The sequence below is a fragment of the Acinetobacter sp. Ag2 genome, assembly GCF_001005515.1.
Lineage (GTDB): Bacteria > Pseudomonadota > Gammaproteobacteria > Pseudomonadales > Moraxellaceae > Acinetobacter > Acinetobacter bereziniae.
In genome coordinates this window covers 1-53,479 of sequence record NZ_LBNA01000029.1, presented here as the reverse complement: position 1 = coordinate 53,479, position 53,479 = coordinate 1, and the positions used below count along the sequence as shown (strand labels likewise).

Genomic DNA, 53,479 nt, shown 5'->3' with positions numbered 1-53,479 from the left:
AGCTTTTTATGTTTGCAGTTTCTGAAGTTTTTTTTGTGTCAGTGCGTAAAAATATCGGCATATTATTCTGATTTATTGCGATGGCTTTTTTAAATTTCTTCGATGATAACCTGCGATCATATGATAGATACCAATCAGCCGCATGTTGAGTACAACATTCTGCTGATTGGTATCTATTCTCAATGTGTTTAGAATGAATCGATCAATAACGACAGTAGATTACCTGCCCCATAACCTGCACCCAACAACAGCGCAATCCAAATCCAGCCACCCAACACGTTATACAGCATGAATACAGGCATTTTCATATGTCCTGCACCTGCTGCGAATGGAGCGAACGAACGAACAAAAGGTACAAAACGTGCAACAAGAATCGTTTTCCCCCCATGACGCTCAAAATAATGATTGGTCTTTTTAATATATTCAGGCTTAAACCAACGTGAATGCGCATGAAAATACTTAAAGCCTAAAGCTCGCCCTGTATAGTAATTGACGATATAACCTAAAATAGAAGCAATGATCAGCAACACCCCCATATAATGAAGATGAACCGATTCAGCAGTCGAGCATAGGGCACCAACAGCGATCAATAAGCTATCACCGGGGAGAAAAAACATAAAGATTGAGCCAGTTTCTGCAAAAATAATCAAAAACAAAATGGCATAAATCCATAGCCCATAATTTTCTAAGAAAGTGGGCAATAATTGTTCTAAATGCAATAAAAAATCAAGCAATACTCAACTCTCTTCAAAGAAGTATCCACAATATATTAGTCTAATTTAACCATGTAAATATTAAAAAGCCTAAATTAATTAGGCTTTTTCGATCTTAGCGTCTATTTGAGTTATTTTAAAAAACCATTCTTAGCGAGAAATTCCATGCTCAGTTTTGATTCAGCTTTAACCTCAGCGGCTTTATCACCGAGCAGTAAACGCTCGATATAACGTGCCAATACATCAACTTCCAAGTTCACCTTGGCGCCCACTTTCCATGTTCCAATATTGGTACGTTCAGCAGTATGTGGAATCAAATTGAGACTAAGAATATTGCCACGTAAATGGTTGATGGTTAAGCTAATTCCATCTACAGTGATCGAGCCTTTTTCAGCCAAATATTTAGCGATTTCAACAGGTGCAGTTACCTCAAAATATAGCGAACGTGCATCTGAACGAACTACGGTAATTTCACCCACTGCATCGACATGCCCACTGACAATATGACCGCCAAAGCGTGTGGTTGGCAACATTGCTTTTTCAACATTCACCACTTGTCCAACGTTCCAACTTGCCAAAGTTGAACGATTCAGACTTTCACGAGAAACATCGGCAGCATACCAATTGTCTCCCCAGTCAATCACCGTTAAGCAAATGCCATTGGTAGCAATAGAATCACCCAAATGTACATCAGACATATCTAGGTCAGTCTGAATACGCAAGCGCACATCACCACCTACGCTTTGTAAGCTGTCAACTTTACCTAAACTTTCAACAATGCCTGTGAACATACTACGACCTACTGCCTCAATCTGAGGGCTGATGAATATCTATTGTGTTGATTAGCATATCCCCAGCTTTAATTTAAAGATGAAGATAACAAGATTACCATAAAGCCAGTTGTGTACTCACACCCGATGTATCCACACCACCCAACTCAGCAAAATGGTAAAGTTGCCCCAAAAGCTGACGCAAAGGTGGTCCAGACTTGGCATGCGTATCGGTAATGACAATAAACTCAAGTACACGAGCACGCTCTGACTGACGTTGTTTACTGACGCGATAACGCGGAACATCCTGTGTCAACAAGGTAACTTTGCCACGTTTTAGATTTGCCGCCAATAAATCTTTGGCTTCAATATTTCCATCAGTGGAGTAACTGGTGAGAATATAACGTGCATTAATGGTTTCCAACAGGCTCTCATAAGCTTCTTGTGCATGCTTGGACGAGTTATATGGGCTTGGACGCTCTTTTCGCCATGCGCGATCAATTCCACTTTTAAAACCTTTGGTGTCTGGTGTAGGTAGATCGACTTGATCCCAAAGGGTTAATGAATTGAGTACATGATAATTACTGCTGTAAGCATGTTGGTTATAAGGAGGATCTAAATACGCCACATCCACTTCAAAACCGCTCATCTGGTTTGCCAAATGCTGTGCATCCACGCACCACATTTCCGCCATTGGCGTTTTTTGCTTATTGTCACCCACCTCACTAAACCGGCTTGGTGTTAACCACAACAGTGATTCAATTCGTTCTAATGCCGTTTGAGTCTTTCCGCCCCAGCCATGATGAAAACTTTTAAATACACCACTGGTATTACTGACAAAACTGGCTGAGTAAAGCAAAGGGGCAAGTAAGGCACTCATTTCAACATCATCAATAGCGCCTTGTGCCTGCCATGTCGCAATCTGTTGGCGAATTGCATCGATACGCATACCATTACGACGCTTAAAGAACAAACGATCGCGCGCTGGGTCATAAATCTCATCATTACGTGGGCATAAATTATGCGTCACCCAACCTTTGACTTCAGGTAAACGATTTAAATAATCAATGGCTTTTTGATAGCCACCCAATTCTTTAAATGCAGGCGCATCGGTGCAAGCAAGAATGGCATGGTTCAGGGCATGACTATAAGGCTCCCAATCATTGGCAATCACACGATAGCCATTTTGACGAGCCAAACGTGAAACGACTCCGCTACCTGCAAAAAAATCTGCAAAAATAGGCGCACGTTTACCTTTAGGATTCAATGTTCCAGTAATTTCGAGCGCTTCGAGAATCAGGTGCAACAAACGCCGCTTGTTTCCCAAATAAGGAACCAACTGATGAAAAAGATATTCATCTGTTGTACGCGCAGCATGGCGACGTTTATGATAAACCGATGATGTTAACTCTGAATTCATACTGACTCTTGCGCAGGGAGAAGTCTTAAACGAATATCATCACCAAATTGATGAACATCTTTAAGCATAAAACGTAATTGTTGTGCCATGGTTTCAAATTCTGCATTAAACATTGGTCGTGCTGATTGCCCTAAAAAAGTCGGAGCAACATAACTGATTAACTCATCAACCAGTTTTTCCTGTAAAAATGCAGTCGATAAGGTTGCACCAGCTTCAACCAACACATCATAAATTTGAAAATCTTTTAAAGTGCCTAATAAATCTTTTAATGACTGGACCTCTAATTGCACCACGCCAAGTTCAGCCAATTCCCGACGAAATGGTCCCATTACCATTACTGTTTCAGGATGCTTAAGCACTTGAGCGGTCAACGGTAGGCGACCTTTCCGATCTAAGATGACACGTTTCGGCTGTACGACTTTTTCCAGTTCCACATTGGCTAAACTTCGAACATTAAGCTGAGGATCATCCGCCAAAATGGTCTCAATCCCAGTAATCACTGCACCTGAAATAGCACGCCAATGTTGTACATCTTGACGAGACTCAGCACCAGTAATCCATTTGGATTCACCTGATGCCATAGCGGTGCGTCCATCTAGACTCGAAGCGACTTTTAAACGCACATAAGGTAAACCCGTTGCCATTGCTTTTAGGAAACCTAAGTTGAGTTGGGTGGCTTGTTGTTCACAAACACCTGTTTCAACAACAATTCCAGCCTGACGTAAAATCTCTACACCTTTACCTGCGACAAGTGGATTTGGGTCTGCACATGCAACGATAACTTTTGCCACACCTGCTTCAACCAAACCTTTTGCACAAGGTGGTGTACGACCATAATGTGCACAAGGCTCCAAAGTCACATAAGCCGTTGCGCCTTTTGCAGACGCTCCAGCTTGACGCATTGCAAACACTTCTGCATGAGGTTGTCCGGCTTGGGGATGAAAACCCTCTCCAATGAGGACTCCATCTTTGACAATAACGCAACCAACATTTGGATTTGGTCGTGTGGAATACTGTCCAAGCTTGGCGAGCTCAATCGCTTTCTGCATCCAAACCTGATCGATATTGACAGCATCTTCAGACTTAGAGTTTGAATCCAACTCAGACATAAAATTCCTAATTTAATCCTATGAAAAATAAATCAGTGGTCTTGACCACGTGCTTGCATTTGCTCAATTTGATGGCGAAAAGCATCAATATCTTGGAAATCCTGATAAACCGAAGCAAAACGCACATATGCCACATGATCAAGTGCAAACAAAGATTTCATGACAATTTCGCCAATGGTACGTGAACGCACATCACGTTCACCTAAACGACGAATTTGCAATTGAATATCACTAATGACTGTTTCAATTTGCTCTTGAGTCACAGGTCTTTTTTGCAAAGCATGCATCAAAGAACGACGCAATTTTGCTTCATCAAATGGTTCATTTTTACCATCAGACTTGGTTACACGTGGCATCACCACTTCATAACTTTCAAAAGTGGTAAAACGTTCGCCACAACTGATACATTCACGGCGACGACGAATCTGACTACCTTCAGCAGCCAAACGGGAATCGATCACTTTACTATCTGCAGCGTTACAAAATGGACAATGCATAGTGGTTTAATTAAGCAAAATTCATAATTTCAGCTAGTGTAGCAAAAAAACAGGTTTTTGTTGAGGGTTTCGCAAGATATGGAAAAAAAACAGCCCTCACGGGCTGTTTAATACTATATATAGTTATTATTCTAAAAAGCTATTGTTCTCATCATTCTAATTATTCGATGCGTTCACCATGTTGGCTTAAATCCAAGCCCATACGTTCATCATCATTTTCAACACGGATTCCAATCACCACATCGATAATTTTAAGAAGAATGAATGTCACCACTGCCGAGTAAGCAATCGTTGCCAATACACCCTCTACTTGAACCCATAATTGATGCATCATGTTGGTTGGCGCTTTGTCACCCATAATGAACGAGCTTGCAAAAACTGCTGTTAAAATTGCACCCACGATACCGCCCACACCATGTAGACCAAAGGCATCTAAAGAGTCATCTGCTTTCAAGATACGTTTAAGACCAGAGATTCCCCAGAAACATACCACACCACCAATCAAGCCCATGATCAATGCACCACTGACGGTTACAAAGCCCGCAGCTGGCGTAATCACCACAAGACCTGCAACCGCACCTGATGCTGCACCCAATACAGAGCCTTTGCCACGAACAATCTTCTCAACCACTAACCAAGCGATTGCAGCTGCAGCTGCTGCAACTTGAGTTGTCACCAAAGCATATGCTGCTGAACCATTAGCACCTAAAGCTGAACCACCATTGAAACCAAACCAACCTACCCATACCAGACTCGCACCCAATACAGTTAAAGTTAAGTTATGTGGCGCCATAGACTCTTTGCCTAAGCCCATACGTTTACCGAGTAAATATGCAGCAACTAAACCAGCAACACCTGAGTTGATATGAACCACTGTACCACCTGCAAAATCAAGTGCACCGTCATTCATTAACCAACCACCACCCCACACCCAATGTGCAATCGGAGCATAAACAACAATCACCCAAATGGTAATAAAGCTGATCCAAGCGCTGAACTTCATACGATCAGCCACAGAACCACTAATAATGGCAACTGTAATAATCGCAAAAGTCATTTGGAAAATAACAAATAGAATTTCAGGGATACTTCCGCTCAGCGCATCTGTGGTGATGCCAGACAACATGGCTTTATCTAACCCACCGATAAAAGCATTGCCAGATCCAAAGGCTAGTGAGTACCCCACAACCACCCATACAATACTTACAATTGCTGCAGCAGTGAAACTTTGTGCCATTGTTGCCAGTACGTTTTTCTTACGAACCATACCACCGTAAAACAATGCCAAACCTGGAATCGTCATCAGCAAGACCAATGCTGTAGACACTAAAATCCACGCAGTATCGCCTGTGTTGAGTGTTGGTTTCTCTGCTTCTGGTGCAGGTGCAACTGTTGCAGTTGCCTCAGGGGCAACGCTTGCTGTGGTATCTGTTGTCGCTGTGCTGACATCACTTGCTGATGCAACAGCGCTAGACGCAGGCTCAGTTACGCTTTCTTCTGCCCACGCAACTGATCCGCCAAGAAGTGCGCCAGACAGGCTGAGCGCTAATAGCATTTTTTTCATTCGTATCCCCCAACCTAATTTTGTGAGTTATGTCTTCATCAACATAACCAGCAATCTTCGTGCCAAATTAAACAGCGTCTGGACCTGTTTCACCTGTACGAATACGAATCACTTGCTCTAAATTCGTCACGAAAATTTTTCCGTCACCAATTTTCCCAGTGCTCGCAACACGTGTAATAGATTCAATCACTGAATCTACCATGTCATCACTGATCGCGATTTCAATTTTCACTTTTGGGAGAAAATCCACGACATATTCAGCACCACGGTAAAGTTCTGTATGCCCTTTTTGACGACCAAAACCTTTAACCTCAGTTACGGTAATCCCTTGAACGCCTATATCAGACAAGGCTTCACGCACGTCATCTAATTTAAACGGTTTTACAATTGCAGTTACGAGCTTCATATTGTTTTCCTTCGGCTTATTTCACCAGTAAGGTTTTATGTTCAATTTTCGTGCCAATCTTATTAACGGTTGGGGTGGCTAATTTGATCAACACGTATTGCCTTTATAACCTATTGTATATCCTTAGGTGAAGTTTCAACTTGAAAAAACTCACAATAATGATCAATTTTTTTAAAATTCACTCACGATTTTCTTATCTTTGATGCCTTGATAAACCAATAAAAATTACTCAAGTAAAAATCCATACACGATGTTACACTAGGCAAAGAATATCAACATTTTGGATTCCTCATGATTGAAACATTACTACAAGCAATTTTGGAACAAGTCGATCAACCTAAAAAAGATATCGAACATAACCTACGTGCCTTATTGAACGAAGCTATTAGCAAAATGGACATTGTCTCTAAAGATGAAATCGAGCGTCAAAAAACTGCACTAAATAATGCCAATTTAAGATTGACTGAATTACAAGCGCAAGTAAAAGCACTTGAGGTGCTTATTCAGCATAAAAAATAAACTAAATTTGCACAAAAGTGGTGCAAAAATTATAATAATGATTAAAAATAAAGCAAACTTGGAAAATAACAATGTCTTTAGCCAAAATTTATACACGAGGCTTACTTGGATTGCATGCACCTTTAATTGAAGTAGAGGTCCATGTTAGTGCAGGACTACCTTCTTTAACGATTGTTGGTTTGGCAGAAGCAGCCGTTCGTGAAAGTAAGGATCGTGTCCGCTCTGCAATCATCAATAGTGGTTTTCAGTTTCCAACCAAACGCTTGACCATCAATCTGGCACCTGCGGACCTTCCTAAAGACGGCTCTCGCTTAGATCTTCCGATTGCATTAGGAATTCTGATTGCGACAGGTCAACTCCCTGAGAATGTCACAGACGATTTCGAGTTTATTGGTGAGTTAGCACTGGATGGTCATTTAAGACCTGCTACAGGTACATTAACGATTGCAATGGCTTGTCAATTGGCAAAGCACCAATTGATGCTTCCTCAAGAAAATGCTGATGAAGCCGCACAATTACCCGAATTCAAGGTATTTGCTGCACATCATTTAAAACAAGTCTGTGATCATTTTTTAAATACACAAAAAATTGAAGTAACCTCCACACAAAAATCTACTTTGGACAAACAATATAAATTTGATTTGGCTGATGTAAAAGGTCAGTTACGCCCTCGAAGAGCTCTAGAAATTGCCGCTGCAGGTGGGCACTCGCTTTTATTTAAAGGACCACCAGGAACAGGTAAAACACTTTTAGCTTCACGTTTACCTAGTATTTTGCCTGCATTGAATCCACAAGAAAATCTCGAAGTCGCCAGTATTTATTCCATTGCCAACACTCAACACCACTTTGGGCAGCGACCTTTTCGAGCACCTCATCATACTGCTTCTGCAATTGCCTTGGTGGGAGGTGGATCGAACCCGAAACCCGGAGAAATTACACTTGCGCATTTAGGGGTACTTTTCTTGGATGAATTACCCGAGTTTGATAAGAAAGTCCTAGAAGTTTTAAGGCAACCCCTTGAGTCTAAAGAAATCATCATTTCAAGAGCATCAAGACAAATTACCTTTCCAGCAAATTTTCAACTCATCGCAGCAATGAATCCATGTCCTTGTGGTTATGCTTTTAATCAAGATAGCCGTTGCCAGTGTTCAGCTGAATCAATCAAACGTTATCAAAGTCGAATCTCAGGTCCTTTATTGGATCGTATTGATCTACATATCGATGTACCACCATTAAAAGCTCAAGAATTACAAGATACAACTCCTGTTGAAGATTCAGCAACAGTACGAGAACGCGTACTTCAAGCTTTTCATTTTCAAATTCAACGCCAAGGCGGATTAAATCACGCTTTATCTCCAAAACAGTTGGAAAAATATGTAGTTTTGGATGAAACATCCCAAAAGATGATTGAGATGGCACAACAACGTTTAAATTTATCTGCACGGGCATATCACCGTATTTTACGTGTTTCAAGGACCATTGCAGATTTAGCACAAAGTGAACAAATTCAAAGTACACATTTGACAGAAGCTTTGTCTTATCGGGGAACGCACAATTAATATAAACTGAATATTTATTCAATTAATAAACATCAATTTAATTTTTGATAATTGTTCTGTATGGCAATACTCCCAATTCATTTAATTTAATCTCTAATAAATTAGCTTTATAAATATGCTCTGAATTATATGAAGAAAAATATTCATGGTCATCAAGTGTAGAAATTAAAGTGTAACCTCGCATAAAGTTTTCCACTTTACTAGCTTGAGGAATATCTCGCTTTGTAAAATTTCCTTTTACAACACACTTCCACACACATTGTAAACGATGGGGATAAACTTGATATGTATCTTCATAATAATTTTCACGTTCATTAGGTGACTGTCTACTTGAAAAATCATTATCAAACAGGCTAACAAACTGAAAGTTAAACTTATGCTTTCTACAATTCTCAGTCATACTTTTCATTATTATTTCGATTGTCTCTATAGACATATGAGGTTGAATACTTTGATATTCTTCAACATAACAAAAAGACAAATTATCATATGAGTTTAAAAAATTATCATCACTAAAATAATGATCATATTTTAAAATACACTGTTTAACCTCTTCCAAATTACGAATACTATAATCCATTGTCATGGGAATTGAAAATCCATAGTCAATATCATTTTCCTTGTGGTACTTTTGCAAAAAGCTATTTAAAACATCATTATTTTTTTCCAAAAAAATAGGTATATTCTCTCTTGAACTATAGAGATACCATTCACTTGATGAAAAATAGTCACTTTTTCTGGCAAGTAATTCCAAAAAATCAATAAAATAATCTTGCAAATTATTAGGTTTAAATTCTCTTTTTGTTAGATTATGATCAGTGAATAACTGAATATAATACTTATGAAATGGAGATATGAAATCTACAATAGGTTGAGAAATAAATTTCGGTTTTGTTTCCATCATTAATATATCCTACGTTCCATATCCTCGTTTAACATTTTCATCAAATTCTTTCTTTCGTTGATTATCTAATTTATCAAGTTTTTCTTTATTTAAAAATTCCGTATGTTTCACTTTTAATCCTGATTTCATAAGGTTGTTTATTGTGTTGTCACTTACAACGATTTTCTTCGTATTCAATTCAGAGAAATGCCACTCTAACTCAACTTTTTTTTGCTTGGCATTAGTAGTTTTCCAAGATGGTTGAACAGCTTTAAGCTGTTTATTCATTTGCCTAGCCCACTTTTCCAATTGCTCTGTACTATTGAACCAAAGATATTTAAACATATGTTCATATCGATCTTTAGCTTCAACAACCACACACTTATTTGGCCACATACCATCAAAGTCATTCACTGAACTATAAGCCCATTCTGTTACTTTATAGGATTTCCCTGATTCCGCTATACCTAAATTAGAGAAAACTAATGGGGCAGAATACAGATTTGCAATATAAAGTTGATATTGAATACCATTATCATTTCTAGATTGGATACTTGGTTTGCCATGACACAAATGAGATGCTGGGCATTTACAATCTTTTTTTCGATCATTGTTACCACCGCCATAACCCACTTGTTCAACAGGTATTGCGCCAGGTTTATCAAGAGTCATTCCATTTCTTGCGTCTTTTTCTAATTGTGATTCCGAAGTAATAGGAAGAGGACCATCTAATCGAATAGGTACACCAGTTATAGGATCAATACCTTGTGTTGGTCTAGGAGTAACACGAGGGACTGTTCTGGTTGAACCACCTAAAGCACCCCCAAACCAAGGAGCAACTATTGCCATCAGTCAACTCCTAGAACTTGTTTATTAAACAAGTTCTTCATACGCACAACCCAATCAGCTAATGCCGATTGATCTTGGATTCCTATCTTGATCGTTTCAGATTTTCCTATAGCTTCTCTAAGCTCAGGATTTTGCATAGGCGTTTCATTGCGATTAACCGCATATAATGCGTATCGTATTAAAAGCTCATCATCATATAAAAAATCATATTCATTAGCATCTGCTATTACTTGATCAAGTAAAGTAGACAAATCTTTATTATTTTCAAGATTAGGTTTTAATAACGGAAATTTAAGGTTAGCAAGATCGAGTAAGACTCGATATAACCACCGCTTATCATCCTCATCATCCATATATCGTTCTTGAAAACTATCAACTTCAAACATTATTTATATGCTCCTCAATATAATAATTTTTGTTGATGTCATCCCATCCACGTATGAAGAAAATATCTTTCCAAAAATTTTGCTTCTGCTTCAGCTTCAGCATGTTATTGAAATTCCGAAACGCTCTAGGGTCGTATAATCTGATAATGCCAGTACGCCCATCAGGTGTTTTAAATTCCATATAATTTTGGAGGCGTTGAGATAATCTACTTAATGAAAGTGAACTCTGTAAAAATAAAATTGACTCGCGTTTATTATCTAAAAATTCCGAAATAAATATTTCATCATGTTTATCCACTTGACATAAAATTGGACTTATATCTTTTAAATAATATTCAGAAAGTGTAGAAAATAAACTGTCAGAATTTTGAAAAACACTTTGATTATGTTGATATAAAATTAGTAGTTTTTCATTTTCTTTGTGATGTATTAGATCAATAATATAATAATTTTTCATCTATTCATCTCAGCATATAACTTGAGCCTGAAACAGCAGCAGCTCTTAAACAATCTTCACAAATAGGTTCTATCGGATTGAAATTTGGCAAAACTACTTTCACCTTTTCACCAGACTTAAACAAGTGTTGACCTGCTTTCGATTCAAACTTTGATGGAGTAATAAATGTAATTCCATTTTTATTAATTATTATTTGTGAGCCACCAGCCATATATTGCTCCTTGTAAAATTTTATAACAGACCTTAATATTAATTTAATCTAATAATACTTTTAAGAAATAATATGACTTTTTTACTCTCAATTCAACTAAAAGATAGTATAATTATTGCCGCTGACAAAAGATCAGTAAAAATTCAAGCATGTGGAGAATTTTTATTTAATCACGATCAAACGAATAAACTTCATTTGTGGAAAAATGGAGTGATTACTGGAACAGGTGAATTAGCTGTCATTCAATGGGCTATTTCTTTTTTAGATGAACTCGCAAACAATAATATTGATCAATTAGCAAATTGTTTGACATTATCACGTTTAATTAGAAAGTTTGAATTTGAACATCCACAAATAAATCAAACCAAGCTGATTTATTCAGAATATACAGAATATGGGGCACAGCTATATGCGATCGAACTCAATAATCGTGATGATTATTTTGTGAGGAAGCTCGAAGAAAATGAAATTACTATATGGATGTATAATCCTGATATTACAGACATAATTGCTAAAGTAAAGAATTTATATGATGATTTAAAACCTTTAAATGAATTCGATGATATTTTAGATGGATTAAATTTCTATTTCACACATATTTCAAAAATTTTCGCCTTACAATCCAAACAAGATGAAATGATGAGTTCAGATTTTGATATATATTTTCAAACACATAAAAACTACTATATTGGAACTTTCAAAAACAAATAAACATCCAACTATTTACCAGTATAAATGGTAACGTTCAATGAAAAATTCTAAGAATGGATTATTATTACATTAATAGTATGATTGTAATCATATAATCCCATCTACAGCTCGTGAAAATCAATAAAATGCTTAACTTAACTTTACGCAACGAACAAGCAGATGATATTGAAAGTATTTTCAATATCACACAACAAGCTTTTGAACATGCAGCACATACAGATCACACCGAACACTTCATCGTGAATGCACTCAGGGAAGCAAATCAATTAAGTATTTCGATTGTTGCTGAATTTGAAGGCAAGATCATCGGGCATGTTGCGATTTCACCTGTGGTGATTTCCTCTGGCGAGCCAAACTGGTATGGCTTAGGTCCAGTTTCTGTTGTTCCAGCGTACCAACAACAAGGCGTGGGTAAGGCGTTAATACAACAGTCCTTACAACAACTCAAACAACTTGGCGCTGCGGGATGTGTAGTCCTTGGCGATCCTGCTTACTACTCAAAATTTGGCTTTAAACCTTATGCCCATTTGATCCTTGAAGGTGTCCCTGCTGAATACTTTCAAGCCCTTACCTTTACCCAAGATATTCCACAGGGGAAAGTCAACTATCATGCTGCATTTGGAGCAACAGCTTAACTTGGCTAACTGGATACAAAAAAGGTGACTTAATAAAGTCACCTTTTTTCATTTTAATCGTACTTAGAATGCTTTGGTTAGCGTAAACACAGCACCTGTTTCAACAGCACGTTTCCCTGAATTAGTAAAACCATCCGTATCAATATTCGTCCCTACAGCAGCAAGTTCCGCAGTAACACCGGGAATTGATTTAACACTGTAGTTAACCCCAACTTTCCAGTCTACATAGTTGTCTTTACCGTCTGGTAATGCTTTTTCATCCATTGTGGTATAACCCACATTGGCAACACCACCAAAACCAGTATCGCCGAATGGTGCAGAATAACCTAGGTTAAAATTCCAGCTATTTCCACCGACCGCAGCCCAGTCATTGGTATAGTTCACGTTTGTTAATAAGCTTCCACCTTTCACAAACACATCTGCAAATATTAATTTTGCGTAAAATTCAGTCCAGTTAAAGCCACTGCTTGCACTTGGGTAATTATATTCAACCACACCAACATCTAAAGTTGGCTTAAACGTTGGTGAAAGTTCGAGTGGTGTTGTAAAACCGATCGATGGGTCTAATTCTAAATGAGGATCTGACTCCCCAAAGTTCACATTGGAGCCCCATAGACCAACATATAGACCTGAAGTATGCGATAAAGTGAAACCTGCTTGCACGGCTGGATCACTCGCTGTTTGTGTCATACCACGAAAACGATAGTCATTCGTTACGGCAGCACTTCCTGAGAAACTTAAACCTAATTTTGACAGTGCGTTATCTTCCGCCATTGCCATAGTTGCTGTAGACGATAAAACTGCCAATGCTAGTGCTTTAGTTGAGAATTTCATCTTGAGTGCTCCCCCATCATACGATGTTTATTTGTTATGCTAAAATTTGATGAACTCCCTAAGCATTTAGCAATTGCCATGCCAAGAATATTTTTTAATTTTTTATAATTTTGATTAAAACACCCCAAACTATTGATCATAAATAAAATTATTAATTTTTTTTGTTGGATAAAATTTCTTTTTCTGAGTTGTGTACGGATCATTAGATCATTGAACACGGAATGACGATGCTTCATATTTACCTACTTTCAGTATGATTTTGACTGCTGATGAGTATGTAAAACCGTCGCATAAATTTTCTATCATTGATGTGATTCGTGACATAAAAATCTCATAAATATTTTTCAAAGCTAAAATGTCACAACACTGCAACAAAATGTACTATTTTTGATCAAAAACAGATTTTAACTTAAAAAATGCTTAAAAAAAGTGCATGCCCAATCTTAGGTCATGCACTGTGTTAAATTTTTGAGCATAAAAATGGGGCTTGAGTATCAGCTAAAAATTGTAGATCAAGCCAAGTACCATGTGATCATCATAATCTTCTCCAATACGACTCTTGCCACCTACGACGTAATCAAAAGATGCCAACAGCCCAGTATTTGCAATTGACTTACTGATACCTATACGCGCTTCATTGAAGGTAAAATTCTTTTTCGATTGCACAATCTGATTATCGTGCTGAGTATTGTAGAAAGAGCCGCCAAAAGATGTATTGAACACAAATTCATGCGCTAAAGGATAACTATAAGCGGCACTTAAGTAGACATCACCCGCATTGGCATAAGATGAATCAGCGAGCATTACTGCCGCACCCACTGTTAAATTCTTATAAATAATCTCAGCTAAAATGTCTAAATCATCAGTTTTACGATGATCCCCCTGCTCAGCGTAGACCGTTCCACCATGATGGTACACATAGGCTGTGGTTTTAAGGTTGTAGCGCCAATTTTGATCAATTTCCTGTCCATATGACACATAGAAATTATGTTCAAAGCCATGATCTTGTCTGTCATCTGATGGATCATAGCCTAAAGTCGACCCCCAATAGCCTAATGTTATGCCACTTTGATGCGCATAGGCTAAACCGCCTTGCATTGCAAGATCTTGATTTTCCTCACCACCGCGATAGATATACTTAGATACCACCCCTATATTTCCAGAAATTATACTATTTTCAGCAGAATGATCTGTCTGATCGGCAAATACAGAACACGATACAACACAGATAGGCAAAGCGCATAAAATTTGGGAAAAAATTGAATTCATGAAATTAAATAAGTAAGAGGAAAAATTTGCTGAAATTTTACTGTTTTTTTGAATTTTTGGTAAAAATAGTGGCTACAGAACAACCAAATCCATTAAAATAATGGAAATTTCAAACGATTTAATCATATTTAAGCAACTTTAGAATTTTTTTTCATAAAGAAATAAATTAATATTGAGTAGAAAATTACAAAAATGTAATATTTTTAATCAAAGGTCATTCCCTTTTTATAGATTAAATATACAATTCATCCATTATCTGCTCTGAATTCAATCAGTCAGTACCATTTATTCTCGTTCACGAGGCAATTCATGTTGAATGCTCCAAAACTTACTTTAGCTATATTAATTAATGCTGCTTTTATTACACCTACATTTGCTAGCGAACAAAGTGATGCAAAAGGTTTCGTTGAAGATGCCAAAGGTTCTGTATTGTTTCGTACTGGTTACATCCTTCGCGATAAAAAACATGGCATCGAAGACCAAAGTTCATTTGCACAAACTGCAATTGTTGACTTAGATTCAGGTTTCACACAAGGCGTTGTTGGTTTTGGTGTGGGTGTTGTGGGTGACGGTTCTTTTAAAATTGGTGACAACCAACATTCAGGCAACAACATGATCCCTCGTGATGATCAAGGTAATCCTTACCATCACTGGGCTCGTGGTGGTGCAAACGTGAAAGCACGTTTCTCAAACACCACTGTGCGTTATGGTACTCAAGTTTTAGATTTACCTGTATTGGCAAGTAATACCACACGTCTTGTTCCTGAATACTTTACAGGGACTTTATTGACCAGCCGTGAAATTAAGAACTTAGAACTTGTTGCTGGTAAATTTACCAAAGACCAAATGTCTGATCATATCAATACAGACAGTAATCATCTGGATGATGCTATTGTTTGGGGTGCTAAGTACAAGTTTGATGACCAACTCAGTGCATCTTATTATGGTTTAGACTCTAAAAATGCTTTAGAGCGTCATTATATCAATGCAAATTATAAATATCCTCTAGAAAATCAAAGCTCTTTGACGTTTGACTTCAGTGGTTATCACACTAAGTTTGATAAAAATGCCAATACTTACTCGGCAACGGGTCCAGTTGATGCTGACTATGCAGAAACAGGTAAAGCAGGCGTAGAAAAGACCAATAATATTTGGGCGTTGTCTTCAACCTATAATCAAGGTCCACACAGTGTGATGTTAGCTTACCAACAAAACACGGGTGATGTTGGTTATGACTATGGTCAAAATGCCGATGGTTTCCAAAGTATTTATTTACCAAACTCGTACTTGTCTGACTTTATTGGTAACCATGAAAAATCTGCTCAAGTTCAATATAACTTAGACTTTGGTGGTTATGGTGTTCCTGGATTAAACTGGACGACTGCATTTGTTTATGGTTGGGATATTAAAGTTCGCAATGTGACCGACAATGCTCAAGAACGCGAATTCTTCAACCAAGTGAAATACACTATGCAAAGCGGTTTTGCAAAAGATGCAAGCTTACGTGTTCGCCACTCTTACTACCGTGCAAGCGACGCGTATAACCCTGTTTATATCGGTGATACCAACGAATGGCGTATTTTCCTTGATATTCCTGTGAAATTTTTCTAATTTAAAATAGAAAAACGACCAAAAAAACCTGCATTTAATCATGCAGGTTTTTTATTGGTTTGAAGATTATTTAATCTTCAAACCGCATTTCTATCTGGCTTATTTGGCTGCTTCGATTGCTTTTAATACTTCAGCTTTAGCAACTTCAGAACCTTCCCAACCTGTCAATTTAACCCATTTCCCAGGCTCTAAATCTTTGTAATGTGCAAAGAAGTGTTCAATTTGATTCAACAACAAAGCTGGAAGATCTGAATATTCTTTCACATCTTTATAAAGCGGTGTTAATTTGTCGTGTGGTACAGCGATAAGTTTCGCATCGATACCACCGTCATCTTCCATGTTTAATTTACCCACTGGACGACAACGAATCACTGAACCATGTACCAATGGATGTGGTGTAACGACCAATACGTCTAATGGATCACCATCTTCAGACAAGGTATTTGGAACATAACCGTAGTTCGCTGGGTAGAACATTGCAGTACCCATGAAACGGTCAACAAATAAAGCATCTGAATCTTTATCTACTTCATATTTAATTGGTGCAGCATTGGCTGGGATTTCGATGATTACATAGATGTCATTAGGTGCATCTTTACCAGCAGGAATATTGCTATAGCTCATAGGATACTCTTTGAAGTGAGGTCTTATAAAAAATCTTGACGATTATAACGCTAAAATACGCGAACAGCTGCGGATTATACATTTTGCATCATCAAAATGAATGGATTTCGTCTAAATCCACTCAGACAATTCGAATAATCAATAATAATAAAATGATTGGACAAGCCATCGATAGAAACCAAATGATTGAGCGTAATGCTGAAATATTGGCTAGATAACAAATCCCATAGATAATGCGCAGTACAATATAAGCAATCCCCAACATCATGATCAAATGTTGTGAGACCACCATATACTCAGCCATAAGCACAGCGGCAATAAATAAAGGTAAGCTTTCAAAACTATTTTGTTGTACCGCATTGGCGCGTGCCGACAAGCCTGTGCTTTTGGCTAAAAAGTCACGAGGATTCTGGTTATCTGCGAGTTTAAATCCCCCAGATACTTTCGCAATAATGGTAAAAACATAAGGAAGTAAACAGGCAATTAGAATTAAATATATGATGCCATCTATCCCAGACATGATTTTTTCTCATGAAGTGTTAATGCAGGTTATCATAGCATGGCAATAACAGAATATTTTTTGTTTAATGCAGAGTTTTGCAAAATTGTGTAGTGAGGACAATGTCGTGCAGCCCGACCAAAATGAATTGTTTGAAGTTTTAGAGAAACAACGCCAGCAACATGCCGAGATTGATCGTATTCTTAAAATTGTACTGCCTATTTTGGCGTTTTTATTATGTGTGATTTGTGCCAATTATAACTGGCAGTCAACATTAGGCACGCTTATCATTTTAATTGTGGCTTTTTTTGCGGTTGCGATCAAACGAATGAATCTATATTTGTGGCTTGCGATCATTATCATCTATTGTTTGATTGATATTTATATGAGTTACGGCAGTATTGTTCCTTCTGCTTTAGGTCGTCAAATGGGAACAATGTTGACCTTTACTGCGATTGTAGGTTTAAGCCGTCCCTATATTGATGGTTGGTATAGTCGCTCAAAGCAAAATTTCTGATTCTATCCATCGTTGCACTGTTCTATGTTACAAAAAAAGCGCCAATCTTGGCGCTTTTTCAATTCGAGTTTTTGCTTATTTACGCAAATCTTTACGTAAGATTTTACCTACATTCGATTTTGGTAAATCATCCATAAACTCCACATAACGTGGGCGTTTATAGCCAGTTAAGTTTTGTTTTGCAAATTCAAGAACTTCTTCTGTTGTTAATGAAGGATCTTTTTTCACAACAAACAGTTTTGGCACTTCACCAGATTTTTCATCAGGTACACCAATCGCTGCAACTTCAAGCACTTTTGGATGTTGTGCAATGACTTCTTCAATTTCAGATGGATAAACATTAAAACCAGACACTAAAATCATGTCTTTTTTGCGGTCTACAATTTTGAAATAACCACGGGCATCCATGACACCGATATCACCAGTACGGAAATAACCATCAGCTGTCATCACTTTCGCAGTTTCATCAGGACGGTTCCAATAACCTTTCATGACTTGTGGTCCACGAATCGAGATTTCACCTTGTTCACCTTGTGGTAGGTGGTTGCCATCATCATCAAGGATCGCCACATCAGTCAAAGGTAATGGAACACCGATTGTACCGCTGAATTCAGTCGTTGCAGGTGGGTTAGCTGTTGCAACAGGCGAAGTTTCAGATAAACCATAACCTTCAATAATGATGGTACCCGTCACTTTTTTCCACTCTTCCGCAGTTGAAGGCAATACAGCCATACCACCGCCCATCGCCATTTTTAAATTGCTGAAATCGAGCTGTCTAAATTCTTCGTTATGTACCAATGCATTGAATAATGTATTGACCGCTGGGAAAAAGCCCGGCTGATATTTACGTAATTCTTTAATCACCGCAGGTAAGTCACGTGGGTTAGGAATCAGAATATTTGCTTGACCTTTGTACATACCATAAAGTGCACACACCATAAATGCAAAGATGTGGTAAAGCGGCAATGCACAGAAGATACGGTCATCTTTTGCACCGTCACCCTGACCAAACTTACTTTGGAAAATACCATCACATTGCATTAAGTTTGCTACTAAATTGCGATGAGTCAGTTCAGCACCTTTTGAAACGCCTGTAGTACCACCTGTATATTGCAACACAGCAGTATCACTCAACGTCATGTTAGGGCGTTTGTAGTTGCTTGGACTTACTTTTGCCAATGCAGCATTAAATTTGATGTGTCCAGGAATGTTCCAATCTGGAATTTGCTTACGTACTTTACGTAATACAAAATTCACTAAAGTACCTTTTAAAGTACCTAGCATGTCACCAACTGAGGCAACAACCACATGTTTTACTGGCGTTTTTCCAATAATTGCTTGGTAAACAGTGGCAAAGTTTTCAACAATAACCAATGCTTCTGCACCTGAGTCATTTAACTGATGCTCTAGTTCACGTGCAGTATAAAGTGGGTTGACATTGACAAGCACTAAACCTGCACGGAATACCGCCAAAGCAACAATAGGATACTGAAGGACATTAGGCATCATTACTGCGACACGTGCGCCTTTTGCCAAACCCAAACTTTGTAAATAAGTTGCAAATTTACGGCTTGCCAATTCAAGATCACTGAATGACATCACCTTATCCATGAAGATAAAGGCATCACGCGAACCAAACTTTTGGAAATTACGCTCAAAAATATCAATAAGAGAAGTATTTTCCTGGGGCAATTCTACAGTCTCTGGAATCCCAGTCTTTTGGTATTCAGCGAACCAAATCTTTTCCATATGCCATAATCTCCAATCAGTAATCCTTAGTTTTAAACTGTTTTTCTCAATACCGAGCATAATTTTTTGGCTTCTTTGTGCTCAATATTGCATCCATTTCCACGAACACATTGCATATATAACGTATTTCGATCCAAGGATGCTAGTTTTATCTTTGAATCAACAGTTTATTTGCTTTTTGATATCCACGGGGTAAGAGTTGACCTTTCGATGCTCGTTTACCAATATACTTCTGTAAATCATCACCTTTTAGTTTTAATTGTTGCTGTCCTGCAAGCACTTGAATTACATCATCTAAATTCAACGTTAGCATAAACTGAATATATTCATCAGCCTCAAGTTGTATCAACTTGTTTCCCTTTCCTTTATTCAGCGTTGGCAATTCTGACAAATCAATCAAAAGTAAACGTCCTACTGAACTGAGTATAGCCAAATGAGTCTGATTTTCAACGACCTCTATCGGCATAGCTTTCGCATCATCCGTTACAGTCAAGAATGTTTTACCCGCTTTGGCATTGGTATCCAATTGTTTCGCTTGAGATTTAAAACCATAACCTTTTGAACTTACAGCAATAATTTCTTTATCTTCATCCCCTACCAGTACTTGAATAAAGCTCACACCGTTAGCAGGTGACAGTTTTGAACTCAACGGTTCTCCCAAACCACGTGCAGAAGGCAAACTATTTATTGACAAGGCATAACTTCGACCGGTCTCATCCAAAATATACACTTTTTGATTCGACTTACCTTGTGCAGAACTCAAGTACTGATCGCCTGCACGGAAATTCAATTTCTCAACATCAATTTCATGACCTTTGGCTGAACGAATCCAACCTGCTTCTGAAAGAATTACTGTGACAGCTTCAGCAGGCATCAAGTCTTGCTCGCTCATTGCCTGTGATTCTTCACGTTGCACAATTGGTGAACGGCGATCATCACCAAATTTTTTCGCATCATCTTTAAGCTCTTCAATAATCAAAGATTTTAAAGATTCTGGATTTGCCAACTGCTCACGAATCACCGCCGCTCTTGCCTCAAGTTCTTCCTGCTCACGACGCATTTCCATTTCTTCAAGTTTTGCCAAATGACGTAACTTGAGTTCTAAAATCGCTTCAGCCTGTATTTCATCAATATTGAAACGCATCATTAACACAGGTTTTGGCTGATCTTCTTCACGAATGATTTTGATCACTTCATCAATGTTTAAATAAGCAATGATCAAACCACCTAAGATATGCAGGCGCTTTTCAATCTTGTTGAGATGATATTGCAATCGACGTGTGACAGTATGTTTACGAATTTCAATCCATTCTAATAATATTCTGCGGATTGATTTGACTTGTGGACGACCATCAGCTCCGATCATGTTCATATTGACACGATAACTGGATTCTAAGTCTGTAGTCGCAAACAAATGACTCATTACCGCTTCTGCATCAATACGATTTGAGCGCAGTACAATCACTAAACGTGTTGGGTTTTTATGATCTGACTCATCACGTAAATCACTCACCAAAGGCAATTTTTTGGCTTGCATCTGATCTGCAATTTGCGTAATAACCTTAGAGCCTGAAACTTGGTAAGGCAGTTCAGTTATGACGATTTCATTTTTTTCAATATGATAAATTGCACGTGTTCGGTAACTTCCACGCCCTGTGGTTTGGAGCTTAAGTAATTCTTCACGTGAGGAAATAATTTCTGCTTTGGTCGGCAAATCAGGTGCAGGAATATATTCTGCAACTTTTTCATCGGTTAAATTAGGATTACGAATTAATGCAATTGTGCCTTTGACCACTTCACGTAAGTTGTGCGGTGGAATATCGGTCGCCATCCCAACAGCAATACCTGTTGTACCATTCAGCAAAATATTCGGTACACGCGCAGGTAAACTCACTGGCTCTTTCATTGAACCATCAAAGTTATCTTGCCAATCACAAGTACCTTGACCTAACTCTGATAATAATAAATCGCTATAAGCTGAAAGTTTAGCTTCGGTATAACGCATTGCTGCGAAAGACTTAGGATCATCAGGTGACCCCCAGTTGCCCTGACCTTCAATGAATGGATAACGATAACTAAATGGCTGAGCCATCAGCACCATAGCTTCATAACATGCAGAGTCACCATGAGGATGATATTTACCCAGTACGTCACCGACTGTACGTGCAGATTTCTTTGGCTTACCACTTGGCTTTAATCCCAACTCGCTCATCGCATAGACGATACGGCGCTGTACAGGTTTTAAACCATCACTGATATGAGGTAATGCACGATCCATAATCACGTACATGGCATAGTTCAGGTAAGCTTGTTCAGTAAATTCTGCTACGGAACGGTTTTCTGTCGCATGATGCGCAAGGCTTGTCATAACAACCTTTTATCCTAATTAAATTCGTTCTAAATAAATGCTGATGTATCTACATTCTTATGCTAAGTCGCAGCGCCTGACGACACAAGCACAAGTGTACGCCACAACGACAAATTGCGTCTTTCAGTGTTTCTAATGACGTAAAATTATCCACTTTTTGGAAAATGAGCAACTTTTATTTAAATGGTTATTTTAAAATTCGAATATACACTTTATTTCAAACGAAATTTATAAATGCTGAAACTTATTGGAGTGGTCCAATTCGTGCGTTTATAAAATGGATGCTCAAACTCAGCAACCATCCGATCCCATATAAAAACAGCAAAGTAACAGGAACCACTAAGCTATACGCTTCCATCCAAGACAACCGATCCAATAAAGGACCTAACCCTATTACATTAAATGCTGACACTTGAAAACCTATGGGTAATTGTAAGAAAACAAAATTTCCTTTGTTATCTGTCATTGGATCTAATGCAATATAAAGACAAAATGCACTAAGCAAAAGATAAATAATACAAAAGCTTAATCCTATTTTACTTTTCATTATTTCGCCCTTAATTCTTGTCTGATCTAGCCCATAATATAGCGATAAATTGTTTGTTTTTAATTCAATATACGAAAAATTAAAACGGCTGATCGCTAAGATTAACCCGATATCAGCCATTCTATACTTATTATTTGTTATCGTTTTTTTGGCGCTTTACTTTTAATACTTCTAATCAACCACTATAACCCAATCTCTTCTAAAGTCTTGCCCTTGGTTTCTTCACCCAAGACCATTACAACAGCTGCTACTGCTAAAAGTACGGCTGTAAACATCATAAAGACTGAACTAAAACCATTGCTTGCCACCATCATATGAGTGACGACCAGTGGTGCAACGATTCCTCCAATACGCCCAATCGCAGATGCCCAACCTGAGCCAAAGGCACGAATGTTGGTGGGATACTGTTCAGGCGTATAAGTATATAAAACACCCCACGCACCCAAATTGAAGAAAGACATTAAACAGCCCCAAAACATGATCATATTGACTGAGGTAGCTTGTCCAAAGAAATACGCAGATACCGCACACATCGCAATAAAGCCTGCCAGCGTAGCTTTACGCCCCAGCTTTTCAACCAGCCAAGCAGCAGCAACATAACCCGGCAACTGCGCCAAAATCATGCCCAAGACATATTCAAAGGACTGCACGATGGTATAACCTTGTTTGACCAACAAACTGGGTAACCATGTGAAAATGCCATAATAAGAATAGACGATACCAAACCAAATCAACCACAACATCAAGGTCCGGCGGGCAAAAGCACTCGACCACAGTTGAGTGAAGGAAAGATTTGGCTTGGCGGCAACAGGTTTGACTTCAATCGTAGTGATCACGTCTACACCACATTGTCGTTCAAGTTTTTGTACCAGCGCATGAGCTTCGTCAATGCGACCACGATTAATTAGATAAGGAACAGATTCAGGCACTTTTTTCAAAATCATGAAAACATAAATGGCAGGTAATCCACCAATCAAAAATGCGATATGCCAACCATAATCAGGGATCACAAAGTATGAAATCAAAGCTGCAACTAACCAACCTAACCCCCAAAAACTTTCAAGCAAAACAATAAACCGACCTCGAACCTGAGCAGGGATATATTCACTGACCAGCGTCACAGCAACAGGCAATTGCCCACCCAACCCTAATCCGACAATAAAACGGAAAATCAACAGCCATGTCAGATTCGGCGCAAAAGCACATAACGCGGTTGCAACGCTATAGGTCAGCAAAGTAATCGCAAAGACTGTTCTTCGACCGATTCGATCAGCCAAGCCACCTGAAAATACAGCACCGATTGCCATTCCGACAAAGCCAATCGAGACCACCCAGCCTTTTTCCGTAGGTGTCATCTGCCATTCTTCTGCCATTTTGGTCAAAATAAATGAAATCAGACCTGTATCCATGGCATCGAACATCCAGCCCAGTCCGATCACCCACAGCAAAGTATAGTGAAACTTCCCAATGGGTAGACGTTGTACACGTGATACTAAATCCATAAGACACTCAACAAATAGGTAAATTGATCGACAAGCGTGGCATACACTTTATTTTTGAAGAATTAAGTTCAGAATTTCTCCCGACAATCCGTCAAAATCTTTAAATTCTTGAGAATGAAAACCATTGTTGATCAAAATTTTTCGAGATGGAATATTTACAGGATCAATAATGGCGATTAAACCCTTTAACTGAGACTGTTTTTTGCATGACATCAACTTTTCTGACGAGTTGAAAATTTGCTCTAAAATCTAAGGTTGTAAATTTTCCAAGTTTAATCTTTGGGCTGCCTCTATATGACATATACAACCTCAAATTCGGCGATAAATCTTCAAAATACTCTTCTAAATAGCATCACTATATTCAGCTTTCATCTTTAGAGGAGGCTGATTGTCCATCATCATCTTTATAAATAAATTTCGGCATTTCTAAACCAAAATAAATGGCAATACAGCGTAGCGCAAAACCAAACACCAATGTCGAAATTACAGTGATTTCTAGAGATAAGCCAAAGTCTATACAGAACCAGTAGAAAATAACAGCAACAAAGGAAATTGATGCATACAACTCTCGACGAAATACCAACGGAACATCATTACACAAAATGTCTCGTAAAATACCGCCTGACACACCTGTCAAAACACCAGCAACTGCTGAAACAACAAAACCATGCCCCATCTGTAACGCAATCTGACAACCAATAATGGTAAAACCAATTAAACCCAAGGCATCTAACAATAAGAAAATGGAGTGTAAATGCTTCATCCATTTAGCGATGAGAATTGTGACAAAAGCCGCGCAGCATGTCAGTACAAGATATTCAGGATGTTTCACCCAAGTGAGCGGATAATGTCCCAACAAGACATCACGGACCGAACCACCGCCGAGTGCGGTTACACAGGCAATCAACACTACACCAAACCAGTCCATACTACGTCGTCCTGCTGACAACGCTCCCGTCATGGCTTCTGCTGTAATTGCAATAATATAAATAATGGTCAGTAACATTGCCCTTCATCCACTGATGGGTAAAAGATGCGCGCTATTTTAAGTCAAAACGAGCTAAAAGCTACAAGAATTGCGCACAACATTGCTTAAATTTTTTTGTTGATCCACAAATACAAGGCTGTTTCATTGTAACTTGCTGATCTGTAGTTGGATCTAAAAAATACCACTGATCTACATGATAGACAAAATGTGATACTTCATGATGAATCTGCGTTTGCTGACCATCATGAAAATGTGCTTTAAACTCAACCTGAGCGTGATTTTTATCTAGCTTTTCTTTGGCTTGAACGACCTCTAATTTGAGCCAGTGATTAGACTTACTCCATTCCGCAATCGCCTCTACATCCAATGCTTGCTGCTGCCCCAATGCAGTGGTTGCCACAATATATGCAATCTCTTGTTTGGCAAATGCGCTATAGCGAGATTTCATTAATTGCTCAGCTGTCTGGGCTTTTTTTTGCCCCAAATGTAGTGGCTGACAACATTGACTATATTGCGCCGAACCACAGGGACAGGATAGATTGGACATAGAAAACTCAAAATCTAAATAGGCTTAAATGATAATGCAACCCTACTTAAAATCGAAACTTTTCTCAAAAATATAAAGTGATAAAAACAGCTGATTTAAATGATGCAAGTTTTCAAGAATACTCAAGCCATACCACCAGATTATTCATATAAGTCATTTACTTTGAATGATTTATTCCAACTCGACTTTAAACCTTTTATACGAATTTTTAGTGACTGTTTGATGCTTTATTTGTTTTGCTCTTTTAAATAAACCGTGGAATATCTTTTTATCCTAAAGCAACATGAATGTCGCCATTGGCTACGCTACAGCTCATACCGATCATCTGAACAAAAAAATAAGCCAGTTTTTCAACTGGCTTGTTTTCAATATCCTTGCTTTCAATATTAAGGTTTATTCTGAGTCTTTAGATGGCGACAATGCCACAATATGAACTTTTTCAATCTTATGCCCATCCATCGTGACCACTTCAAACTCATAACCATCTGCTTGTAACTTCTGACCATTTTCAGGTAAGCGACCAAGATGGAACAAGATATAACCCGAAAGTGTTGAATATTGCTCTGACTCATCTACCAAATCTCGACCTAACAGCAATGAAACATGGCGAATATCGGTTGAACCTTCCAACATCAATGAACCATCTTCCAAGCTTTCAGCAGCAGCCTCCAACTCATCTTCATCTGGGAATTCACCTGCAATCGCCTCAAGTACATCAATAGGCGTGGCAATCCCCTCGATTGAACCATATTCATTGAGGACAATCGCCATTTGCAAAGGTGCTTGACGTAGTTGCTCCATCACCATCAACACTTGTGCATTTTCATGAACAATGACAGGTTCACGTAAGTGTTTGTCAAAATTCAAAATACCCGTTTCAATATAATCATTGAGCACTTTATGCGTGAGCACAATACCTGCGATATTGTCTAATTCACCATGCGCTAAGATCAGTCTTGAGTGAGACATTGCCATTAAATTTTCTTTGATGGTGGCTTCGTCTTCATCCAAGTCCAACCATTCTAATTCTGGTCGTGGCGTCATGACTGATTTCACTGGGCGCTCAGATAAACCCAATACACCTTGTACCATGACACTATGGTATGCCCCATTTTCATCATCAAAGATTTCATCTGCTAAAGCTTGTGTTGCAATCACATCATCGGCTTTACCATTTTGACTTTCTGCATTTTTACCCCCTAGCATTTTCAACACTGCTGAAGCCGTACGGAAACGCAAATCTGTGGTTGTGACCATCTTTTCTTGGTTTTTACGCATGGTTTGGTTCATGAACTCAATCAATACCGAGAAACCAATGGCAGCATATAAATAACCTTTCGGAATATGGTATCCAAAGCCCTCAACAATCAATGAAAAACCAATCATCATCAAGAAGCCTAGACATAAAATCACGACAGTCGGATGTTTGTTGACAAAGTCCATTAAAGGTTTAGATGCCCACAACATAATTCCGACGGCGATCACCACAGCAATCATCATCACTGAAAGCTCTTTCACCATGCCTACCGCAGTAATCACACTGTCTAGGGAGAATACAGCATCAAGAATGACAATCTGAACAATCACCATCCAAAAAGCCGCATGGACTGGATTTTCTTCTTTTAAATCCTGTCCACCTTCAAGGCGTTCATGCAGTTCCATTGTGCCTTTAAAAAGCAGGAATACCCCACCAAACAACAGGATAAGGTCACGACCAGAGAAAGGATGGTCGAAAATATGAAATAAAGGTGCGGTGAGCGTAACCACCCAAGCAATGGATGCCAGTAAAACCATACGCATACACAGCGCAAGCAATAAGCCTAAAATCCGTGCTTTATTACGTTGCTCTGGAGGAAGTTTTTCTGCCAAAATTGCAATAAAAACAAGGTTATCAATACCTAGAACTATTTCCAAAACAACCAAAGTCGCCAGACCAACCCACGCCGAAGGATCGGACATCCATTCAAGTATCATTGATCTTGCTCCATTGCAGTTGCGCAATTGATATTTTCAGCATTTGAGAACTGTAAATTTCGAAACAGAGAAGAAAACTTTAGTTTATTTTGAAATATTTTTTTGTCTAAAGATTGTGCATTTTCGGAGCGACTACAACCACTACCCATGATGATTCATTTGTTGATAAACAGGCTTTAATTATAGGCAGTTTTGATAAAAATTTCATCTTATTTGTATGGGATTTTATTTGCTTAGCGCATAAATCGTAACTCACTATATTGTCGTAACGCCGGAGATCGCTCATTTTCATGATTTGCTCACTCTCACCTCAACAGCAACCCTTTAACGATACAAATCATTGCAAAAGTGCCTATAACGCAACATGTTTTTGTCATATTTCTTGCTTAAGGTAGTCGAAATACATAAGAACATGATAAGTTAAGGTGAAAAAATAAATGATGAATAGTGTATTGCCTGTAATGATAAATGAATCGTTAGAATTAGATCAGCAAACTCCTAAAGCAACTCAATGTTTAATTGCACTGTATTGTGGCTCCCGACCTGGAAATAATCCGACTTATAGAGAAAAAGCAATTCAATTGGCTCAAGGCATAGCCGAACATGGTTTTGGTATTGTCTATGGTGGTGCCAGTATCGGTTTGATGGGACAAGTTGCAGATACCGTGACTGAACATGGCGGTGATGTGGTAGGTGTGATCCCTGAATTTATGCTGGATTATGAAATTGCACATAATCAACTGACTGAACTACACATTGTACAAAGTATGCATGAACGAAAAGCCATGATGGCAGATCGTGCCAGTGCCTTTGTTGCTCTTCCAGGTGGTTTTGGAACCTTTGAAGAAATCTTAGAAGTCGCCACATGGGGACAACTCAATCAACATCAAAAACCCATGATGTTATATAACGTGAATGGATTTTATGACCATTTGATTGCCCAGTTAGATCATGCTGTTGTTGAAGGCTTTTTACCACCACAACATCGTGCCAAACTGATTGTGTGTAACCATGCTGATCAAATCTATAATGCAATTAAAAACTTAGAAGCACCTAAACAATTCGTCGTCTAAGCTTTATATCGTCAATCGATGGAATGAAAATTGAATAAGATGAATTTTCAAAAACTCATCTTATTCAGTCTGATAGGGTTCAACTTTTGATCAATCTATTCAAATTAGATCAATAACATTGAATACAGATGCAATTACTTCAAAGCAGGACTAAAACGACTATATCATTGGTGGAATATTTGCCATCCATAAATTAAACCTGCAGCAGCCACAATCCAACACAATGTCGCAACGCCAAAACAAGACCACATTGAAAGTTTTGTTGCCAATAAATAAACCACCAACAAATAAATAAAATAAGGAACGAGTGACCATATTCCGAATAAAGCGGTTTGTTTTAATGCTTCTGCACCTTTTTCTTGAGCTACGATTACATGTGCGATCAGTGCAAAGGTCGGAAACAGTGGAACCAAGCCCGCAATATAAAATGTCTTACTTTTTGAAAGAATTGAAATCAGTAAAACTACTGCTGCACCGATACTACATTTCAAAAATAAAGACAACATTAAATACCACTCAAACAAACATCAGATCTGAGCAAGAGTTTACGCCAACATTATCCTTTTGAAATCTAAAAAATCAGCTTATTTCATCCAAAATCAACACAATGTTGAATTAGAATGCACGTTTCAATTTGCCACGATGAATAAAGGCAAAAAAAGCCATTGCCGCTAACGCACCGAGGAAAAAAATGAATTTAATTTCACTTCGGCTTAAATGGTATTCAGATTTGTTGGTCTCTGTTTGGCTAAAATCTGCTTGTATAGGTGGGATACTTGTCGTCAGATAAGAGGGTTTGATATTTTTAAAGTTTAATTCAGTCAGCGCAGCTGGTTTTTCACCTTTGCCTACTAAAACATAGGCAGCAACAACATCAAAATCCACTGCATTTTGAATGCCAAATTTAACCTTTATCGGTTCATAAGTATTGTATTCTGGAATCCAATCATTCAGCTGACTGTAGATACGAATGGTGTCGGTCTTTTCTAATTTGGGGTCTTGAATGAGTTGAACAGCGTTTTCATCCAACAAAGCAGTTAACGCTTTAAATTGATGAAATGAATACTGATTGGTTTGTGTAAGTTGCTCTGCAATCAAGGTTTGCTGTGTGGAATGTTCGCTTGGCTTCGCTTTATTTAATAAGCCTTGATTTTCAAGTATAAAATCTGCTTTTGACGTCAATCCAGGGAAGTTTTGACGTCCGACTAAATATACAGCTGTCCAAATCTGATCCCCAGGTTGAACATCTTCTAATTCCACTTCATACAATTGATTTGGTTTAAGCTGTAAAACTTGGTCAAACAGGACTGGCGTAGCATCTTCTGCAAAAACATTGCACGAAAATACCAAACAAAGAACACATATAAGTTTGTGTATATTCATTTTTAAGCCCCCTGTAAATGCGATGCACATCACATATGTTACAGTAAAAATAATAACCAATCGCAGAATAGTTGTCTTACAATCTGTTTTTCTAGATAAATGGTTTTTTATCTCATTCAGTAGGCATAACCAGACACTCAAAACAAACCAATCCGTTGGGTAAAAAATACAGACTCAACTTTTGATATATGAAACTGGTTATTTCATAAGCATTTCATTTTAAATAAATTATATTGTCATATTGAACGTATAAAAATTAGACCAATAAAATAAATCACAATCAGTCTAATGCTATGAATCTTATTATTTTATGTAAAACATTGATTGTGGTAGCTTTTAAAAAATGGTCAGTTAGATGACACAATTTGTCGCTTAAAAACTATTTTTTACAGCTTGAACAAAATTAAATCGCTATCATATAGCACTTTAATTCGCATAATTTCGAGAAAGTTTTATGAGTCAAAGTCATATCCGTATTCGAGGCGCACGTACCCATAATTTAAAAAATGTGTCACTCGATATTCCACGTGACAAGTTTGTGGTGATCACGGGACTTTCAGGCTCAGGAAAATCATCACTGGCTTTTGATACTTTATATGCTGAAGGTCAACGTCGTTATGTTGAATCCCTCTCTGCCTATGCACGTCAATTCCTTTCACAAATGGAAAAGCCAGAAGTCGATTCAATTGAAGGTTTAAGCCCTGCGATTGCCATCGAACAAAAGTCGACCAGCCATAACCCTCGTTCAACAGTCGGAACCATCACTGAGATTTACGATTATTTACGTCTACTCTATGCACGTGTAGGCACGCCATATTGCCCTGAACATGACTTACCCATGGTTGCCCAAACTGTTTCTGAAATGGTGGACGCAGTTAAAGCCCTGGAAGAAGGTACAGCGTTAATGCTACTTGCGCCTGTGGTTCGTGAACGTAAAGGTGAATACAGCAATCTGTTTGAACAATTACAGAGCCAAGGTTTTGTCCGTGCGCGTGTTGATGGTGAAGTGATTGATATCGATACTCCGCCAGAGCTGGATAAAAAGAAAAAACATACCATCGAAGTGGTTGTTGATCGCTTTAAAGTACGTGACGATCTAGGGAACCGAATTGCAGAAAGCTTTGAAACAGCACTACGCCTAGGTGGTGATATTGCGATTTTATCTTGGATGAGTGGTGAACAACCAGATCGTGTGTTTTCTGCAAAGCACTCATGCCCTGAATGTGATCGTGCAGTAGCTGAACTTGAACCCCGTCTGTTTTCGTTCAACAATCCTTTCGGTGCCTGCCCTGTCTGTGATGGTTTAGGTACGCGAAGCCACTTTAGCGCTGAAAAATTAATCCCTAGCCCTGATGTATCTATTAGCCAAGGGGCGATACGTGGTTGGGACAGACAACGCCCTTACTACTACAGCATGATTCAAAAAGTTGCAGATCATTTCGGTTTTTCATTAGATACACCATGGAATGAGCTGGATGCAGAAACCAAAAAGAAATTTCTGTATGGAACAGGCAAGGAAAAAGTTGATTTAAGCTATATCGATGAACGTGGTCGTAAGCACAATCGAGTACAACCTTTCGAAGGTATTTTGCCCCATTTAGAACGCCGCTATCGTGAAACTGAATCGAATTATGTTCGCGATGATTTGGCACAATATTTATCAAATGCCGCTTGTGATGCTTGTGGTGGCTCACGCTTAAATGAAATTTCCCGTCATGTTCGGGTAAAAGATAAAACCATTGCTCAAATAACTAAAATGTCGATTGGTGATGCTGAAAGCTACTATCAAGATTTAAATCTTGAAGGTGCCAAAGGTGAAATTGCCGATAAGATTTTTAAAGAAATTCGTGAACGTTTGCATTTCCTTGTTTCCGTTGGTTTAAATTATTTAAGCCTTTCACGTTCGGCTGAAACCCTTTCAGGAGGTGAAGCACAGCGTATTCGCCTTGCTTCGCAAATCGGTGCAGGCTTAATGGGCGTGATGTATGTTTTAGATGAACCATCTATCGGTTTACATCAACGTGATAATGACCGTTTACTTGAAACATTGGTACGCTTGCGTGATCTTGGCAATACGGTATTGGTGGTTGAACATGATGAAGATGCCATTCGTGCCGCTGACCATATTATTGATATTGGTCCTGGCGCTGGTATCCATGGCGGTCATGTCATTGCAGAAGGTACTTATGAAGAATTGGCAAGCAATGAAGATTCTTTAACTGGTAAATACTTATCTGGAAAATTAAAAATCGCAGTGCCTAAACAGCGTGTAACACCGCCAAAACCTGATGAGCAAATTAAACTGATGGGCGCAGCAGGTCATAACCTTAAAAATGTTGATCTGAGCATACCTTTGGGTGTGATGACCTGTGTGACAGGGGTTTCTGGTTCAGGAAAATCAACACTGATCAACCGTACGCTATTGCCTTTGGCTGCAACTCAACTCAATGGTGCAACCACCTTAACGGCGGAAAAGTTCGACTCGATTGATGGCTTGCAATTTCTTGATAAAGTGGTCGATATTGATCAAAGCCCGATTGGACGTACACCACGCTCCAATCCTGCAACCTATACAGGTTTATTCACCCCGATTCGTGAATTATTTGCTCAAACACCTGAGGCAAAAGCACGTGGTTATGCCGCAGGTCGTTTCTCTTTCAACGTCAAAGGTGGTCGTTGCGAAGCCTGTGAAGGTGATGGCATGATCAAAGTGGCGATGCATTTCTTGCCTGATATGTACGTGCCTTGTGATGCCTGCCATGGTCAACGTTATAACCGTGAAACTTTGGAAGTCGGCTATAAAGGTAAAAATATTTCTGATGTGTTGGAAATGACGGTTGAAGATGCCATGCATTTCTTTGATGCAATTCCTGTCATTCACCGTCGATTAGAAACCTTAAACCAAGTGGGTTTAGGCTATATTCGTTTAGGTCAGTCAGCAACCACTTTGTCTGGTGGTGAAGCACAACGTGTTAAATTGGCACGTGAATTGGCAAAACGAGATACAGGCAAAACCTTATATGTCCTCGACGAACCAACGACGGGCTTACACTTCCACGATATTGCCAAGCTTTTAGACATCCTGCATGAGCTTCGCAATAAGGGCAATACGATTGTGGTGATTGAGCATAATCTGGATGTGATTAAAACTGCGGACTGGGTAATTGACTTAGGTCCTGAAGGCGGTTCAGGCGGTGGTCAAATTATTGCTGAAGGCACACCAGAAGATGTGGTTAAATCGAAAGTTTCACATACAGCGAAATTCTTAAAACCGTTGTTGAAGTAAGGCGATTTATTGCATTTCTGCCCTCTCTTGTTTTAGAGAGGGCTCACGCCTCTATGCTCGTCGTTAAAGGGGCATAGAAGACTCTAAATCTTTATAATTAAAATAAAAATTAACATATATAACTGATATTTTTATCCACTTTGATATTTGTCTTTTACCCATCTATCCGTCAATTATTAGCTTATTTGTCAGGTTTTCTGATCTATATCTTGGCTCATTACTCTGTCTTTTAACTGTAAAAATTTTGCATTTCCAATTCATACAAGGCAAGATCAATCCATAGCACAGGATATTCATCATATGAAGTTTCTTTACCCATGCTTTTTGATCCCCAGTATTGCTTTACTCAGCGGCTGTATCGGCAATATGAATCCAGCTGGTGGAAATGGTCGCCCCAACTATCCATATTTCGTCACCACACACCCCATGATCATTAAAAAAATAAATGTACCGGCAGGGACTATACTGACCTATGAGAAACAAAGTTTTAAGACAGGCAAACAAAATCAACTCATGAATGAAAATAAACTACAATCCATTTTGATGCCAAGTGGACAAAACATCATATGGGGTGGCGTACCCGTCAGTATGATCGAGAAATTTTTCAATTCACAAATGCGCGGTTATAGTGTTCATGCAGAATTCGAAAAGTTATCACCGAGTCAAAGCACGAGATTTTCAAAATTATGGAAAAGTTGTAATGACCATCTTGGAATTACAATTAAAAATAATAACGATTGGTCATTTAATCTGAATAATATAGCTGATGTAGAAAATTGTAGTGTGCTTTATCAACGCTACTTTAAACATGATACTGAACAACAGCAATTTCTGGATCAGTTATATCGGGAATTAAAAAAAGTGAATCTCAAATAACAGTGTTTGAATGAACTATCCCACGACTTTATTGCGACCTTGTGCCTTTGCTTTAAATAAAGAGGCATCCGCTTGAGCGAACAAATCTTCCCAATTCTTTGCCCCTGTTGCTACGCCAATACTTACGGAAACATTCAAGTGATCTGTTGAAGGTGCATGATTAAATTTCAACTGGGAAACATCTGCCAAAATACTTTCAGCAATTTGCAACGCCCAATCCCACTCGACTTGATCAATTAAAATCAAAAACTCATCACCACCAAAACGTACAATTAAATTTGACTGGGCAATATTGGCTTTTAGACACTGGGCAATTTCCACAATGACCGAATCGCCTAGGATATGCCCAAATTGATCATTCACATATTTAAAATTATCAATATCCACCATGATTAGTGTGAGTTTTTCAAAACGTTCTGTTTGATTGGCAATATTTTTTAAATAATCTTCTAATGCCAAACGATTCGAAACTCCAGTTAAAATGTCGGTATTGGCACTGTTCTGTAATTGAAATTCAAAAGCATCACGCTGTTTTAACATTTCTTTTAATTTATCAATGGCATCTTTCAATGTGTGCACTTCTTTACTAGGAGCGGTAGAAACAGCGCCCATATAATCACGCTCTTGAACTTGTGATAACTCTAAAATCATATTTCTGGCATAAATCAAAGGCTCAAAGAGTTTTTTCCTAGTATATAACATGGTAAAAATCGCCACAGCCAATGACAAAAGCGAGATAAATAATGTGATCAAAAACTGACGTTGCTCCGACTCCATTTGTGCTTGAGCACTCAACGCATGTGTTTCCAATAAATACTTTTGTAAGTCGATCACTGAATTGAATTTCCCAACCAAAACATCAGTCAACTGATTGGCTGTTAAAAAATAAGCTTGCTGATGTGAACTTTCCTCAATTAAACGATTAACAGTCGGTAATCCTTGATCAATAAATTGGCTTTTTACTTGAGCGTATAAATGTAGATATGCTGGCGTTTTTAAATTTTCCATTTGCATGGTATCCATCAAACGCCATAAGTATTTTACTTGCTCTTGAGTTTGTAGTGAGCGCGCTTTGTTATATTCAGGAATAGGCTCTGAAAAACTCAGTGGTGCCATAATATTGGAAGCCACACGCCCCGATTGATCTCGTAAATCCGCCAAGATCAATACGATAGATGCATAGTCCGTCACATCACTATTTATTTTTTTTGAGTCATTGATTAAGCGCTGTAACATGGCTCTACAGCTATCCCATGCAGCAAACATCCCCTGAATTGCTTGATCCATTTGAACAGAAGTACGTTCTTTTGCAGGCAATGCCAAATAAGCATCGACCTGCCCCCGTGCGACAGCTAAATCATGTCTTAACTGTACATCCACCTGATCCGCTAAGGCATTGAAGCCTATCTGCCTTAAAGATTCGACAGTTAGATCAATTTGCCGATCCACCCCCTTACGATAATCTTGCAAGGCTTTCATATTTTCAGACAAATCTTGGGTTGAGCTCGACATTGCCTTATTCGTTGGTGCCCTTTCTCGTGATATTTTATTTGATGTTTCTGCAAAAATTTGTAAGGTCTGAATATCGACTAAAATTCTCTTTGAACGAACATATTCTTGATAATTACTGATAATTTGAGGAACAGCGATCAATAAAACGGACAAAATAATGACTGACATAAGGATAAGCAAACGGGTGCTTATTTGTTCTGATCGGAGTTCCTGCACCATCGTCATGACCCTATGGGAAGTAATGTCGAATGAATCTAAAAAATTTGGCTATATTATAGGGTATCTGAATCAATTCTACCCAAGTATTTAAACTTCAGTCTGTTTATTGCATTCACTATACTATCGCTTTTACAGATAAGTGATATTGAAAATTAACATTTTACATATAAATAGAATATTCTTAAAATATAAAAATCAAATGAATTATCACATTTTGAAAATACACCCTTTTCAATGCCCAGTTACCCCCAATAAACTGGGCATTTTTTTTAACCAATGCATTTATCTTAAATAAAAAAATAGACCCAATTTGTCCAAAATACTTAAGGTTAATTGTTTACGTTCAGCTGGATCATCCTCTGCTTGCATTTTCATATTTAACGCAAATGCAGTCACCTTGCCATTGGGTTGTTCAACCCATCCCGTATACCAACCCACTTGAGGTTCAACATCCATTCCCCAACCACTTTTAGCATACAGTTTACTGTCACCACGTCTCTCGATATAAAGCATATCTTTGACTTGTTGCTGTACATTTCGATCAAAAGGTAATTGCTTCATCGCCAGTTGATAGGCAAATTTAACTTCTTGTTCAGGGGAGATTTTTAAAGGACCCACCAACCAAAAATTATCGACTTGCTGACCAATCTCCGCATTGCCAAAACCTACACGCTTCACTTCTTCACGCATCAACTCCAAGCCAATACGTCGAGCAAGCTCCTGATATACGGGAACAGCTGAAGCCTGCATCGCTTCTGCCAAAGTCATATCTTTTTCCCATGCTGAAAAAGCGCGCTTTTCACCATTCCAATGAAATACTTCAGTATTGGTTGCTTTTGCATTTTGCAATCCAATTAAAGCATTCAACATCTTAAATGTAGATGCAGGAATATATTCAGTCTTTGCTCGGCTTAGATCATTACCATAACTTTTTAGATGAATCCCATCATAAGTAACAAACACAGCTTGAGTCTGTGCTTGATTAAATAATAAAGGAATCTCAGTTTCTCGCTCTGATATGACTGGGCGTTGTAGTTTTGAATCATAAACACAACCTGAAAATGCCAAACTACTGAGGATGACACAAAATAAACCTTTCATTTTAAACTTCATGATATTGGTGACCTTAGATACCACTCTAACATGCTGAAAAATTGAAATCGTAGAGGTCATGGAAAAATATATTGTGCCAAGAATGTAAGAAAATATTTACATGTGCAATATATTGGTGCATAATGCACCTCATTAGGGCAATAATTAGGTTTTCCTCAGCAGAAACTTTAGCTTTGCTCCAGATTTTGGCGAAAAATCCCAGTTTTCTTTGAAAATTGGGATTTTTTTTGGCAAAAATCATGCCAACCCTATCTTTGATAGGTTAAGTTTAGCACTATATTGGTGCAAAATTTACTTCCTACCTGATTTGATGAAAATTTATTGATTTTTAAACAAAAAAAAGCCCAACCTTGGGGAAAGCTGGGCATATAAACTGCTAATTTAAAAAAACTCATTGATTAGCAATGAACTTTATAGACTTATTATCTAAAATCCATCACACTTTGTAAAACCTATTAAATTGATCGGATATAGAAATATTATCGTTTTTACTAATAATTGCGCCACAACTAACACTTTATTAAATAAAATGAATATTAAATCACATATTTTATGCCAGCTAAGCAGATTTTAATGACATTTTCTTGACATTGATTGCAAAAAAACCATCGAAAATACAAATTAACAACAGAATACAATAGAAAAAACAAATCAATAAAATTCGTATTTTGCCATCCTTTTTTTAATAAATATTACTGCTCTTTAGTTTTATTTACTTGTTCTGATTAAACTTTTTCTAAGGTTGACTTGAAGTTAAACAAATGTTCGTTTTTTAAACAGTGTTTTTTTCATGTATCTGCTTTGTAAACATACGTCTTAAACATCATTGACTTAATATCTTGTTACAATACAATGCCGTGTGTTTCACCAATTTCTCCTATTGGAAAAGATTATGAAAAAACTCGGTTTAGCCACTGCTCTATTATTAGCCATGACCGGCGCACAAGCATACCAATTTGAAGTTCAAGGTCAATCAGAGTATATCGATACAACTGAAAATGACAAAGACTTCACTGGTGGTCTTCAAGGTACTTTCTACTTCAAAAATGTTGACTCTTCTAAAGGTCCTTTGGCTGAAGCAGCGTTCTTAAACCAAGCTTCTAACGTATCTTTAGCGTACAACTATGGCGAATTAGATGCTGGCGTAACTGCACACAACTATGGCGCTAAAGCTGAAGCTTATGTTCCAACACCATATGTTCCTGCTTATGCAAGCGTATCTTATAGCCACACAATTCTTGATGGCAAACACGGCTTATCTAACGATCAAGGCGACCGTTTTGCTTTAGAATTAGGTGCTTTACCTACTCAAAACTTCTTAGTTGCTGTTGGTTATACCAACGTTGCTGACCAAGTTGCTTTAGATGCATTCAATGTAATGGGTAACGGTGTTGCTAAAGCAACTGCTGAAGCTGCAACAATTGGTGAAGATCAAGACGCAATCACTGCACGTGCTAAATACGTTGGCGGTATTGACGGTACAAACATGTCTTTAGCATTTGAATCAGGCATTATCTATGGTGATGCAACTGCATACCAATTCAAAACTGACTTCTATTTGAACCCACAATTAAGCATTGGTGCTTCTTACGCAGCTTCTAGCTACGAAGGTACTCCAGATTCAGCTTGGGGCGCGAACGTAAACTACTTCATCACTCCTGCGATTGCAGTTGGTGCAAGCTACGTAAATGCAAACTACGAAGCGAATAAAGGTCAAGCGATTGCTTATGTTGGTGATACGCAAACTGTTGGCTTAAACGCTAAATTCCGTTTCTAATAACTTAGAAATTGAATCTGTAAAAAAGGACTCTCACGAGTCCTTTTTTATTGCTTGAAGATAAATAACTTAGCTTCTCAGCACATTTAAAAAATGCAAGTGACGTTCATATTGATCAATGATGTCTTGAATCAAGTCTTCCTGTGTCCACTCCATCACATCATAGTTCTGACCGCCCTCTCTTAAAAATACTTCAGCTTGATAAAAGTCATCTGTTTGTTGATGCTGTTCATTCATCATAAAGCTGGGTGCAACCATTTCCCGCACCATTACTTTATAGATAAAGTTTAGTTCGTCATGATGATCTACACTCAACTGAACTCCATCTTCCAATTCTTTGATGACGACATTTAAATGACGGCGTTTGAATTCAAAACGAATACTTTCAAAAGCTTTAATCACATGAGATTGGATATATTCATGCACCTCAGCTTGTGTATGCGGATAATGCATAATTAAGCCTAGACGTTGTTGCCAACTTCGTGGGTTTTGTACAGCTCTCGGAGTAATTCTTGCGACTTGTAAAGCTTGCATTTTGGTCACATCCACACGAAGTGCTTTCACTAAGCCCCAACATAACAACAGCATAATAAATGTGAATGGCAATGCACTCATCATTGTCGCAGATTGTAATGCACTAAGCCCACCCACCATTAATAGAATGATCGAAAGTACTGCCATTAAAATGGTCCAAAACAAACGTTGCCAAGTCGGTGAATTATCAGACTTTGCTGTGAGATAGTCGGTAACCAATGCACCAGAATCTGCTGAGGTGACAAAAAATAGAACCACAAGTACCGTCGCGATTAGACTTGAGATTCCTGCGAAAGGTAAATGAGCGAGGAATTCAAACAATGCCACTGAAGAATCTTTTTGCACAGCAGCCATCAAACTGTCTTGCCCCTGTTGCAAAATACTGAATAATGCAGCATTACCAATAAAGCCCATCCAGATCAGGGTAAAACCTGTCGGAATCAGCAAAACGCCAACAATAAACTCTCGAATGGTACGCCCTTTCGAAACACGGGCAATAAACATCCCCACAAATGGTGACCATGAAATCCACCATGCCCAATACACAATGGTCCACCCACCGATCCAACCATTGGATTGATAGGCATATAAATTAAAGGTCATGGTGAATAAATTAGAGATGTATTGTCCAGCATTTTGAATTGTGGCTTGTAAAATATAAACACTTGAACTGGCGAGAAAAATAAAAACAAGAAGTAGCAAAGCCAAGACCAGATTCAGCTCAGAAAGTCTTTTAATTCCTTTATCTAAGCCTAAAAATACGGACAGTGACGCAAGTGTACTGACGATGATGATCAATATAATTTGCGTTGTAATATTACTTTCCCAGCCGAATAAATAGCTCAAGCCAGAGTTAATTTGGGTTACACCGAAACCTAAAGTCGTGGCAACACCAAATACCGTACCAATGGTCGCAAAGGTATCCACAGCATCGCCAATAGGTCCATAGATCCTACGTCCAATAATTGGATATAGGCCCGAACGAACTTTTAGTGGTAAATGATAACGGAAAGCAAAATAAGCCAGTGTTAGACCAACCACAGCATAGATCGCCCAAGCGTGTAAACCCCAATGGAAAAAGGTAATTCTCATCGCTTGTTGCGCAGAGTCAATACTTTGGGGATCTCCAGTAGGCGGATTGACATAGTGCATGACTGGTTCGGCAACACTAAAGAACATCAAACCGATCCCCATACCAGCGGTAAACAGCATGGCAAACCATGACCCATTGCTATATTCAGGCTGACTGTGGTCTGGACCGAGTTTAATTTTGCCCATCTCAGAAAAGGCAATAAAAATAAGCAAAATTAAAAAAATTGCGACGGACAAAACATAGAACCAGCTAAATGAATCCGTGATCCATTTATTCATTTGCGTGGTCATCAGTTCAAAGGCATTAGGTGCAAAGATAACCACCGCTAAAAACAGCGCAATTATTCCAACAGTGCTCAAGAAAACATTTGGATTGATATTGTCAAACCAAGTGATTTTTTTGGAAGGCATATTTCCCCCAGGTTTTTATATTAAAAGGACAGACGTATTAAAGTCAAAAAAGGCATTCACAATAGTGAAAAAAGACGAATCCCGTAGAACAGCGATTAGATTCAGCACACATTATAATTTAAATTAATATTTTCAACAATTTAGCAAATGTAACAAGATAGTTTTCACGTTATTTTGGTTTATTTTCAATATATTGCAGTGCAATCATACGTGAAACGATCAGCGCAAAATACATCACACCACAAAACATTTGCAACATCGAAATCACACGTGCTGCGGGTGCAACAGGGATCAAATCCGACAATCCAGTTGCAGATTGCAAACTAAAACTAATAAACAATAAATCCAGCCAAGTCTGATAATCCGCAACATGATTGGGGTTTTGAAAGCTTTGTGGAACCAATAATTGGCAAATACTGTATAAAAAGGCAAAGCCCCAAGCAATCAGGGTAAAAACTGCCCCAGCAGCAAATAACTCATCTTTGGTGAGGTAACGGTCTGCAAACATATAACGGATCAATCCATAAGCAGCACAAAAATATGCTGCTGCTTCAAAAGCATGGGCGATAATTTGCAAAGTAACGGAATGAAAACCGATCAACATCAAAAAAGATAACGAAAAAGCCCCCAACACAAAGCTCAACCCAAGCACGGTAAATGTTGGTGTTTGTCGTATTACCTTGGCAATGATCAACAATGCAGACACTCCAAGCAGCCATGTAAGAATTTGATAGCTTCTACTGGCATTGGTGTACACAGACAAAACCAAAATCAGCAATTGCACCAATAATAGCCATGCCGAAGGCAATTGCTTGAATCCTTTCCAAAATTCGACGATTGATTGCATAAATAATTTCTGGTTATTGTTTTAAAACTTCAAATTAACATATTCATTCAATTTGATAAATTGTTTAAATTTTACCTTATTGTTCAATCTATAAATTGAGATAATTCATCCTATTTATAACATGCTAAATCGTGCGCTTTTACAGCTTTATTTCTACTCTAAATTATTCAAGCACCTAGTCCTGTTATAAAAGGGACATGAAGGCTTTCAAATTGAAAACCCATAAAAAAACACCTTCGAAAAGGTGTTTTTGAGTTGATTCGAAATCAATTAGTGATCTGAAGCACCTGAGATGCCAATACCTGTTTGTGAGCGTACAAACTGTGCATCAAATGCTTTGCGTTCTGCTTGCGCACGTGCTGATTTATCAGTCACAGAGAACAACCAGCAGCAAATGAAGGCTAACGGCATAGCGAAGATTGCAGGACCATTGAATGAGTTGATTGGTGTATCAGAGATTTTTAATGTATCTACCCAAACAGCTTTCGATAAGATAATTAAAGTCACTGCTGTTACTAGACCAACAACACCACCAATAACTGCACCACGTGTCGTTAAGCCTTTCCAGAACATTGAAAGTACCAACACTGGGAAGTTTGCACATGCAGCTACGGAGAACGCCAAACCAACCATGAAAGCAACGTTTTGTTTTTCGAACAAAATACCTAAAATCATCGCAAAAATTGCTAGACCTAAAGTTGCGATCTTAGACATACGTAATTCAGATTCAGGTGTAGTTTGACCTTTTTTGATTACGTTTGCATATAAGTCATGTGAAATTGCAGAAGCACCTGAAAGTGTCAAACCTGCAACAACTGCAAGAATAGTTGCGAACGCCACTGCTGAAATGAAGCCCATGAACAGATCGCCACCCACTGCATCAGCAAGGTGTACCGCTGCCATGTTGTTACCGCCAACTAATTCTAGTTTGCCAGTTACAGCCATTTTTGCGACATCAATGAATTGTGGGTTGTTTGATACGAACAGAATCGCACCGAAGCCGATAATGAATGTTAATAAGTAGAAGTAACCAATGAAACCTGTTGCCACAACAACTGATTTACGCGCTTCTTTTGCGTCTTTAACAGTAAAGAAACGCATTAAGATATGTGGTAAACCTGCGGTACCAAACATTAATGCTAAACCAAGCGATAATGCATCTAATGGGTTTTTCGCCAAGCTACCTGGGCCCATGATCTTAGTTGCATCTTCGATGCTTACATCATGCACTTTTGCAAATACATCGATAGATTGTTTAAACATTTCAGAGAAGCTATAGCCTACAGAATGCATCACCATGAACGCCATGAATGTTGCACCTGAAAGCAACATCACCGCTTTAATGATCTGTACCCACGTAGTCGCCAACATGCCACCAAAGATCACATAAGCCATCATCAGAAGACCAACGATCACCACTGCAATGTTATAGTTCAAACCAAAAAGAAGTTTGATTAGCTGTCCTGCACCCACCATTTGTGCAATCAAATAGAATGCAACAACAACCAAAGAACTGATCGCAGCAAGTGTACGTACCGGCTTTTCTTCTAAGCGGAATGAAACCACATCAGAGAGGTTGTATTTACCTAAGTTACGCAGACGTTCAGCAACCAAGAACAGTACCACTGGCCAACCAACCATGAAACCTAGTGAATAAAGCAGGCCATCAAAACCTGAGCTAAACACCATTGCAGAAATACCCAAGAACGATGCAGCTGACATGTAGTCACCGGCAATCGCCAAACCATTTTGGAAACCTGAGATACCACCGCCAGCTGTATAGAAGTCTGCTGTATTGGTGGTTTGTTTTGCAGCCCATTTAGTGATGAACAAGGTAAGACCAACGAAAATTGCGAACATGATAATCGCATGCCAGTTGGTCGCTTGTTGCTGAGCTTCACCTAAATCTGGACCAGCTTGTGCAACAGTAGAAAGCAGTGCAGTAGATGCAAGTGCTGCTTTAGTCTTTAAAGAGTTCCATTTCATCTTAGTGAAGTCCTTTTTCATGAGCAATTGCTTCTACTTCTCTCATTGCATCTTCATTCAATTGATCCAATTTATTGTTGGCAATATATGAATACACACCACACAAAATGAAAGATAAAACAATAATGCCTAGACCTAAAGGAATACCCCAAGTGGTGACTCCACCACTAAATGAAGTCATCAAAAATTCTTTGTTATAGCCAACTAAAAGCATAAATCCAACATAAACGAACAACATAATTGCAGTTAATGTCCAGCTCAATCTACTTTTTTTAGCAACCATTTCTTTGAATTTTGGATTTTGTAGAATCGCCTCTACTTGTCTCTCATCCATAACCATGCTCCTTGATAAGCGACCAGAACCCTGGTTGCTTTTTTTAATCTTTTTTTACATGGTCAAAATTAACAATATTGTGGGGTTCTCGTAACTTAGACTTTGGTCGTTAAATTTTGAGCAAAGTGCGCGAGTCAATTCATGGATGCGGTATGATAGGGGGTAGATTTTTATACTGTAGTCCTTATGAACAGTTGGTTAATTATAGGGGTTTTAGCCCTTTACATCTTCATTCTCTTCGTTTGTGCCTTCTTTGGGGAGAAGCATGCCAGCCGATTAAGCACTCGCGGCAGAATGCTTCTCTTTAGTCTAACATTGGGCGTTTATTGTTCATCTTGGACTTTTTATGGTGCAACTGGTGCAGCAGTAAGAGAAGGGATTATTTTCCTACCGATTTATTTAGGACCTTTATTATTCGTTTGGCTAGGTTATGACATTTGGCGTCGTTTAGGTCGTGTACGCCAGCATCATGCAATTTCATCGATTGCCGACTTTGTTGCTGCTCGTTATGGTAAAAGCGGAACACTTGCCTCTTTGGTCACCATCTTAGCAGTTATTGCAATTATTCCTTATTTGGCTTTGCAGTTACGTGCGATTGCACTCAGTGCATCGGTCATGCTCGATCATAATACCCAAGTTGTTTCAACCACAACCAATGGTGTACTTGGACTCACTGCGGTGCTTGCAATCTTAGCGATGATGTTTGGAACGCGACAAATCGCCAATACCGAACAGCATGGCGGACTCATGCTTGCGGTAGCATTTGAATCTTTTGTCAAACTGTTTGCACTACTCTGTGTTGCCTTCTTTTTTATTTTTGACCACCCTCAAAATATTGTACAAATTTCACATGATGTACAAAAAACCTTTCATGAAGTGCAACTGTTTGGTGTTCCTGAAACATTTTGGATTCAAACCTTATTGGCATCTTTAGCGATTATTTGTTTGCCCCGTCAGTTCCACGTTGCTGTGGTGGAGTTACGCGATGAAAAGCATATTCGAGGTGCTAGACGCTGGTTTGCTGCTTATTTAATCCTTACCATTATTGCCATTATTCCAATTGCCAGTTGGGCACTGCATGCAGCACCGAAATATTTAACCATTCCAGATGTTGCGGTACTTTCTTTACCGATTAGTTATAACCAAGACTGGTTATCTTTACTGGCATTTTTAGGGGGGTTTTCTGCATCTACAGGGATGCTTTTGGTCTCTTCTGTCGCACTGTCTATCATGCTGAGTAATGACTTGATCATGCCTGCTTTATGGAAATTTGGCATTCTTTCCCGTCATGATAAACGCTTACCGCAAGTGCTTAAATTTACACGTCGTGTGTGTATTTTAGCGGTGATGCTACTTGGTTTTCTATTCTTCCATTTCTTTAATGATATTGACCAACTCTCAACTTTTGGTCTTTTGGCATTCAGTGCTGTTGCACAGTTCTCACCAGCATTGATTGGTGGTTTATATTGGCGAGGAGGTAGCCGCCAAGGGGTCTATTCTGGTTTAGTGGTCGGTTTTATCCTGTGGTCATATACCTTGTTGCTTCCAACAATTTTGCGAAGCTTACCTGTTGAGTATAGTGAGTTCGCACATCAGTTTTTAATGTTTGGTCCTTTAAATATCGAATGGTTAAGACCAGAAGCATTATTTGGTTTTGAATCATTCGCACCATTAACACATGGTGTTATTTGGGCACTCGGATTAAACATTACCTTATATATCTGGGTATCTCGAATTTATCGCCCAAGTATTGCTGAACAAATACAGGCCGAAAGCTTTTTCTATTACGAAACTAAACCTTTACCTGCGCAAAATACTTCGACTGATATTAACTATTTGCACCACGATGTCGCCAAGCTCAAAGTTGGCGATTTAATCGCACTGGCTAAACGTATTACTGGTGAAGGACCTGCAACACACGCATTTCAGCAGTTCTGTGCTATGAACAATGTGGTTTTAAATGAAAATAGCAGTGCAAATGGGATGTGGTGGCGTTTTACCGAACAGTATCTTGCTGGAACGATTGGTGCAGCATCTGCGCGTACCTTATTAACTACAGCGATGGTCAATAACGGCTTAGCCTTGGGACAAGTTGCCAACATTCTTGACCAAGCTTCACAATGGCAACGCTTTAACCAAAATCTCATCATGACCATGATTGACCATATGACGCAAGGGGTCAGTGTGGTGGATGAAAATATGTGTCTGGTGGCATGGAACAATCAATACCTCAAACTTTTTGATTATCCTAAAGATCTCGTTTATGTCGGTTGTCCAATTGCAGACTTGATTCGTTATAACGCTGAACGTGGTGAATGTGGTCCTGGCTCGGTAGAAGAACATGTACGCAAACGAATTCACTGGATGAAAGTCGGAAGTGCGCATGAGTTTGAACGAATTCGTAAAGATGGTCGTGTGATTCAAATGCGTGGAAATCCAATTGAAGGTGGAGGTTTCGTTACCACTTTTGCTGATATTACCGCATTCCGTGAAAATGAAGCTGTACTTGAAGCCCGTGTCTCTGATCGTACCCAACAGTTGGCTGATGCACTTGAAGAACAACAACTTGCACGCGAACAAGCCGATAAAGCCAACATGTCAAAAAGTCGCTTTATTGCCGCCGCCAGCCATGACTTGCTTCAGCCCATGCATGCCGCACGTCTATTCAGTACAGCATTAGAACAAAGCGTTCAGTCGGATGAAGACCGAAAAACCTTACAACAGCTTGACCGTGCTTTGCATGGTGCAGAAAGCATGTTATCTGCTCTTTTGGATATTGCACGCTTGGAAGGTGGTTCAATTCAGCCGAAACGCCAAGCCTACCCATTACATGATTTACTCAGTGATTTGGAACTGCAATTTAAATCGATTGCCGCACAACGTGATATCCAGTTGCACGTACATGATGCTCAATTCTGGATTGACACCGACCCGCAATGGATTCGTCGTATCATCCAAAACTTTGTCAGTAATGCCTTACGTTATACAGCGCGTGGGCGTGTCGTGGTGGGTGTACTGCGTGCTTCAGATCTTCCACAACATATCCGCATTGGTGTTTGGGATACAGGTCCTGGGATTGCTGAAGAACAACGCATTAAACTGTTTCAGGAGTTTGAGCGTTGTGGGCATACTTCACCTTGGGGGGAACAAGGTTTAGGACTTGGTCTTGCGATTGTTCAACGAATGACCAGCTTGTTGGATTATCCTGTACATGTCTATTCAGAGCTTGGTAAAGGCTCATGCTTCATGATTGATGTCCCCGTGGTAGAAGCACCTAAAATTGTTGCTACACCAGTGCAAGCTGTTCCTTTAAAAGCAAAAGCATATAAGATTTTATGTTTAGATAATGACGATACAATTTTGGAAGGCATGACCACCCTGCTGACCAAATGGGGTTATCAAGTCTTTAAGGCCACAGAACCTGAACAGGCTTTGAACATTATTCAAAGAGAAAATATTCAAGTCTGGTTGGTGGATCAGCATCTAAACAATAGCAAAATTGGTTTGGATTTCATTATTGAAAATCGTCAGGAAAATGTTCCTGCGGCACTGATCACCGCAGACTCCGATCCTGAATTACCACAACGTGTCAAAGATTTAAATGTTGTGCTTTTAAAGAAACCACTTAAACCAGCCTCACTACGCGCATGGTTATCTGGATTGAAAATTTCAAAATAGTGTCGCCTATTGGAATCCCCTTCTTTAATGTTTTGAAACATTTACACGCGCTAGAGCTTCGTGCTCTAGCGCGTGTGTTACACATTTTTTTAAGATAAATAGCAATTTTTTTTAAGGATTGTGCAAAAGCATTCAAAAAGCTCCCAAAGACTGCCTTGTTTATTGGCGAAAGATTCCAAAGCTTTATTTTCTATGGCAAATAACATCAAAATAGTAAATATACACTTGTATAGTTAGTTACAATTTTATATTTATTTGATTCTAAATAATAAAAAACCAATTTTCACCCTATATACAACTTTAGTCGTATTCCTATTGCATCTCAGATAAATCAAAAATTAATTCAAGACAAAATCACGCTCATGTTTAGGGAAACAAAAACAGCGTTTGAATTCAATTTTAAATAGGATTTTAGCTATGAATATTTCAGAAACTGTTCCACATGGGCTACACCAAGCTCAACAATTCCATCGTCAATATGGTGCTAATTCAATTCTGCCTGAAATCGATTGGCAAGCTATTTTTAAACATAGTAAGTTGCAAGACACTCAAATCCAAGCGCTGAATACCATCTATCAAGCAACAGTACCTTTAGCACTGCAAGTTTTTGATGAATTAAAATTTGATGTATTTGCACCTGTTGCATTTCATCCACAAGGTCTAGGTTTATTTGATAAATTAGCCCAACAAGAAGAAAAGTTAGTTCAACGCTTAGAAGATGAATGCGAATGCTTAAATGATGAGGTTCGTCATCAAGTCTGGAGTATGTTACTTCGTGGCGGTGCTGTATTGGTATTTAAAGCATGGTTAGGTAAAGTTAAGACTGGGGAAAATAGTTTAGACATGACCCAGTTTGATGAGCTATCAGACTTGCTATTCATTAAAACTTCACCGACAACGCTCGCAATGCGTCTAAAAGTAGATGCTCATGCAGACTATGACCATGTATTCTTGATGTATGGCAATGATGTCTTCCTTGATCGCTTCAATAGTTTAGAAACAGCAGCATTATTTGTTGATTTAGGCGTATATGATGCAGCATTTTTAAGTTTACGTGATGATCGAGTTGCGGATTACCTCAAATCTAAAGGTTATGTAACTCATGAGCAGATCGAAGATTTAAAATGCGCTTTAAATCCTCTGGGTTGCCCAGATCAAGTCTCTAAACAAGATTGTTTAGCCTAATTGCCTTATTTAGGAAGTACAAAAAGCCAGTCAAATGACTGGCTTTTTACTCTGATCAAATATCCACATACGATCCTTTGAATAGTTGCGACTCAGTATTAATACAATGCCTTAGGCAACTTGATCTGAATAATTTCATTGTCATCAGCACGCTTTGCATTTCGTCCAGAAGATCCGGGAAAATTATTGTCGTTCATCACAGTTAAAGTATTTTTATTTTCAATAATGACATCTTCAATCGTTTCAAATGGAAAGGCGAATGTAGTGCCTGTACCGATATCACCATCACGTGGCGCACCATATAAATTATTTGGATTAGCAACGTTCATTAAATCGACCAAATCTGAACGTTTAACCGCTTTACCAACATCGCCAAGCTCAATTTGAATCAGCTTTTTATAACCATCGAGCTTATTCTGACTCGCATCACGTTCGATAATAATGCCAGATTTATCATCGTACATTTGGAAGTCACCAATATTGGTCGCTTTGGCATTTAAAGTGAAATAATAATAACGTCCTGTATAGGCTTTTTTCTTTACATCAAATTGAGAAATCAGTAATTGTTGATTGGTCTCGCCTTTTAATGGTTTCTCTAGCAAAGGGTATAAATATTGCCCATCTTTAGACAATGCCATACCTTCGAAACCGCCACTTTGCTGAACCAATGGTTCAACATAATTTATATTCGCTTTGTTGAACTGGTTTTGTGGTGAGCGTAATTCAGCGCCTACTTTCAATGGATTTGGTAATGGAATTGGCGCATCCAACAAGATTCCATCTTTATCAAAATGCAGTAAATAAGGTCCAAACTCATCCCCAATCCAATACGTACCATCCGCAGTACGTTGAATGGATTCAGGATCAAAATCAGCGCCAGTGAGCACACGATCAGCGGTATTTTGATTGACGATATTAAACGGAATTAATTTATTTGGGTCACGAAGTTGGACAAAGCTCATCACTTGAACTTTCGCTGTTCCAGATGACTTGGTTCGAAAGTCAGGTTTGATCTGATACAAACGCAACAGAAAATCTGATGAATTATCTTGTGTACCAAAACCATTATCAGCCATAACAATATAGGTACCGTCATTATTTTTTAATGCACCTGAAAAACCTTGTACTGGCTGTCCTTTAAATGGCGGAAATATACCATTTGCGCCTTTGACGAAAGCACCTGAATTTGGACCAGCAGCATAAGTTTCAACATCAAGCTTGGCAAATGATAGCAATGTAGGCACGCTAACCGATGATTCGAACGAAAAGTCGTTTTCATCATCATTACAAGCGGTTAAACCCAATATACTGAAAGCTAAAAGTGAGTAGGCTAATTTTTTCATAAAGGTCTTTTTATTGATTTAAATGAGCCTTATTTAAACCAATCAGGATGACAATTTTAAGTCATTTCAATGACAATACGGAGTCATTTGAATAAAAAGCCAATCATAAAAATGAGTCTATTCTATTTAGGTAACAGTCTTAATAGCCCAGCATTTTTTCCATCTTCCAATACCCAAATCGAACCATCATGCGCTGGATAAATATCTCGAATCCGCTGTTTCATGTTCAAACGCTGTATTTCACGAACAGGCTTTGACTCAGTATCGACCACAATTATTGCTTCTGAAGACAATCCACCAATGAGCGCCTTATTCGTCCATTGAGGGAACAATTGTTTTTGATAAAACACCAAATTCGATGGAGAAATTACAGGTGTCCAACTGATCTCAGGTGCTTTAAATTCAGGACGGGTGACATGATCAGGAATCTCTTTTCCTGAATAATGATCCCCATTGGAAACAATGGGATAACCATAATTCTCACCTTTATGAATTAGATTTAATTCATCACCGCCCTTAGGACCCATTTCTACAACCCACAATTGGTCTTTATGATCAAAAGCGATACCTAAGGGATTGCGATGCCCTAAAGACCAGACTTGTTTTCCGATTTCACCTTGTTGAGTGAATGGGTTATCTGCAACAAGACTACCATCATCATTCAGTCTAATGACTTTACCCAAATTCGACTTCATATCTTGTGCAGGATCAAATTTCTGACGTTCTCCAGAACTGATCCAAAGCTTTCCATCTTTCCCAAATAACATACGATGCGCATAATGCCCTTGTCCTGAGACCTTTGGAACTTGTTCCCATATTCTTTTTATATTGCGGATTCGAGGATTTTTTTCTTGTAGATTTAATTCACCACGAACTACAACTGCGCCATAACCACCATTGCCTTTTTCAGCATAACTCAAATAGATTTGATGATTATTTTTATAGTCAGGGTGCAAAGCAATATCACCCAATCCACCTTGCCCACCATAAGCGACTGGCGGAACACCTAAAATATCAATGCTTTGTGATGAAGAAGGATCATAGAGCTTTAATTTCCCTCGTCTCTCTGTAATCAATAATCGCCCATCCCCCAATTCAGTCATTGCCCAGGGTTCATCAAATGTCGCGACTTTTTCAACACGATAGCTTTGATCAATCATCGCAGTTGTGCTTTCTGTCGCTTGTTTTACTTCAGATGATGAATTGCTTTGAGCATTGCATGCACTGAGTAATGTACAGCCCATGAGTAGAGGTAAATAAAAAAATTTCTGTCGTAACGCTTCCATTTCTTGTTCCTCAATACTTTGATGTTTTATTTATTGTAAAGAAAAGACAGTATTGAACTATTTTATATTGTTAACAGCAATTTTCTAATCTATTCGATGTAAGCATTTACCTACAACTCCTGCCGAATTTAGCGAATATACGGCTGCTGTAAATTCACCTATTCTATCGTTATCGGGAACAGGAAGTTTCCCAGACAAAACAAGAATAATAAAGTGTCTGAGCATCAGGAACGTGAGATTCGACAGGAGTCAGATCTAACACACCAATACGAAGAAAACCCCATCAGGATGATGGGGTTTTCTTTTTTGTACTTGAATAGTTTTTCAAATCTAAAGTACTCTAAATCAATAGTAATTCTCACCTCAATATCAACAAACCATCTCATTACAATATTTTTAAAAAATTTATTTTTAATATAAATCTATTAATTACTCAGATAAATCGATCTTTATTTTAGATTTTTAATACGAATTTTAGGTTTTGGTAAGCTATAAAAAAATAAAAGCTGATTTATAAAAATTCTTGATCGTCTTTTACTTACAGCTCTTTCTTTATCTAGTTTATCTCCCAATAAAACAAATATTTCAAATATAATTAGAAGTACTAATTTTAAAATCATAATTGCAAACATGATAAAAATTGAAAATATAAGATCTAGAGCCAGTAGCGACCAAAAAGAATTATTTCTAAAAAAATCGAAAATATTATAAATATTAGTGCCTGTAGCTATTGTTAGCCCTATTATTGCTGCACATATACCCATAAACATTGCCAATAATCTATTTTTTGATTCTGGATGAAATATCCACAAACCAAATTGTTTCGCATCCAATGAAAAATTGGATTTATATTTATCTTTAATATTCAAAACTTTATCAATTTTTTCTGCTATTTCTAAGTATTTTGTAGAGTCTGAATCAACACAGATTGAAAACCACAATTTTCTTAAGTCGTATAATTTGGTTTGTTTAGATTGTAAAATTTCTTGCAATTCTTTAATTATTAATTTTTCTCTTTGCTTTAGTAAAAGAAACCAAATAAATAATACTAAAATTTCGATTAAAATAGGAAAAATCAATCTCCATCCATTTGATACTTTCGGAAAATATGGAAAAGCATCTTTATTCACATACCAATAAAATGAATACACAAATATAGAAAGAGATAATAGCAAAAGCCATATCAGCTTATTTTTTATATATAAAATTTTTTTGAATGATTCGAATAAATCATAATAAACATTAATAAGTCTAAATAAATTTCCCATATTCCGTTTCCATTTCTTTCTTATATTTATAGATTTTGTCTGATAATTTAAAGATTATGAATATATATTTTTTTTAAAACGCCATAAGTTGACGTCTAGTATATTATTTATCCACAATTTCTTATCATTTCTATCTTTTCTTTACGCATAAAAAAACACCCTCAACATTTTAGTTGAGGGTGTTTTAAGAATTAAAAGCTGGCGATGACTTACTCTCACATGGGTAACCCCACACTACCATCAGCGCTAAGAGGTTTCACTTCTGAGTTCGGGAAGGGATCAGGTGGTTCACTCTTGCTATTGTCGCCAGCAAACTGTTATGGACTTTTTCGGGTCTTATGGGGATGCCTTACTTTGTTGCAAATGAGTTTAACAGAAGAACATTTGAGTTAGAAATTGTAACTAGCTTTACAACTAATTCAAGTTTCTTTGATCTTTTATTAATCAAATGATGCTTCACATACAACTGCTTGGGTGTCGTATAGTCAAGCCTCACGAGCAATTAGTATTGGTCAGCTTCATGCGTCACCGCCATTCCACATCCAACCTATCAACGTC

The 53,479-nt window shown here is 38.3% G+C and carries 46 protein-coding genes, 1 rRNA gene and 1 pseudogene; 12 read left to right on the top strand and 36 right to left on the bottom strand.

Features of this window, described 5'->3' with window-relative positions; translation table 11 throughout:
• Positions 1-188 precede the first annotated feature (188 nt).
• The 7 genes from AAV97_RS03055 to glnK all read right to left on the bottom strand — a co-directional run bounded on the left by AAV97_RS03055 (position 189) and on the right by glnK (position 6,479).
• Positions 189-734, bottom strand: coding sequence for a VTT domain-containing protein (locus tag AAV97_RS03055; protein WP_004825534.1), 546 nt, complete (start codon positions 732-734; stop codon positions 189-191).
• Positions 735-844: 110 nt separating this feature from the next.
• Positions 845-1,504 (bottom strand): riboflavin synthase, encoded by a 660-nt coding sequence (locus AAV97_RS03050; protein ID WP_005034441.1) that lies wholly within the window; start codon positions 1,502-1,504, stop codon positions 845-847.
• A gap of 94 nt (positions 1,505-1,598) precedes the next feature.
• Positions 1,599-2,903, bottom strand: a complete 1,305-nt coding sequence (locus tag AAV97_RS03045; protein WP_004825539.1) for a DNA adenine methylase — start codon at positions 2,901-2,903, stop codon at positions 1,599-1,601.
• Positions 2,900-4,012: a bifunctional diaminohydroxyphosphoribosylaminopyrimidine deaminase/5-amino-6-(5-phosphoribosylamino)uracil reductase RibD gene (ribD, locus tag AAV97_RS03040; RefSeq protein ID WP_046759776.1), complete on the bottom strand. Its 1,113-nt coding sequence runs from the start codon at positions 4,010-4,012 to the stop codon at positions 2,900-2,902. The genes AAV97_RS03045 and ribD overlap by 4 nt, the downstream gene beginning before the upstream one ends.
• A gap of 32 nt (positions 4,013-4,044) precedes the next feature.
• The gene (gene nrdR, locus AAV97_RS03035; protein ID WP_004825545.1) at positions 4,045-4,509 is read right to left on the bottom strand and encodes a transcriptional regulator NrdR; all 465 of its coding nucleotides are present in this window, start codon (positions 4,507-4,509) and stop codon (positions 4,045-4,047) included.
• 160 nt (positions 4,510-4,669) lie between these two features.
• On the bottom strand, positions 4,670-6,073 hold the full coding sequence (locus tag AAV97_RS03030; RefSeq protein ID WP_046759775.1) for an ammonium transporter: 1,404 nt from the start codon (positions 6,071-6,073) through the stop codon (positions 4,670-4,672).
• Between the two features lie 67 nt (positions 6,074-6,140).
• Complete coding sequence (glnK, locus tag AAV97_RS03025; protein ID WP_004725283.1) at positions 6,141-6,479, bottom strand: P-II family nitrogen regulator; 339 nt, start codon at positions 6,477-6,479, stop codon at positions 6,141-6,143.
• Positions 6,480-6,770: 291 nt separating this feature from the next.
• Between glnK and AAV97_RS03020 the strand changes: the two genes are divergently transcribed.
• Positions 6,771-6,998, top strand: a complete 228-nt coding sequence (locus AAV97_RS03020) for an accessory factor UbiK family protein (RefSeq protein WP_004825547.1) — start codon at positions 6,771-6,773, stop codon at positions 6,996-6,998.
• A 71-nt stretch (positions 6,999-7,069) separates the two neighbouring features.
• Positions 7,070-8,557 carry a YifB family Mg chelatase-like AAA ATPase gene (locus AAV97_RS03015; protein ID WP_046759774.1) on the top strand — a complete coding sequence of 496 codons (1,488 nt, stop codon included), beginning with the start codon at positions 7,070-7,072 and terminating at the stop codon, positions 8,555-8,557.
• A gap of 37 nt (positions 8,558-8,594) precedes the next feature.
• Here AAV97_RS03015 and AAV97_RS03010 read toward each other — a convergent pair whose 3' ends face one another.
• Genes AAV97_RS03010 through AAV97_RS21535 form a run of 5 tightly spaced genes read right to left on the bottom strand, consistent with a single transcriptional unit; the run spans position 8,595 to position 11,343 of the window.
• Positions 8,595-9,461, bottom strand: coding sequence for a hypothetical protein (locus AAV97_RS03010; protein WP_046759773.1), 867 nt, complete (start codon positions 9,459-9,461; stop codon positions 8,595-8,597).
• Between the two features lie 9 nt (positions 9,462-9,470).
• Positions 9,471-10,289 carry a Tox-REase-5 domain-containing protein gene (locus AAV97_RS03005; RefSeq protein ID WP_046759772.1) on the bottom strand — a complete coding sequence of 273 codons (819 nt, stop codon included), beginning with the start codon at positions 10,287-10,289 and terminating at the stop codon, positions 9,471-9,473.
• On the bottom strand, positions 10,289-10,675 hold the full coding sequence (locus tag AAV97_RS03000; RefSeq protein ID WP_046759771.1) for a hypothetical protein: 387 nt from the start codon (positions 10,673-10,675) through the stop codon (positions 10,289-10,291). Before AAV97_RS03000 ends, AAV97_RS03005 begins: the two co-directional genes overlap by 1 nt.
• Entirely contained in the window at positions 10,668-11,132 is a 465-nt protein-coding gene (locus AAV97_RS02995; protein WP_046759770.1) for a DUF4123 domain-containing protein, read from the bottom strand. The genes AAV97_RS03000 and AAV97_RS02995 overlap by 8 nt, the downstream gene beginning before the upstream one ends.
• A 4-nt stretch (positions 11,133-11,136) precedes the next feature.
• A complete protein-coding gene (locus AAV97_RS21535; RefSeq protein ID WP_046759769.1) occupies positions 11,137-11,343 on the bottom strand; it encodes a hypothetical protein in 207 nt (68 codons plus the stop codon).
• A gap of 72 nt (positions 11,344-11,415) precedes the next feature.
• Here AAV97_RS21535 and AAV97_RS02985 point away from each other — a divergent pair, with 72 nt between their 5' ends.
• Positions 11,416-12,054: a hypothetical protein gene (locus tag AAV97_RS02985; protein ID WP_046759768.1), complete on the top strand. Its 639-nt coding sequence runs from the start codon at positions 11,416-11,418 to the stop codon at positions 12,052-12,054.
• A 125-nt stretch (positions 12,055-12,179) separates the two neighbouring features.
• Complete coding sequence (locus AAV97_RS02980; protein WP_046759778.1) at positions 12,180-12,689, top strand: GNAT family N-acetyltransferase; 510 nt, start codon at positions 12,180-12,182, stop codon at positions 12,687-12,689.
• Positions 12,690-12,752: 63 nt separating this feature from the next.
• On the opposite strand, the gene AAV97_RS02975 is transcribed toward AAV97_RS02980, so the two are convergent.
• Both AAV97_RS02975 and AAV97_RS02965 read right to left on the bottom strand, forming a co-directional pair.
• Positions 12,753-13,523, bottom strand: coding sequence for a TorF family putative porin (locus AAV97_RS02975; RefSeq protein WP_046759767.1), 771 nt, complete (start codon positions 13,521-13,523; stop codon positions 12,753-12,755).
• 498 nt (positions 13,524-14,021) lie between these two features.
• Complete coding sequence (locus AAV97_RS02965; RefSeq protein WP_046759765.1) at positions 14,022-14,792, bottom strand: TorF family putative porin; 771 nt, start codon at positions 14,790-14,792, stop codon at positions 14,022-14,024.
• Between the two features lie 309 nt (positions 14,793-15,101).
• Between AAV97_RS02965 and AAV97_RS02960 the strand changes: the two genes are divergently transcribed.
• Positions 15,102-16,403, top strand: coding sequence for an OprD family outer membrane porin (locus AAV97_RS02960; RefSeq protein WP_046759764.1), 1,302 nt, complete (start codon positions 15,102-15,104; stop codon positions 16,401-16,403).
• Between the two features lie 99 nt (positions 16,404-16,502).
• On the opposite strand, the gene ppa is transcribed toward AAV97_RS02960, so the two are convergent.
• Positions 16,503-17,027: an inorganic diphosphatase gene (gene ppa / locus AAV97_RS02955; protein ID WP_004825594.1), complete on the bottom strand. Its 525-nt coding sequence runs from the start codon at positions 17,025-17,027 to the stop codon at positions 16,503-16,505.
• A 121-nt stretch (positions 17,028-17,148) separates the two neighbouring features.
• Entirely contained in the window at positions 17,149-17,547 is a 399-nt protein-coding gene (locus AAV97_RS02950) for an MAPEG family protein (RefSeq protein WP_004825596.1), read from the bottom strand.
• 67 nt (positions 17,548-17,614) lie between these two features.
• Here AAV97_RS02950 and AAV97_RS02945 point away from each other — a divergent pair, with 67 nt between their 5' ends.
• On the top strand, positions 17,615-18,043 hold the full coding sequence (locus AAV97_RS02945) for a hypothetical protein (protein WP_046759763.1): 429 nt from the start codon (positions 17,615-17,617) through the stop codon (positions 18,041-18,043).
• Positions 18,044-18,118: 75 nt separating this feature from the next.
• Here AAV97_RS02945 and AAV97_RS02940 read toward each other — a convergent pair whose 3' ends face one another.
• The 8 genes and pseudogenes from AAV97_RS02940 to AAV97_RS02910 form a co-directional block, all read right to left on the bottom strand.
• Entirely contained in the window at positions 18,119-19,792 is a 1,674-nt protein-coding gene (locus AAV97_RS02940; protein WP_005034492.1) for a long-chain-fatty-acid--CoA ligase, read from the bottom strand.
• Positions 19,793-19,940: 148 nt separating this feature from the next.
• Positions 19,941-22,160, bottom strand: coding sequence for a DNA topoisomerase IV subunit A (gene parC / locus AAV97_RS02935; protein WP_046759762.1), 2,220 nt, complete (start codon positions 22,158-22,160; stop codon positions 19,941-19,943).
• 244 nt (positions 22,161-22,404) lie between these two features.
• On the bottom strand, positions 22,405-22,827 hold the full coding sequence (locus tag AAV97_RS02930; protein ID WP_228136501.1) for a hypothetical protein: 423 nt from the start codon (positions 22,825-22,827) through the stop codon (positions 22,405-22,407).
• A gap of 62 nt (positions 22,828-22,889) precedes the next feature.
• Positions 22,890-24,209 carry an MFS transporter gene (locus AAV97_RS02925; protein WP_046759761.1) on the bottom strand — a complete coding sequence of 440 codons (1,320 nt, stop codon included), beginning with the start codon at positions 24,207-24,209 and terminating at the stop codon, positions 22,890-22,892.
• Positions 24,210-24,257: 48 nt separating this feature from the next.
• Positions 24,258-24,398 (bottom strand): annotated as a pseudogene (locus AAV97_RS21600) (N-acetyltransferase); the annotation flags it as partial.
• Between the two features lie 172 nt (positions 24,399-24,570).
• The gene (locus AAV97_RS02920) at positions 24,571-25,215 is read right to left on the bottom strand and encodes a trimeric intracellular cation channel family protein (protein WP_004825611.1); all 645 of its coding nucleotides are present in this window, start codon (positions 25,213-25,215) and stop codon (positions 24,571-24,573) included.
• A gap of 61 nt (positions 25,216-25,276) precedes the next feature.
• The gene (locus AAV97_RS02915) at positions 25,277-25,744 is read right to left on the bottom strand and encodes a YchJ family protein (RefSeq protein ID WP_046759760.1); all 468 of its coding nucleotides are present in this window, start codon (positions 25,742-25,744) and stop codon (positions 25,277-25,279) included.
• A gap of 393 nt (positions 25,745-26,137) precedes the next feature.
• Positions 26,138-27,718, bottom strand: coding sequence for a TerC family protein (locus AAV97_RS02910; RefSeq protein ID WP_004825615.1), 1,581 nt, complete (start codon positions 27,716-27,718; stop codon positions 26,138-26,140).
• Positions 27,719-28,155: 437 nt separating this feature from the next.
• On the opposite strand from AAV97_RS02910, the gene AAV97_RS02905 reads away from it, so the two are divergent.
• Complete coding sequence (locus tag AAV97_RS02905) at positions 28,156-28,791, top strand: TIGR00730 family Rossman fold protein (protein ID WP_004825617.1); 636 nt, start codon at positions 28,156-28,158, stop codon at positions 28,789-28,791.
• A gap of 164 nt (positions 28,792-28,955) precedes the next feature.
• On the opposite strand, the gene AAV97_RS02900 is transcribed toward AAV97_RS02905, so the two are convergent.
• Positions 28,956-29,297, bottom strand: a complete 342-nt coding sequence (locus tag AAV97_RS02900; protein WP_005034503.1) for a GlpM family protein — start codon at positions 29,295-29,297, stop codon at positions 28,956-28,958.
• Between the two features lie 109 nt (positions 29,298-29,406).
• Complete coding sequence (locus AAV97_RS02895; protein WP_046759759.1) at positions 29,407-30,174, bottom strand: hypothetical protein; 768 nt, start codon at positions 30,172-30,174, stop codon at positions 29,407-29,409.
• 454 nt (positions 30,175-30,628) lie between these two features.
• On the opposite strand from AAV97_RS02895, the gene uvrA reads away from it, so the two are divergent.
• Together uvrA and AAV97_RS02885 are read left to right on the top strand one after the other, a co-directional pair.
• Positions 30,629-33,460 (top strand): excinuclease ABC subunit UvrA, encoded by a 2,832-nt coding sequence (gene uvrA / locus AAV97_RS02890; protein WP_046759758.1) that lies wholly within the window; start codon positions 30,629-30,631, stop codon positions 33,458-33,460.
• 300 nt (positions 33,461-33,760) lie between these two features.
• On the top strand, positions 33,761-34,336 hold the full coding sequence (locus tag AAV97_RS02885; protein ID WP_046759757.1) for a hypothetical protein: 576 nt from the start codon (positions 33,761-33,763) through the stop codon (positions 34,334-34,336).
• Between the two features lie 15 nt (positions 34,337-34,351).
• On the opposite strand, the gene AAV97_RS02880 is transcribed toward AAV97_RS02885, so the two are convergent.
• Together AAV97_RS02880 and blaOXA are read right to left on the bottom strand one after the other, a co-directional pair.
• On the bottom strand, positions 34,352-36,067 hold the full coding sequence (locus AAV97_RS02880; protein ID WP_046759756.1) for a GGDEF domain-containing protein: 1,716 nt from the start codon (positions 36,065-36,067) through the stop codon (positions 34,352-34,354).
• A 282-nt stretch (positions 36,068-36,349) separates the two neighbouring features.
• Entirely contained in the window at positions 36,350-37,168 is an 819-nt protein-coding gene (gene blaOXA / locus AAV97_RS02875; RefSeq protein ID WP_228136502.1) for an OXA-229 family carbapenem-hydrolyzing class D beta-lactamase, read from the bottom strand.
• A 904-nt stretch (positions 37,169-38,072) separates the two neighbouring features.
• On the opposite strand from blaOXA, the gene omp33-36 reads away from it, so the two are divergent.
• The gene (gene omp33-36 / locus AAV97_RS02865; protein WP_046759754.1) at positions 38,073-38,957 is read left to right on the top strand and encodes a porin Omp33-36; all 885 of its coding nucleotides are present in this window, start codon (positions 38,073-38,075) and stop codon (positions 38,955-38,957) included.
• Between the two features lie 69 nt (positions 38,958-39,026).
• On the opposite strand, the gene AAV97_RS02860 is transcribed toward omp33-36, so the two are convergent.
• The 4 genes from AAV97_RS02860 to AAV97_RS02845 form a co-directional block, all read right to left on the bottom strand.
• On the bottom strand, positions 39,027-40,994 hold the full coding sequence (locus AAV97_RS02860) for a BCCT family transporter (protein ID WP_004825635.1): 1,968 nt from the start codon (positions 40,992-40,994) through the stop codon (positions 39,027-39,029).
• A gap of 169 nt (positions 40,995-41,163) precedes the next feature.
• On the bottom strand, positions 41,164-41,841 hold the full coding sequence (locus tag AAV97_RS02855; RefSeq protein ID WP_046759753.1) for an ion channel: 678 nt from the start codon (positions 41,839-41,841) through the stop codon (positions 41,164-41,166).
• Between the two features lie 270 nt (positions 41,842-42,111).
• Positions 42,112-43,827: a cation acetate symporter gene (locus tag AAV97_RS02850; RefSeq protein WP_004825638.1), complete on the bottom strand. Its 1,716-nt coding sequence runs from the start codon at positions 43,825-43,827 to the stop codon at positions 42,112-42,114.
• Between the two features lies 1 nt (position 43,828).
• On the bottom strand, positions 43,829-44,161 hold the full coding sequence (locus AAV97_RS02845; protein ID WP_004825640.1) for a DUF485 domain-containing protein: 333 nt from the start codon (positions 44,159-44,161) through the stop codon (positions 43,829-43,831).
• Positions 44,162-44,347: 186 nt separating this feature from the next.
• Here AAV97_RS02845 and AAV97_RS02840 point away from each other — a divergent pair, with 186 nt between their 5' ends.
• The gene (locus AAV97_RS02840; protein WP_046759752.1) at positions 44,348-47,839 is read left to right on the top strand and encodes a PAS domain-containing hybrid sensor histidine kinase/response regulator; all 3,492 of its coding nucleotides are present in this window, start codon (positions 44,348-44,350) and stop codon (positions 47,837-47,839) included.
• A gap of 417 nt (positions 47,840-48,256) precedes the next feature.
• Complete coding sequence (locus AAV97_RS02835; protein ID WP_005034522.1) at positions 48,257-49,024, top strand: hypothetical protein; 768 nt, start codon at positions 48,257-48,259, stop codon at positions 49,022-49,024.
• Between the two features lie 98 nt (positions 49,025-49,122).
• Here AAV97_RS02835 and AAV97_RS02830 read toward each other — a convergent pair whose 3' ends face one another.
• From AAV97_RS02830 to rrf, 4 genes are all read right to left on the bottom strand, one after another.
• Positions 49,123-50,367, bottom strand: a complete 1,245-nt coding sequence (locus tag AAV97_RS02830; RefSeq protein ID WP_046759751.1) for an esterase-like activity of phytase family protein — start codon at positions 50,365-50,367, stop codon at positions 49,123-49,125.
• A 122-nt stretch (positions 50,368-50,489) separates the two neighbouring features.
• Positions 50,490-51,653, bottom strand: a complete 1,164-nt coding sequence (locus AAV97_RS02825; protein ID WP_046759750.1) for a PQQ-dependent sugar dehydrogenase — start codon at positions 51,651-51,653, stop codon at positions 50,490-50,492.
• 449 nt (positions 51,654-52,102) lie between these two features.
• The gene (locus tag AAV97_RS02820) at positions 52,103-52,921 is read right to left on the bottom strand and encodes a hypothetical protein (protein WP_046759749.1); all 819 of its coding nucleotides are present in this window, start codon (positions 52,919-52,921) and stop codon (positions 52,103-52,105) included.
• Positions 52,922-53,117: 196 nt separating this feature from the next.
• Positions 53,118-53,232: ribosomal RNA gene (gene rrf / locus AAV97_RS02815) — 5S ribosomal RNA — on the bottom strand.
• Positions 53,233-53,479 lie beyond the last annotated feature (247 nt).

Excerpts from the sequence above, each read along its gene's own strand:
- AAV97_RS03050 (WP_005034441.1), bottom strand. The coding sequence starts at position 1,504 with ATGTTCACAGGCATTGTTGAAAGTTTAGGTAAAGTTGACAGCTTACAA.
- AAV97_RS03045 (WP_004825539.1), bottom strand. The coding sequence starts at position 2,903 with ATGAATTCAGAGTTAACATCATCGGTTTATCATAAACGTCGCCATGCT.
- ribD (WP_046759776.1), bottom strand. The coding sequence starts at position 4,012 with ATGTCTGAGTTGGATTCAAACTCTAAGTCTGAAGATGCTGTCAATATC.
- nrdR (WP_004825545.1), bottom strand. The coding sequence starts at position 4,509 with ATGCATTGTCCATTTTGTAACGCTGCAGATAGTAAAGTGATCGATTCC.
- AAV97_RS03030 (WP_046759775.1), bottom strand. The coding sequence starts at position 6,073 with ATGAAAAAAATGCTATTAGCGCTCAGCCTGTCTGGCGCACTTCTTGGC.
- glnK (WP_004725283.1), bottom strand. The coding sequence starts at position 6,479 with ATGAAGCTCGTAACTGCAATTGTAAAACCGTTTAAATTAGATGACGTG.
- AAV97_RS03020 (WP_004825547.1), top strand. The coding sequence starts at position 6,771 with ATGATTGAAACATTACTACAAGCAATTTTGGAACAAGTCGATCAACCT.
- AAV97_RS03015 (WP_046759774.1), top strand. The coding sequence starts at position 7,070 with ATGTCTTTAGCCAAAATTTATACACGAGGCTTACTTGGATTGCATGCA.
- AAV97_RS03010 (WP_046759773.1), bottom strand. The coding sequence starts at position 9,461 with ATGATGGAAACAAAACCGAAATTTATTTCTCAACCTATTGTAGATTTC.
- AAV97_RS03005 (WP_046759772.1), bottom strand. The coding sequence starts at position 10,289 with ATGGCAATAGTTGCTCCTTGGTTTGGGGGTGCTTTAGGTGGTTCAACC.
- AAV97_RS03000 (WP_046759771.1), bottom strand. The coding sequence starts at position 10,675 with ATGTTTGAAGTTGATAGTTTTCAAGAACGATATATGGATGATGAGGAT.
- AAV97_RS02995 (WP_046759770.1), bottom strand. The coding sequence starts at position 11,132 with ATGAAAAATTATTATATTATTGATCTAATACATCACAAAGAAAATGAA.
- AAV97_RS21535 (WP_046759769.1), bottom strand. The coding sequence starts at position 11,343 with ATGGCTGGTGGCTCACAAATAATAATTAATAAAAATGGAATTACATTT.
- AAV97_RS02985 (WP_046759768.1), top strand. The coding sequence starts at position 11,416 with ATGACTTTTTTACTCTCAATTCAACTAAAAGATAGTATAATTATTGCC.
- AAV97_RS02980 (WP_046759778.1), top strand. The coding sequence starts at position 12,180 with ATGCTTAACTTAACTTTACGCAACGAACAAGCAGATGATATTGAAAGT.
- AAV97_RS02975 (WP_046759767.1), bottom strand. The coding sequence starts at position 13,523 with ATGAAATTCTCAACTAAAGCACTAGCATTGGCAGTTTTATCGTCTACA.
- AAV97_RS02965 (WP_046759765.1), bottom strand. The coding sequence starts at position 14,792 with ATGAATTCAATTTTTTCCCAAATTTTATGCGCTTTGCCTATCTGTGTT.
- AAV97_RS02960 (WP_046759764.1), top strand. The coding sequence starts at position 15,102 with ATGTTGAATGCTCCAAAACTTACTTTAGCTATATTAATTAATGCTGCT.
- ppa (WP_004825594.1), bottom strand. The coding sequence starts at position 17,027 with ATGAGCTATAGCAATATTCCTGCTGGTAAAGATGCACCTAATGACATC.
- AAV97_RS02950 (WP_004825596.1), bottom strand. The coding sequence starts at position 17,547 with ATGTCTGGGATAGATGGCATCATATATTTAATTCTAATTGCCTGTTTA.
- AAV97_RS02945 (WP_046759763.1), top strand. The coding sequence starts at position 17,615 with ATGCAGAGTTTTGCAAAATTGTGTAGTGAGGACAATGTCGTGCAGCCC.
- AAV97_RS02940 (WP_005034492.1), bottom strand. The coding sequence starts at position 19,792 with ATGGAAAAGATTTGGTTCGCTGAATACCAAAAGACTGGGATTCCAGAG.
- parC (WP_046759762.1), bottom strand. The coding sequence starts at position 22,160 with ATGACAAGCCTTGCGCATCATGCGACAGAAAACCGTTCCGTAGCAGAA.
- AAV97_RS02930 (WP_228136501.1), bottom strand. The coding sequence starts at position 22,827 with ATGGCTGATATCGGGTTAATCTTAGCGATCAGCCGTTTTAATTTTTCG.
- AAV97_RS02925 (WP_046759761.1), bottom strand. The coding sequence starts at position 24,209 with ATGGATTTAGTATCACGTGTACAACGTCTACCCATTGGGAAGTTTCAC.
- AAV97_RS02920 (WP_004825611.1), bottom strand. The coding sequence starts at position 25,215 with ATGTTACTGACCATTATTTATATTATTGCAATTACAGCAGAAGCCATG.
- AAV97_RS02915 (WP_046759760.1), bottom strand. The coding sequence starts at position 25,744 with ATGTCCAATCTATCCTGTCCCTGTGGTTCGGCGCAATATAGTCAATGT.
- AAV97_RS02910 (WP_004825615.1), bottom strand. The coding sequence starts at position 27,718 with ATGATACTTGAATGGATGTCCGATCCTTCGGCGTGGGTTGGTCTGGCG.
- AAV97_RS02905 (WP_004825617.1), top strand. The coding sequence starts at position 28,156 with ATGATGAATAGTGTATTGCCTGTAATGATAAATGAATCGTTAGAATTA.
- AAV97_RS02900 (WP_005034503.1), bottom strand. The coding sequence starts at position 29,297 with ATGTTGTCTTTATTTTTGAAATGTAGTATCGGTGCAGCAGTAGTTTTA.
- AAV97_RS02895 (WP_046759759.1), bottom strand. The coding sequence starts at position 30,174 with ATGAATATACACAAACTTATATGTGTTCTTTGTTTGGTATTTTCGTGC.
- uvrA (WP_046759758.1), top strand. The coding sequence starts at position 30,629 with ATGAGTCAAAGTCATATCCGTATTCGAGGCGCACGTACCCATAATTTA.
- AAV97_RS02885 (WP_046759757.1), top strand. The coding sequence starts at position 33,761 with ATGAAGTTTCTTTACCCATGCTTTTTGATCCCCAGTATTGCTTTACTC.
- AAV97_RS02880 (WP_046759756.1), bottom strand. The coding sequence starts at position 36,067 with ATGGTGCAGGAACTCCGATCAGAACAAATAAGCACCCGTTTGCTTATC.
- blaOXA (WP_228136502.1), bottom strand. The coding sequence starts at position 37,168 with ATGAAAGGTTTATTTTGTGTCATCCTCAGTAGTTTGGCATTTTCAGGT.
- omp33-36 (WP_046759754.1), top strand. The coding sequence starts at position 38,073 with ATGAAAAAACTCGGTTTAGCCACTGCTCTATTATTAGCCATGACCGGC.
- AAV97_RS02860 (WP_004825635.1), bottom strand. The coding sequence starts at position 40,994 with ATGCCTTCCAAAAAAATCACTTGGTTTGACAATATCAATCCAAATGTT.
- AAV97_RS02855 (WP_046759753.1), bottom strand. The coding sequence starts at position 41,841 with ATGCAATCAATCGTCGAATTTTGGAAAGGATTCAAGCAATTGCCTTCG.
- AAV97_RS02850 (WP_004825638.1), bottom strand. The coding sequence starts at position 43,827 with ATGAAATGGAACTCTTTAAAGACTAAAGCAGCACTTGCATCTACTGCA.
- AAV97_RS02845 (WP_004825640.1), bottom strand. The coding sequence starts at position 44,161 with ATGGATGAGAGACAAGTAGAGGCGATTCTACAAAATCCAAAATTCAAA.
- AAV97_RS02840 (WP_046759752.1), top strand. The coding sequence starts at position 44,348 with ATGAACAGTTGGTTAATTATAGGGGTTTTAGCCCTTTACATCTTCATT.
- AAV97_RS02835 (WP_005034522.1), top strand. The coding sequence starts at position 48,257 with ATGAATATTTCAGAAACTGTTCCACATGGGCTACACCAAGCTCAACAA.
- AAV97_RS02830 (WP_046759751.1), bottom strand. The coding sequence starts at position 50,367 with ATGAAAAAATTAGCCTACTCACTTTTAGCTTTCAGTATATTGGGTTTA.
- AAV97_RS02825 (WP_046759750.1), bottom strand. The coding sequence starts at position 51,653 with ATGGAAGCGTTACGACAGAAATTTTTTTATTTACCTCTACTCATGGGC.
- AAV97_RS02820 (WP_046759749.1), bottom strand. The coding sequence starts at position 52,921 with ATGGGAAATTTATTTAGACTTATTAATGTTTATTATGATTTATTCGAA.